This window comes from Streptomyces sp. NPDC047014, assembly GCF_040644195.1.
Lineage (GTDB): Bacteria > Actinomycetota > Actinomycetes > Streptomycetales > Streptomycetaceae > Streptomyces.
Window position 1 is genome coordinate 1 of the sequence record NZ_JBEYVX010000004.1, and the last position, 57,671, is coordinate 57,671.

At 73.7% G+C, this 57,671-nt stretch carries 26 protein-coding genes and 1 tRNA gene (1 of these 27 running past the window's edge); 4 read left to right on the forward strand and 23 right to left on the reverse strand.

Going from position 1 to position 57,671, the window contains the following annotated elements:
- The 5 genes from ABZ873_RS03665 to ABZ873_RS03685 form a co-directional block, all read right to left on the reverse strand.
- Nucleotides 1-7,918, reverse strand: a 7,918-nt coding sequence (locus ABZ873_RS03665) for a beta-ketoacyl synthase N-terminal-like domain-containing protein (protein WP_360864539.1), incomplete at its 3' end; no start/stop codon positions are given.
- A complete protein-coding gene (locus ABZ873_RS03670) occupies nucleotides 7,908-26,414 on the reverse strand; it encodes a type I polyketide synthase (protein ID WP_360864542.1) in 18,507 nt (6,168 codons plus the stop codon). The genes ABZ873_RS03665 and ABZ873_RS03670, both read right to left, overlap by 11 nt.
- 163 nt (nucleotides 26,415-26,577) lie before the next feature.
- Nucleotides 26,578-29,535, reverse strand: a complete 2,958-nt coding sequence (locus tag ABZ873_RS03675; protein WP_360864544.1) for a LuxR family transcriptional regulator — start codon at nucleotides 29,533-29,535, stop codon at nucleotides 26,578-26,580.
- Nucleotides 29,536-29,658: 123 nt separating this feature from the next.
- Nucleotides 29,659-32,550: an AAA family ATPase gene (locus tag ABZ873_RS03680; protein WP_360864547.1), complete on the reverse strand. Its 2,892-nt coding sequence runs from the start codon at nucleotides 32,548-32,550 to the stop codon at nucleotides 29,659-29,661.
- Between the two features lie 365 nt (nucleotides 32,551-32,915).
- Nucleotides 32,916-33,671: an alpha/beta fold hydrolase gene (locus ABZ873_RS03685; RefSeq protein WP_360864551.1), complete on the reverse strand. Its 756-nt coding sequence runs from the start codon at nucleotides 33,669-33,671 to the stop codon at nucleotides 32,916-32,918.
- Between the two features lie 276 nt (nucleotides 33,672-33,947).
- Here ABZ873_RS03685 and ABZ873_RS03690 point away from each other — a divergent pair, with 276 nt between their 5' ends.
- The 3 genes from ABZ873_RS03690 to ABZ873_RS03700 are packed head-to-tail and all read left to right on the forward strand — an operon-like array spanning nucleotide 33,948 to nucleotide 36,794.
- Nucleotides 33,948-34,856 carry a metallophosphoesterase gene (locus ABZ873_RS03690; protein WP_360864554.1) on the forward strand — a complete coding sequence of 303 codons (909 nt, stop codon included), beginning with the start codon at nucleotides 33,948-33,950 and terminating at the stop codon, nucleotides 34,854-34,856.
- A gap of 41 nt (nucleotides 34,857-34,897) precedes the next feature.
- Nucleotides 34,898-35,590 carry a 4'-phosphopantetheinyl transferase superfamily protein gene (locus tag ABZ873_RS03695; RefSeq protein ID WP_360864557.1) on the forward strand — a complete coding sequence of 231 codons (693 nt, stop codon included), beginning with the start codon at nucleotides 34,898-34,900 and terminating at the stop codon, nucleotides 35,588-35,590.
- A gap of 7 nt (nucleotides 35,591-35,597) precedes the next feature.
- Nucleotides 35,598-36,794, forward strand: a complete 1,197-nt coding sequence (locus tag ABZ873_RS03700; RefSeq protein WP_360864560.1) for a methylmalonyl-CoA mutase family protein — start codon at nucleotides 35,598-35,600, stop codon at nucleotides 36,792-36,794.
- 47 nt (nucleotides 36,795-36,841) lie between these two features.
- Here the strand turns inward: ABZ873_RS03700 and ABZ873_RS03705 are convergent, their stop codons facing one another.
- The 15 genes from ABZ873_RS03705 to ABZ873_RS03775 all read right to left on the reverse strand — a co-directional run bounded on the left by ABZ873_RS03705 (nucleotide 36,842) and on the right by ABZ873_RS03775 (nucleotide 53,961).
- A complete protein-coding gene (locus ABZ873_RS03705; RefSeq protein ID WP_360864563.1) occupies nucleotides 36,842-38,176 on the reverse strand; it encodes an MraY family glycosyltransferase in 1,335 nt (444 codons plus the stop codon).
- 116 nt (nucleotides 38,177-38,292) lie between these two features.
- Entirely contained in the window at nucleotides 38,293-39,522 is a 1,230-nt protein-coding gene (locus tag ABZ873_RS03710) for a serine hydroxymethyltransferase (RefSeq protein WP_360864566.1), read from the reverse strand.
- 76 nt (nucleotides 39,523-39,598) lie between these two features.
- Nucleotides 39,599-40,231 carry a protein-tyrosine-phosphatase gene (locus tag ABZ873_RS03715; protein WP_360864570.1) on the reverse strand — a complete coding sequence of 211 codons (633 nt, stop codon included), beginning with the start codon at nucleotides 40,229-40,231 and terminating at the stop codon, nucleotides 39,599-39,601.
- Nucleotides 40,228-40,875 (reverse strand): L-threonylcarbamoyladenylate synthase, encoded by a 648-nt coding sequence (locus tag ABZ873_RS03720; RefSeq protein WP_360864573.1) that lies wholly within the window; start codon nucleotides 40,873-40,875, stop codon nucleotides 40,228-40,230. Before ABZ873_RS03720 ends, ABZ873_RS03715 begins: the two co-directional genes overlap by 4 nt.
- A gap of 49 nt (nucleotides 40,876-40,924) precedes the next feature.
- Nucleotides 40,925-41,770: a peptide chain release factor N(5)-glutamine methyltransferase gene (gene prmC / locus ABZ873_RS03725; RefSeq protein WP_360864576.1), complete on the reverse strand. Its 846-nt coding sequence runs from the start codon at nucleotides 41,768-41,770 to the stop codon at nucleotides 40,925-40,927.
- A 49-nt stretch (nucleotides 41,771-41,819) separates the two neighbouring features.
- Nucleotides 41,820-42,899 (reverse strand): peptide chain release factor 1, encoded by a 1,080-nt coding sequence (gene prfA, locus ABZ873_RS03730; protein WP_360864579.1) that lies wholly within the window; start codon nucleotides 42,897-42,899, stop codon nucleotides 41,820-41,822.
- 126 nt (nucleotides 42,900-43,025) lie between these two features.
- Nucleotides 43,026-43,244, reverse strand: a complete 219-nt coding sequence (rpmE, locus tag ABZ873_RS03735) for a 50S ribosomal protein L31 (RefSeq protein WP_360864582.1) — start codon at nucleotides 43,242-43,244, stop codon at nucleotides 43,026-43,028.
- 227 nt (nucleotides 43,245-43,471) lie between these two features.
- Nucleotides 43,472-44,569 (reverse strand): LCP family protein, encoded by a 1,098-nt coding sequence (locus ABZ873_RS03740; RefSeq protein WP_360864585.1) that lies wholly within the window; start codon nucleotides 44,567-44,569, stop codon nucleotides 43,472-43,474.
- A 210-nt stretch (nucleotides 44,570-44,779) separates the two neighbouring features.
- Entirely contained in the window at nucleotides 44,780-46,855 is a 2,076-nt protein-coding gene (rho, locus tag ABZ873_RS03745; RefSeq protein WP_360864589.1) for a transcription termination factor Rho, read from the reverse strand.
- A gap of 429 nt (nucleotides 46,856-47,284) precedes the next feature.
- Nucleotides 47,285-48,211 carry a homoserine kinase gene (gene thrB, locus ABZ873_RS03750; protein WP_360864592.1) on the reverse strand — a complete coding sequence of 309 codons (927 nt, stop codon included), beginning with the start codon at nucleotides 48,209-48,211 and terminating at the stop codon, nucleotides 47,285-47,287.
- A gap of 347 nt (nucleotides 48,212-48,558) precedes the next feature.
- Nucleotides 48,559-49,629, reverse strand: coding sequence for a threonine synthase (gene thrC, locus ABZ873_RS03755; RefSeq protein ID WP_360864595.1), 1,071 nt, complete (start codon nucleotides 49,627-49,629; stop codon nucleotides 48,559-48,561).
- A 6-nt stretch (nucleotides 49,630-49,635) separates the two neighbouring features.
- A complete protein-coding gene (locus ABZ873_RS03760; RefSeq protein WP_360865021.1) occupies nucleotides 49,636-50,925 on the reverse strand; it encodes a homoserine dehydrogenase in 1,290 nt (429 codons plus the stop codon).
- Nucleotides 50,926-51,052: 127 nt separating this feature from the next.
- A complete protein-coding gene (gene lysA, locus ABZ873_RS03765; protein WP_360864597.1) occupies nucleotides 51,053-52,444 on the reverse strand; it encodes a diaminopimelate decarboxylase in 1,392 nt (463 codons plus the stop codon).
- A gap of 19 nt (nucleotides 52,445-52,463) precedes the next feature.
- The gene (gene nrtL, locus ABZ873_RS03770) at nucleotides 52,464-53,414 is read right to left on the reverse strand and encodes an ArgS-related anticodon-binding protein NrtL (RefSeq protein ID WP_360864600.1); all 951 of its coding nucleotides are present in this window, start codon (nucleotides 53,412-53,414) and stop codon (nucleotides 52,464-52,466) included.
- Between the two features lie 76 nt (nucleotides 53,415-53,490).
- Nucleotides 53,491-53,961, reverse strand: a complete 471-nt coding sequence (locus tag ABZ873_RS03775; protein ID WP_360865024.1) for a response regulator — start codon at nucleotides 53,959-53,961, stop codon at nucleotides 53,491-53,493.
- 106 nt (nucleotides 53,962-54,067) lie between these two features.
- Between ABZ873_RS03775 and ABZ873_RS03780 the strand changes: the two genes are divergently transcribed.
- Nucleotides 54,068-54,139: transfer RNA gene (locus ABZ873_RS03780), tRNA-Arg, on the forward strand.
- A 291-nt stretch (nucleotides 54,140-54,430) separates the two neighbouring features.
- Here the strand turns inward: ABZ873_RS03780 and ABZ873_RS03785 are convergent.
- The 3 genes from ABZ873_RS03785 to ABZ873_RS03795 form a co-directional block, all read right to left on the reverse strand.
- Nucleotides 54,431-56,563, reverse strand: a complete 2,133-nt coding sequence (locus ABZ873_RS03785) for a DNA methyltransferase (protein ID WP_360864603.1) — start codon at nucleotides 56,561-56,563, stop codon at nucleotides 54,431-54,433.
- Nucleotides 56,526-57,350: a hypothetical protein gene (locus ABZ873_RS03790; protein WP_360864606.1), complete on the reverse strand. Its 825-nt coding sequence runs from the start codon at nucleotides 57,348-57,350 to the stop codon at nucleotides 56,526-56,528. Before ABZ873_RS03790 ends, ABZ873_RS03785 begins: the two co-directional genes overlap by 38 nt.
- 142 nt (nucleotides 57,351-57,492) lie before the next feature.
- Nucleotides 57,493-57,671 carry the final stretch of a hypothetical protein gene (locus ABZ873_RS03795; RefSeq protein WP_360864609.1) on the reverse strand. It continues 388 nt past the right edge of the window, so only the last 179 of its 567 coding nucleotides appear in the window; its start codon lies beyond the right edge, outside the window; it ends in the stop codon at nucleotides 57,493-57,495.

Sequence of the window (57,671 nt, forward strand, 5' to 3'; positions counted from 1 at the left end):
ACTCGACGCTCTTCCGATCTCCGAGGGCGCCGGTGCCGCCGGTCACCAGGACGGTGCCGCGCGGCTGCCAGCCCGCGCCGGCGGCGGGGGCGGGGACGGCGCGGACGATCCTGCGGCCGTAGCTCCCCGAAGGGCGCAGGGCGACCTGGTCCTCGCCGTCCTCGCCGGTGAGGATCGCCACCAGACGGTCCGCCGTGCGCTCGTCGACGGTGTCCGGGAGGTCGACGACACCGCCCCAGGTGTGCGGGGACTCCAGTGCGGCGACGCGGCCGAGGGCCCAGAGTCCGGCCTGCTCGGGCCGGGCCGGTCCGGCGTCGTCGGCCGTGGCGACGGCCCCGTTGGTCAGGTACCACAGCGGGGCCCGGACGCCGAGGGTGCCGAGGGCGCGGAGCAGGGCGAGGCTGAGGGCCAGCCCGGCGGGTACGACGGGCTCCAGCGGGTGGGCCGAGGTGTCCGTGCCGGTGAGCGAAACCACCCCCGCCGGGGTGGCGTCGCCGAGCACGCCGCGGAGCGCGGAGACCAGCGCGGCCTCGTCGGACGCGGCGTCCACGGTCAGGACGAGGAGCTCACCGGCCCGCTCGCGCAGGGCGCGGACGGTACCGGTGACCACCGGGTCGTCCCCGGCTCCGGCCGGTACGACCAGGAGCCAGGTGCCGGGCAGGGCGGAGGCGGAGCCCGGCGCGTCGGGCAGCCGCTTCCAGTCGATGCGGTAGCGCCAGGACTCGGTCAGGGCCCGGTCCTTGCGGCCCTGCCGCCAGGCGGACAGCGCGGGCACGAGCTCACGCAGCGGCCGGTCGTCGGCCAGGCCGAGGGTGCCCGCGAGGGCGGGCAGGTCCTGCGCCTCGACGGCCTGCCAGAACCGCTCGTCCTGCGGGTCCTGGGCGGCGGCCCGGGGCGCGGGCCAGTAACGGCCGCGCTGGAAGGGGTAGGTGGGGAGTTCCACCGGTGTGCCGTGGTGGCCTTCGAAGGCGGGTGCCCAGTCCACGGACGCCCCGGTGGTCCACAGGGCGGCCAGGGCGGTGCGCATGCGCGTCAGGCCGCCCTCGTCGCGGCGCAGGGTGCCGGTGACCACCGGGTCGGCGCCGGCCAGTTCGGCGGTCTCGGTGAGCGCCCCGCCGAGCACCGGGTGCGGGCTGACCTCCACGAACGTGTGGTGGCCCTGCTCGGCCAGCGCGGTGACAGCCGGTTCCAGGAGCACCGGCTCGCGCAGGTTGCGGTACCAGTAGCCGGCGTCGAGTGCGGTGGTGTCCTGCCACTGGGCGGTGACGGTGGAGAAGAAGGGGACGGACGCGGCGCCGGGGCGGACCGGGGCCAGTGCGGCCATGATCTCGTCCTCGATGCGTTCCACCTGCGCCGAGTGGGAGGCGTAGTCCACGTCGATGCGCCGGACGCGTACGTCCTGGGCGCGGGCGTGCGCCATCAGTTCCTCCAGGGCCTCCGGCTCGCCGGAGACCACCAGGGCGGAGGGGCCGTTGACGGCCGCGAGGGACACGCGCCCCTCCCAGCGGGGCAGCCACCGCTCGATCTCGGCGCGCGGTACGGCGACCGAGACCATGCCGCCGTCGCCGGCCAGGGCACGCAGCGCCTTGGCGCGCAGGGCGACGACCCGGGCCGCGTCGTCCAGGGACAGGGCCCCGGCCACGCAGGCGGCGGCGATCTCACCCTGGGAGTGGCCGATCACGGCGGCCGGTACCACTCCGTAGGAGCGCCACAGTTCGGCCAGCGAGACCATCACGGCGAACAGCACGGGCTGGACCACCTCGACCCCGTCGAGCGCCGAGCCCGAGCGCACGGTCTCGGTGAGGGAGAAGCCGGTGTACGGAGCGAGCGCACGCTCGCACTCGGCCCAGCGGGCCGCGAACACCGGTGCGGTGTCCAGGAGTTCGGCGGCCATGCCGGGCCACTGGCCGCCCTGGCCGGGGAAGACGAAGACGGGCCCGCGGCCGGCGGGGCGGACCACGCCGGTGACGGTGCCGTCGGCGGGTTCTCCGGCGGCGGTGGCCCGCAGGCCGGCGGCGAGCTCCTCGTACCCGTCGCCCAGGACCACGGCGCGGTGCTCGAAGGCGGAGCGGGAGGTCAGCAGCGCGTGCCCGACGGCCCCGGCCTCCACCCGCCCGTCCGCGGACACCTCGGCCAGCCGGGCCGCGCGGGCGCGCAGAGCCTCGGGGGTCCGGGCGGACAGCAGCCAGGGGGTGGCGCCGGATCCGGCCGGGGCGGACGCGGGCTCCGTGTCCGCCTCCCGCGGTCCCTGTTCCAGGATGACGTGGGCGTTGGTACCGCTGACGCCGAAGGAGGAGACGCCCGCGCGGCGGGGGCGGCCGGTGTCCGGCCAGTCCCGGTTCTCGGTGAGCAGTTCCACCGCGCCGGCCGACCAGTCCACCTCGGGGGTGGGCTCGTCCACGTGCAGCGTGCGGGGCAGGACGCCGCGACGCAGCGCCTGCACCATCTTGATCACACCGCCGACGCCGGCGGCGGCCCCGCTGTGCCCGATGTTGGACTTCAACGAGCCCAGCCAGAGCGGCCCGCCGTCCCCGCGCTCCTGTCCGTAGGTGGCCAGGAGCGCCTGGGCCTCGATCGGGTCGCCGAGGGTGGTGCCGGTGCCGTGGGCCTCCACGGCGTCGACGTCCGCGGCGGTCAGGCCGGCCGCGGCGAGCGCCTGGCGGATCACCCGCTGCTGGGCCGGCCCGCTGGGGGCGGCCAGGCCGTTGGAGGCGCCGTCGGAGTTGATGGCGCTGCCCCGGACGGTGGCGAGGACGTGGTGCCCGTTGCGGCGGGCGTCGGAGAGGCGCTCCACGAGGAGGACACCGACGCCCTCGGCCCAGTTGGTGCCGTCGGCCCCGGCGGCGAACGCCTTGCAGCGGCCGTCCGCGGCCAGGCCGCTCTGCCGGCCGAAGTCCACGAACGCGCCCGGGGTGGAGATGACCGAGACACCGGTGGCGATCGCCAGGTCGCACTCGCCCTTGTGCAGGGCGCCGACGGCCATGTGCAGGGCCACCAGCGAGGAGGAGCAGGCGGTGTCCACGGTGACCGCCGGCCCGTGCAGGCCGAGGGTGTAGGCGATACGGCCGGAGACGACACTGGCCGCGGTGCCGGTCATGAGGTAGCCGTCCGCCTCCGGGGCCCCGGCCAGCACCTGGCCGTAGTCCGAGCCGGCGGCGCCGGCGAACACGCCGGTACGGCTGCCGCGCAGGGCGGCGGGGTCGATGCCCGCGCCCTCCAGGGCCTCCCAGGAGACCTCCAGCAGCAGGCGCTGCTGGGGGTCCATGGCCAGGGCCTCGCGCGGGGATATCTCGAAGAAGGCGGCGTCGAAGTCCGCGGCGTCGGGCAGGAATCCGCCCTTCATGGACAGGTCGGAGCGGCGCAGCCCGGACAGGTCCCAGCCGCGGTCGGCGGGGAAGTCGCCGACGCCGTCGCGGCCCGAGTGGACCAGGTCCCACAGGCCCTCGGGGTCGTTCACGCCGCCCGGGTAGCGGCAGGCCATGCCGACGATGACCACGGGGTCGTCGTCGTGGCGCGCGACCGCCGCGACCTCTTCCTCGTCCTGCCGTACGCCGGAGAGCTCGGCCCGCAGGTACGCGGCGACGGCCTCCGGGGTGGGGTGGTCGAAGACCAGCGTGGCGGACAGCCGCAGCCCGGTCTCGGCGGCGATGCCGTCCCGGAACCGTACGGCGGCCAGGGACTCGAAGCCCAGGTCGCGGAAGGGGCGCCGCGGGTCCACGGCCTCGCCGGAGGTGTGGCCGAGCACGGCCGCGGCCTGGGCACGTACCAGGTCCAGGAGGTCGTGGTCGCTGCCGGCCACGGGCGCGGAGCCCGCTCCGGCGCCGCCGGCCGCGGGCAGGGCCCGGACGGCGGGCAGGTCGGCGACCAGCGGACGGGGACCCCGGCCGGTGAGGACGGGGTGGAACAGCGCCCAGTCCACGTCGGCGACCGCGCAGACCGCCTCCTCCGCGTCCAGGGCCTGCGCCAGGGCCTCCAGCGCCAGCCGGGGAGGCATCGGCAGCAGCCCGGGAACGGCGGAGGCCGCCGGGGCGTCCGGTGTCTCCCACGGGCCCCAGCCGACACAGGTGGCGGGCCGGCCGTCGAGCGCCCGGCGCTCGGCCAGGGACTCCAGGGCGGCGTGCGCGAGGGTGTGCACGACGTCCTCGTTGCCGCCCCAGGTACCGGCGACGGTGGACAGCAGGACGAAGAAGTCGAGGTCGGCCTCCCGGAACAGCTCCTCCAGCCGGGTCACCGTGAGCAGCCGGTCCTCGACGGCGCGGGCCAGCGCGGCCGGGTCGAGCTCGTCCAGGGTGGACGGGCCGGCCCCGTCGATGCCGCTGAGGTGGACCACGGCGGTGACGCCGAGCGGTGTCAGCGGGTCCTCACCGGTGGTGGGGTCCCACGCGACGAGCGTGTACGGGTGGTCCTCCGGCCCGGCGGCGGGCGGCGGCGTGCCGGGGCGGCGCGCGAGCACGACGGTGTGCTCGCCGCCCTCGGAGAGCGCCTGGAGGAGCGGCGGGGTCACTCCCGCCAGGTCACCGGTGACCAGGACGGTTCCGCCGGGCCGGCGCTCGCGGACGCGCCGTGGCGGCTGCCCGGGCAGCAGCTTCCTGGCGAACACCCCGCCGGGGCGTACGGCCAGTTCGTCGGCGTCGCCCGGGGCCGCGAGGACGGCGGCGAGGAGCCGCAGGGAGCGGGCGTCCAGCTCGGCCGGGAGGTCGACGACTCCCCCGGCGGCGTGCGTCAGCCGGCCCAGCCCCCACAGCGGGGCCTGGGCCGCGCCGGGCACGTCCTCGGTGTCGACGCGGACGGCGGCGCGGGTGGCCGACCAGAGCGGGGCGTCCAGCCCGGCGTCCGTCAGGGCCTGCCGCAGGGTCAGGGCGGTCTCCAGCGCCGCGCCGTCGGGCCGGGCGGGCAGCGCGAGGACACCCGCGAGGGGGCCGCCGTCGGACAGGGCGGCGCGCAGCCGCTCCGCGAGGGCGGCCCGGTCCTCGCCGGTCCGGTAGGTCAGCGGGGCGGACCCGCCCAGGGCCTCGGCGACGCGGGCGCCGTCCTCCCCTTCGGGGGCGACGACCAGCCAGGGCTCCTGCGGCCGCGCGCCGGTGTCGAAGCCGGTGCGGGGGGCCCAGCCGACGCCGTACCGGAGCCGGGCGGCCTCGTCGGCCGGTGCGGTGGCCCGCGGCGCGACCGGGGTGGCGGGCAGCCAGTAGCGCTCCCGCTGGAAGGCGTACGTGGGCAGCTGGGCCGGGTGGGCGGCGCCGCGGGCGGACAGCAGGGAGCCCCAGTCCACCCCCACACCGTGCACGTGCAGTTCGGCCAGGGCGGTGAGGAAGGTGCCGGGCTCGGAGCGCTGGTGCTGGAGGGTGGGTACCAGGGCGGTCTCGCGGCCCGTGTCCTGGAGGCAGTCCCGGGCCATGGCGGTGAGCGCGCCGCCGGGGCCCAGTTCCAGACAGGCGGTGACGCCCTGGGCGCCGAGCCAGCGGATCCCGTCCTGGAAGCGCACCGTCTCGCGGATCTGGCGGACCCAGTACTCGGGCCAGCTCATCTCCTCCGGCAAGAAGGGCGCACCGGTCAGGTTGGACACCAGGGGGATCCGGGGCCGCTGGTGTTCCAGGCCCTCGGCGACCTCGCGCAGGCGCTCCAGCATCGGTTCCATGTGGACCGAGTGCGCGGCGTGGCTGATCGGCAGCCTGCGGGTCTGGTGGCCGCGCCCGGCGGCGAGGGCCCGTACCCGCTCCACGGGTTCTGCGTCCCCGGAGAGCACGACCGCGCGCGGCCCGTTGACCGCGGCGAGGGTCACCCGGTCACCGGCGCCGGTCTCCTCGACCAGTGCGGTCAGCTCCTCCTCGGACATCTCCAGGGCGACCATCGCGCCGTCGGTGCGCAGGGTCTGTACGAGCCGCCCGCGGGCGGCGACGAGGGTGCAGGCGTCCTCCAGCGAGAGCACGCCGGCGCAGTGGGCGGCGGCGAGCTCGCCCGTGGAGTGGCCGAGTACGAAGTCGGGTGCGACGCCGGCGTGTTCGACGAGCCGGAAGAGCGCGACCTCCAGGGCGAAGACCGCGGCGAGGGCGTAACCGGTCTGCTGCATCAGGGGCAGGCCGTCCTCGACCCGTCCGTCGAGGATGTCGGCGAGGGGGTAGGCCAGCTGCGGGTCGAGCAGGGCGCGTACCTCGTCGAAGGCCCGCGCGAACACCGGGAAGGTCTCGTACAGCTCCCGGCCCACGCCGACGCGCTGGGAGCCCTGGCCGGTGAAGAGGAAGGCGACCGGGCCGGCCGGCGCGGTACGGCCCCGGACGACGAGGGGGTGTGCCTCGCCCGCGCCGAGCGCCGCCAGTCCGGCGAGCAGTTCCTCGGGGCCGGTGCCGAGGACGACGGCGCGGTGGGCGAGCCGGGCGCGGGTGGTGGCCAGGGAGTGCGCGAGGTCCAGGGGCCGTACGGGGCCGTTGTCCTGGACGTGGCGCCGCAGGCGGCGGGCCTGGGCCCGCAGGCCGTCGGCGTCGGCCGCCGACACCGTCCACGGGACGGGGGCGGCGGGCGAGGTGTCGGCGGGGGTGTCCGCAGCGGGGGCGGCGGCGGTGCTGGTGTCGTGTTCGAGGACGACGTGGGCGTTGGTACCGCTGATGCCGAAGGAGGAGACGGCGGAGCGGCGCGGCCGTCCGGTCCGCGGCCACTCCTTCTCGTCGGTCAGCAGCCGGACGGCGCCCGCCTGCCAGTCGGCCTGCGCGGTCGGTTCGTCCACGTGCAGGGTGCGCGGCAGCAGCCCGTGCCGCATGGCCTGCACCATCTTGATCACACCGGCGAGACCGGCGGCGGCCTGGGTGTGGCCGATGTTGGACTTCACGGAGCCGAGCCACAGCGGCTCGTCGCCGGCGCGGTCCTGGCCGTAGGTGGCCAGCAGGGCCTGGGCCTCGATGGGGTCGCCGAGCCGGGTGCCGGTGCCGTGGGCCTCGACCGCGTCGACCTGTCCGACGCTGAGCTGGGCGTCCGCGAGGGCCTTGCGGATGACCCGGCGCTGGGCGGGGCCGTTGGGTGCGGCCAGGCCGTTGGAGGCACCGTCCTGGTTGACGGCCGTGCCGCGGATCGTCGCCAGGACGGGCAGGCCCTGCGCGCGGGCCGTGGACAGCGGCTGCAGCATCAGCATGCCGACGCCCTCGCCCCAGCCGGTGCCGTCCGCGGCGGCGGCGAACGCCTTGCAGCGGCCGTCGCCCGCCATGCCGCCCTGTTCGGCCATCTCGGCGAACAGGTTGGGCTCCGCCATGACGGCGGCGGCGCCGACCAGGGCGAAGGAGCACTCCCCGGCGCGCAGGGCGCGGACCGCGAGGTGCAGGGCGACCAGGGAGGAGGAGCAGGCGGTGTCGATGGTGATCGCGGGCCCCTGGAGGCCGAGCGAGTAGGAGATGCGGCCGGAGGCGACGCTGCTCGTCGTCCCGGTCAGGACGAGGCCCTTGACCTCGTCGAGGAGTTCGCTGTCGCGGGGGCCGTACTTCTGGTCGGCCATGCCGATGAAGACACCGCCCTCGGTGCCCCGCCGGGAGGTGGGGTCGAGACCGGCCCGCTCCAGCGCTTCCCAGGCGGTCTCCAGCAGCAGCCGCTGCTGCGGGTCCATCGCCAGGGCCTCACGCGGTGAGATGCCGAACAGGCCCGCGTCGAACTCGCCCGCGTCGGTGAGGAAGCCGCCCGCCAGGCGGAAGTCGCCGCGCAGGTGGTCGGTGCGCCAGCCGCGGTCGGTGGGGAAGGCGCCGATCGCGTCGCCACCGGCGTGCACGAATTCCCACAGGTCTTCCGGGGAGGCGATCCCGCCCGGGAAGCGGCACGCCATCGACACGATCGCGATGGGCTCGGAGGCTCCCGCCTCCAGTTCCTGCACCCGCTGCCGGGACCGCTTGAGGTCCGCGGTCACCCGCTTGAGATAGTCGACGATCTTGTCGTCAGTCGCCACTGGGATCAACTCCATGGTCTTGGGCGAGATCGCCGAATTCGCTGTCGATGAACGCGAGCACTTCTGCCGCGGTGGCCGATTCGAGCGAGGAGTCCCCGCTGTCGGCCGTGGCCGGCGCGGACCCGGCCTCGAGCTTCCGCAGGATGCGCCGCAGGCGTGCCGCCACCTCGTCGTGCGCGCCGTCACCGGTGCCGATCGCCTCGATGCCGGCTTCGAGGCGTTCGAGCTCGCCCATCACCTGGAGCACCGGGTCGTGGCGCGGCGGCGCGGCGAGTTCGAGCAGGTGCTCGGTGAGCGCGGCCGGTGTCGGGTGGTCGAAGACCAGGGTCGCGGGCACGGTCAGGGAGGTGGCCGTGCGCAGGTGGTTGCGGAGTTCGACCGCGGTGAGCGAGTCGAAGCCCAGCGCCTTGAACGCCTGGTCGGGCTCGATCTCGTCTGCGGAGCCGTGGCCGAGGACGGCGGCGGTGTGCCGGCGTACGAGGTCCAGGACGAGCCGCTGCCGCTCCCCGGAGGACAGCGGGGCGAGCTGTTCCGTCAGTGAGGCCGGGGCGGCGGCCTCGGCCGCCCCGCGCGGCACCGCGCCCGTGGCCGCGGGGCGCCTCACCCGGACGAGTTCGCGCAGTACGGCCGGGACCGGGCGGTCCGCGTGGTGCGCCCGCAGCGCGGCCAGGTCGAGCTTGACGGGCACGAGCGCCGGGAGGCCGCCGAGCACGCCGTTGTCGAAGAGGGCGAGGCCCTCGGCGCTGTCGAGCGGGGCGACGCCCGTACGGCTCATGCGCCGCAGGTCGCGCTCGTCGAGGCTGCCGGTCATGCCGCTGGCCTCGCCCCACAGGCCCCACGCGAGGCTGGTGGCGGGCAGGCCCCGCGCGTGCCGGTACGCGGCCAGCGCGTCCAGGAACGCGTTGGCGGCCGCGTAGTTGCCCTGTCCGGCCGCGCCGAGCGTGGCCGAGGCGGAGGAGAACAGGGCGAACATCCGGGGTGCCAGGGGCTCGGTGAGCCGGTGCAGGTTCCAGGCGCCGTCCACCTTCGGGTGCAGTACGGCGTCCAGCCGGCGCGGGTCCAGGGCGGAGACGACCCCGTCGTCGGTGACGCCCGCGGCGTGCACGACGCCGGCCAGCCGGTGTTCCGCGGTGATCGAGTCCAGGAGCCGTGCGAGGGCTTCCTCGTCGCCCGTGTCGCAGGCCGCGACCCGCACCCCGGCGCCCAGTGCGGCCAGTTCGGCGCGCAGCCGTTCCACGGCGGGGGTGTCCGTGCCCCGCCGGCCGGCCAGTGTCACGTGCCGCAGGCCGTGCCGCGTGACGAGGTGCCGGGCCAGCAGGGTGCCGAGGGTGCCGGTGCCGCCGGTGATCAGTACGGTCTCGCCCGCCTCGAAGGAGGGGGTGGGGAGGGTCAGTACCGCCTTGCCGGTGAGGGTGGCCTGGCTCAGCGCGCGGAAGGCGTTTCCGGCCTCCCGGATGTCCCAGGTGGTGACCGGGAGCGGGGTGAGCGCGCCGCGGTCGAAGAGCTCGGCGAGGTGGGCGAGGATCTCGGCGATGCGGTCCGGGCCCGCGTCTCCGAGGTCGAAGGCCCGGTAGCGCACGCCCGGGTGCTCGTGGGCGATCCGCGCGGGGTCGCGGAGATCGGTCTTGCCCATCTCCACGAAGCGGCCGCCGCGCGGCATCAGGCCGAGGGAGGCGTCGATGAACTCGCCCGCGAGCGCGTTCAGTACGACGTCCACACCGGCGCCGTCCGTCGCCGCCCGGAAGGTGTCGGCGAAGTCCGTCGTCCGGGAGGACGCGAGGTGCGCGGGGTCGAATCCGCCGCGGAGCAGGGTGTCCCACTTGGGTTCGCCGGCGGTGCCGAAGACCTCGGCGCCCAGGTGCCGGGCCAGTTGCACGGCCGCCATGCCCACGCCGCCGGCGGCGGCGTGGACGAGTACGGACTCACCGGCTTCCAGCCCGGCCAGGTCGACCAGGCCGTAGTACGCCGTCAGGAAGGCGACGGGGGTGGCGGCCGCGGAGGCGAAGGACCAGCCCTCCGGTATCCGGACGAGGACCCGCCGGTCGGCGACCGCGGTGGGCCCGAACGCGCCGGCGACCATGCCCATCACGCGGTCGCCGGGCGCCAGCCCGCTCACGCCGGGCCCTGTCTCCAGGACCACACCGGCGCACTCCGTGCCGAGTTCCGCCCGGCCCGGATACATGTCCAGGGCGATGAGCACGTCCCGGAAGTTCATGCCGGCCGCCCGGACGGCGATGCGCACCATGCCCTCGGCGAGCGGGCCCTCGGCCTCGTCGCAGGGCACCAGGGCCAGGTTGTCGAGCGTGCCGCGGCCGGTGCTGTCGAGCCGCCAGGGGCCGGCGGGCACCGTCAGGGAGGCGCCGGCGGCGGGCCGGGTGAGCCTGCGGGCGTACAGCCCGCCCCGGCGTACGGCCACCTCGGGCTCTTCCCGGCGTACCGCCTCGGCGACGAGGGCCGGGTCCGGCGCGGCGTCGTCGAGGTCCATCAGGACGATGCGGCCGGGGTTCTCCGTCTGGGCCGAGCGGACCAGGCCGGACACCGTCGCGTGGGCGAGCCGGACGGGGTCCGGCGTGCCGGGGACGGCGGCGGCGTGGCGGGTGACGACCACCAGCCGGCTGTCGGCCAGCCGGTCGTCGGCCGTCCACCGCTGGAGCAGGTCGAGGGCCCAGCGGGCGGCGCGGTGCGCGGCTCCGGCGGCGTCGGCCTCGTCCGTGTCCTCCTCCGGGCAGCGGGCGACCACCGGGCCGGCCTCCTGCGTGCCGTCCGCGAGCGCCGTGGCGAGCGCCGCGAGGTCGGGGTGGTGGTGCCAGGTGCCGTCGAGCGGTTCGCCGAGCAGGACGCAGCCGGCTGTCCGCGGTGCGTCGAGGGGGCCGTCCAGCGGCACCCAGGCGGTGGTGAACAGGGCGTCGCCCGTCACGGGAGCCGCCGCCGGGCGGCCCAGCCGCTCCGGGGAGACGGAGCGCATGACCAGCGCGTCGACGGACACGACCGGCCGGCCGTCCGCGTCGGCGGCGTGCAGGGTGACGGTGCCGTCGTCGGCGCGGACCAGCCGGACCCGCAGCAGGTCGGCGCCGACCGCGTGGACCCGTACGCCGCTCCAGGAGAAGGGCAGGCGGGCCGAGCCCGGCTCGTCCTCGGCCCGGGCGGCCGGGCCCAGGGCGTGCAGGGCAGCGTCCAGCAGGGCCGGGTGGACACCGAAGCCCCGGGCGGCGCCGCCGTCGCCGGGCAGGCGCACCTCGGCGAAGACCTCGTCCCCGCGCCGCCAGGTCCTGTGCAGGCCCTGGAAGAGCGGGCCGTAGTCGAATCCGGCCTCGACGAGTCCGTCGTAGAAGCCGTCCAGGCCGACGGGCTCGGCCCCGGGGACCGGCCAGACGTCGAGGCCGCCGGGCGCGGTGGCCGCGCCGGCCGGGGCGAGCAGCCCCTCGGCGTGCCGCGTCCAGCCGGAGTCCTGCTCCTGGCCGTCCGGCTGCGTGTACACGGCGACCGGGCGGCATCCCGTGGCGTCGGGCGCCTCCAGCACGAGCCGCAGCCGTACGGCGGCGCTCCCGGCCAGCGCCAGCGGCGCGGCCAGGGTCAGTTCCCGCAGCTCACCGCAGCCGACGCGCTCCCCCGCCCAGCAGGCGAGGTCGACGAAGGCCGTGCCCGGCACGAGCACGGTGCCCAGCACGGTGTGCTCGCCCAGCCACGGGTGCGTGGCCAGGGACAGACGGCCGGTGGCCAGCACCTCCCCGCCCTGGGGCGCGGGCAGCCACGCCGTCAGCAGCGGGTGTCCGGCCTCGGCGAGACCGGCCGCCGCGAGGTCGCCGGCGGGCCGGGCCGGGAGCGGCCAGAAGTGCTTGCCCTGGAAGGCGTAGGTCGGCAGGTCCACCGTGCGCGCGCCCTGTCCGGAGTACGCGGTCGTCCAGTCCACGTCGGTGCCGTTCACCGACACCGTCGCCAGCGCGTGCAGCAGCGAGGCGGCCTCGGGCCGGCCGGCCCGCAGCACGGGGACGCACACGGTGGCGTCCGCCCCGTCGAGGATCTCCTCGGCCATGGCGGTCAGCGCGCCGCCCGGCCCGAGTTCCAGGAAGGTCGCCGTACCGGCGTCGCGTGCGGTCCTGACGCCGTCGGCGAAGCGCACGGCCTCGCGGACGTGGCGGACCCAGTACTCCGGGGTGGTCAGCTCCTCGCCCGCGACCGCGCCCGTCAGGTTCGACACGACGGGGACGGCGGGCGGCCGGAACTCCACCGCGGCCAGCACCTCGGCGAACGCGGCCAGCATCGGTTCCATCCGGGCCGAGTGGAAGGCGTGGCTCACCGTCAGCCGCTTGGTACGCCGGCCCTCTCCGGCGAAGGTCCGGGCCAGTGCGGCCACCGGCTCCTCGTCGCCGGACAGCACCACCGAGCGGGGGCCGTTGACGGCGGCGACCGATACGCCGGGCGGCAGTTCCGGCAGTTCGCCCTCGGCCGCCTCCACCGCCAGCATCGCGCCGCCCGTGGGCAGCGCCTGCATCAGCCGGCCGCGCGCGGCGACGATCCGGCAGGCGTCCGGCAGGCTCCACACCCCGGCCACGTACGCCGCGGTGAGCTCGCCGATCGAGTGCCCGAGCAGGAGGTCCGGCCGGACGCCCCACGAGCGCACGAGCTCGGAGAGGGCGACTTCCAGGGCGAACAGCCCGGCCTGGGTGTGGACGGTCTCGGCCAGCGCGGCGCCGTCGCTGAACACCACCTCCTTCACCGGCCGGTCCAGCAGCAGGTCGAGCTGGGCGCAGACCTCGTCGAAGGCCGTGGCGAACACCGGGTGGGCCGCGTACAGCTCCCGGCCCATCCCCTCGCGCTGCGAGCCCTGTCCGGAGAAGAGGAAGGCCGTGCCGCCCTCGGCGGCGACGCCCTGGACCACGCCGGCGGCGGAGGCGCCGTCGGCGAGTGCCGTCAGGGCGGTGACGAAGCCCTCGCGGTCCTCGGCCGTCACGACCGCGCGGTGCTCCAGCCGCGCCCGGGTCGCCGCCAGGGAGAAGCCGATGTCCTCGGCCGGCAGGTCCGTGGCGGCCGTGTGGGCGGCCAGCCGCCGGGCCTGGGCCCGCAGTCCGCTCGCGGAGCGGGCGGAGACGGACCACGGCACCGGGCCGGTGGTCCGGGGGTCGGGCTCGGGCACGGACTCGGGCGCGGGCTCGGGCCGCGGGTGCCCGGAGGTGGCCGGGGCCTGCTCCAGGATCACGTGCGCGTTGGTGCCGCTGATGCCGAACGCCGAGACGCCCGCCCGGCGGGGGCCGTCCGTACGGAGCCAGGACCTGCCCTCGGTCAGCAGTTCCACCGCGCCGGCGGACCAGTCGACCTCCGGGGTGGGCTCGTCCACGTGGAGGGTGGCGGGCAGCACGCCGTGACGCAGCGCCAGCACCGTCTTGATGACGCCGGCCACACCGGCCGCGGCCTGCGTATGACCGATGTTCGACTTCACGGAGCCGAGGTGGAGCGGCCGGCCCTCGGTCCGGCCCTGGCCGTAGGTGGCCAGCAGGGCCTGCGCCTCGATCGGGTCGCCCAGCGAGGTGCCGGTGCCGTGCGCCTCCACCAGGTCCACCTCGGTGACGGACACCCGCGCGTCCGCCAGGGCCTGCCGGATCACCCGCTGCTGCGAGGGGCCGTTCGGTGCGCTCAGGCCGTTGGAGGCCCCGTCGGAGTTGACCGCCGAGCCGCGGACGACCGCCAGCACCTGGTGGCCCCGGCGGCGCGCCTCGGAGAGGCGGGCCAGGACCAGGACGCCGACGCCCTCGCCCCAGCCGGTGCCGTCCGCGCCCGCCGCGAACGCCTTGCAGCGGCCGTCGGGGGCGAGGCCGCCCTGCCGGGCGAAGGCGTCGAAGGCGTGGGGGGTGGCCATGACGGCCACGCCGCCCGCGAGGGCCAGCTCGCATTCGCCGTTGCGCAGGGACTGCGCGGCCAGGTGGAGGGCCACCAGCGAGGAGGAGCAGGCCGTGTCCACGGTCAGCGCGGGGCCCTCCAGGCCCAGGGTGTAGGCGATGCGCCCGGAGAGCACGCTCCCGACGGCGCCGGTGAGCGCGTAGTCCTGTCCGCCCTCCATGGAGGTGAGCAGGGTGCCGTAGTCGTGGGAGCCCGCGCCGACGAACACGCCGGTACGGCTGCCGCGCAGGGACAGCGCGTCCACGCCGGTGCGCTCCAGTGCCTCCCAGGAGGTCTCCAGGAGCAGGCGCTGCTGCGGGTCCATGGCCAGGGCCTCACGGGGCGAGATCCCGAAGAAGGCCGCGTCGAACCGGGCGGCGTCCGGGAGGAAGCCGCCGGTCTGGGAGAACGGCGCGTCGGCGGGGACCTCCCAGTTGCGGTCGGTGGGGAAGTTCCCGATCCCGTCCTTGCCGGCCGCGACCAGCTCCCACAGGCCCTCGGGGGAGTCCGCCCCGCCGGGGAACCGGCAGGCCATCCCGACGATCACCACCGGGTCGCCCTCGGCGGCGGACGGCGCGGACACCGCTTCGGCGGGACGGTCCTCGCCCAGCAGCAGGCTCCGCAGCGCGGCCGCGGCCGCGAGGGGCGTCGGGTGGTCGAAGACGAGCGTGGCGGGCAGGCGTACGCCGGTGGCCGCCGCGAGCCGGTTGCGCAGGTCGACGGCGGTCAGCGAGTCGAAGCCGAGGTCCTTGAAGGGCTTCGCGGGGGCGACGGCGTCGGCTCCCGCGTGGCCCAGGGCGAGCCCGGCGGAGGTCCGTACGAGGTCCAGCAGGACGCGGTCGCGCTCGCCCTCGGGGAGCCCCGCGAGCTTCTCCGCCAGCGGGGACCCGCCGGCGGCCGGTCCGGCCGCGACGGGGCGGGCCGCTTCCGGGATCTCGTCGAGCAGGGGCCGCCGCCGGGCCGCGGTGAAGGTCTCGGCGAAGCGTGCCCAGTCCATGTCGGTGACGGTCAGGGCGGTCTCGTCGTGGTCGAGTGCCTGCTGGAGCGCGCCGATCGCCCGGTCGGGGTCCATGGACAGCACGCCGCCGCGGGCCAGTTCCCGCGCCAGGTCGTCGCCGACCATGCCGCCGCCGGCCCAGCTGCCCCAGGCCACGGAGGTGGCGACGAGGCCGCGCCTGCGGCGGTCGGCGGCGAGCGCGTCGGCGTAGGCGTTGGCGGCCGCGTAGGCGGCCTGCCCGGCGCTGCCCCACACCGCGGCGCCGGAGGAGAACAGCACGAAGGCGTCGAGGTCGTGACCGGCCAGCAGTTCGTCCAGGTGGCGGGCGCCGTCGGCCTTGGCCGCCACGACCTCCGCCCATTGCGCGAGGGTGGTGTCCCCCAGCGGGGCGACCCGGTTGACGCCCGCGGTGTGCACCACGGCGGTGACGGGGAACGCCTCGGGGACGGAGGCCAGTGCCTCGGCCAGCCGGTCGCGTTCGGCGACGTCGCAGGCGGCGACCGTGACCTCGGCGCCCAGCTCGCGCAGCTCCGCGACCAGCTCGTCGGCGCCTTCGGCGGCCGTCCCGCTCCTGCTGGTCAGCAGGAGGTGTCCGGCGCCCTCGCGGGCCAGCCAGCGGGCGACCCGGGCCCCGAGGGCCCCGGTGCCGCCCGTCACCACCACGGTGCCGTCGGGGCGGGGCCGCCAGCGGCGCTCCGGCCTGGCGCGGTCCAGCGGGGCGCGGACGAGCCGGCGGACGTAGAGCCCGGCGGCGCGCAGCGCGTACTCCTGCTCACCGTCGCCGCCGCCCAGCGCGGTGCGCAGCAGCCCGGCGGCCCGGTCGTCGAGTACGGACGGCAGGTCGACGAGGCCGCCCCAGCCGCCCGGGTTCTCCAGCCCCGCCACCCGGCCCAGTCCCCAGAGCTGGGCCTGTTCCGGCGCGGACACCCGGTCGGAGCGTCCGGTGCCGACGGCGCCGCGGGTCAGGCACCAGAGAGGTGCGTCGGTCCCGGCGTCCCGCAGCGCGGCCAGCAGGTCCAGGGTCGCGGCGATGCCCGCGGGGACCGCGGGGTGCCCGGGGTGCGGGCGGGTGTCGAGGCCCAGCAGGGAGACCACGCCGGTCCACCCGGTGCCCTCCGGGGCGCGCAGTACCTCCGGGGACGGCGAGGGGCCCGGTACGACGGTGACGTGCGCGCCGAGCGCGGCGCGGGCCCAGCGGGCCTCCTCGCCGTCCGGGTCGGCGGCCACCAGCAGCCAGGGACCGGAGGGGGCCGGCGGGGCGGCGGGGGCCAGCGGTGTCCAGGAGACGCGGTAGCGCCAGCCGTCGGTGAGGGCGGAGTCCTGGCGCCTGCGGCGCCAGCCGGCGAGGGCCGGGAGCAGCGGCCGGAGCGACTGCCCGTCCTGGACGTCGAGTTCGGCCGCCACGGCGTCCAGGTCCCCGCGTTCGACGGCCTGCCACAGGGCGGCGTCGTCCTCCGCCGGGCCGGGGCCGGCCGGCGCGGCGGCGGAGTCGGGCCAGAACCGGCTGTGCTGGAAGGGGTAGGTCGGCAGCTCGGCGCGGGGGGCGCCGGTGGTGCCGAGCACGGCGGTCCAGTCGACGCGGGTGCCGCGTACGAAGGCTTCGGCCAGCGAGGCGGCGAAGCGGCCGGCGTCTCCCTGGTCCCGGCGCAGGGTGCCCACGGCGGCGGCGGTCGCGCCGACGGCGTCGATGGCGTCCTGCACGGCGGGAACGAGCACCGGGTGCGGGCTGACCTCGACGAACACGTCGTGGCCCTGGGCGAGCAGCTCCTCGACGACGGGCCCGAACAGCACCGGCCGGCGCAGGTTGCGGTACCAGTAGCCGGCGTCCAGCCCGGCCGTGTCGAGCGCGCCGCCCGTGGTCGTGGAGTGGAACGGGATGTCCCCCGTGCGCGGTGCGATACCGGCCGTCAGCTCGGCCAGCCGCTCCTCGATCCGCTCCACGTGGGCGGAGTGGGAGGCGTAGTCGACGGGGATGCGGCGGGCGCGGACGCCGTCGGCCTCGCAGCCGGCCAGCAGCTCCGCCAGCGCCTCCGGGTCGCCGGAGACGACGGTGGACCTGCGGCTGTTGTTCGCCGCGACGGAGATCCTGCCGTCCCAGCGGGAGATCCGCTCGGCGGTGTCGGCCGGCGGCAGGGCCACGGACACCATGCCGCCGTGCCCGGAGAGTTCACCGGCGATCAGCTTGCTGCGCAGGGTGACGAGCAGGGCCCCGTCCTCCAGCGAGAGCCCGCCGGCCACGCAGGCCGCGGCGATCTCACCCTGCGAGTGCCCGACCACGGCGGCCGGTTCGACGCCGCAGGAGCGCCACAGGCCGGCGAGCGAGACGCCCACGGCCCACGAGGCGGGCTGTACGACGTCCACCCGGTCCAGCCCGGGGGCGCCTTCGGCTCCGTGGATCACCTCGGCCAGCGACCAGTCGGTGAGCGGTGCGAGCGCCTCGGCGCAGCGCTCCATCCACCGCGCGAACACCGGTGAGGACTCCCACAGTCCGGCGGCCATGCCGGCCCACTGGGCGCCCTGGCCGGGGAAGACGAAAACGGTCCGGCCACGGGTGTCGGCGGTGCCGCGCACCACGTGCGGGTCGCCCTCGCCCCGGGCCAGCGCGCCGAGCCCCGGCAGGTGTGCGCCGGCGGGGTCGGCGAGTACGACGGCACGCTCCTCCCAGGTCGCCCGGGTGGTGACGAGGGAGAGTGCGGTGTCCGTGGCGGGCGCGGCGGGCAGCCGGTCGCGCAGGCGCCCGGCCTGCTCGCGCAGGGCCTCCTCGGACTTGGCGCTCAGCACCCACGGGGCGGCCGAGGGGCTGAGGACGGACGGCCGCGCCTCCGGCAGTCCGGCGGGCTCGGCCGGGAGCGGCGGCTGTTCCAGGATCACGTGCGCGTTGGTGCCGCTGACGCCGAAGGCGGACACGGCCGCGCGGCGCGGGCGGCCCTCCGCGGGCCACGGCAGGGTCTCGGTGAGCAGCTCGACGGCGCCCCCGGCCCAGTCCACCTCGGGGGTGGGCTCGTCGGCGTGCAGGGTGCGCGGGAGCTGCTCGTGGCGCATCGCCTGGATCAGTTTCAGCACACCGGCCATACCGGCGGCGGCCTGCGTGTGGCCGATGTTGGACTTCACCGAACCGAGGCGGAGGGGGCGGCCGGCGGGCCGGTCCTGGCCGTAGGTGGCCAGCAGCGCCTGCGCCTCGATCGGGTCGCCCAGCGCCGTACCCGTACCGTGCGCCTCCACGGCGTCCACGTCGGAGGGGGCGAGGCCCGCCTCCGCCAGCGCCTGGCGGATCACGCGCTGCTGCGCGGGCCCGTTGGGGGCGCTGAGGCCGTTGGAGGCGCCGTCCTGGTTGACGGCGCTGCCCCGTACGACGGCCAGGACCTCGTGGCCCCGGCGGCGGGCTTCCGAGAGCCGCTCCACCAGGACGGTGCCCACGCCCTCGCCCCAGCCGGTGCCGTCCGCGCCCGAACCGAACGCCTTGCAGCGCCCGTCCACGGCGAGGCCGCGCTGCCGGGAGAACTCCACGAAGATGTCCGGGGTGGACATCACCGTGACCCCGGACGCCAGCGCGAGGTCGCATGCGCCGGTGTCGAGCGCCTGGACGGCGAGGTGCAGTGCCACCAGGGAGGAGGAGCAGGCGGTGTCCACGGTCATCGCCGGGCCTTCGAGGCCCAGGGTGTAGGCGATGCGCCCGGACAGCACGCTGGACGCGGTGCCCGTCAGGACATGGCCCTCGACCTCCGCCGAGCCCAGCAGGCGGGCGTAGTCCTGGCCGTTGGTGCCGACGAACACCCCCGTACGGCTGCCCGCGAGGGAGGTCGGGTCGATCCCGGCGCGCTCCAGGACCTCCCAGGAGGACTCCAGCAGGAGCCGCTGCTGCGGGTCCATCGCCAGGGCCTCGCGCGGCGAGATCCCGAAGAACGCCGCGTCGAACCCGGCCACGTCGGTGAGGAAACCGCCCTCGCGGACGTAGCTGGTTCCCGTCCGGCCCGGGTCGGGGCTGTAGAGGCCGTCGAGGTCCCAGCCGCGGTCCGAGGGGAAGGGGCCGATGGCGTCGCGCCCGTCGAGGACGAGCTGCCACAGGTCCTCCGGGGAGCGGACGCCTCCGGGGAACCGGCAGGCGGCCGCCACGATCACGACCGGGTCCTCGTGGTCGCGCACCGCCGCCGCGCGTTCCACGGCGCCGGCGGACGTTCCCGCGGCCCCGGCGGCGAGGTGCTCCACGAGGCGGGCGGGGGTGGGGTGGTCGAAGACCAGGCCGGGCGGCAGCCGCCTGCCGGTGGCGGCGGCGAGCCGGTTGCGGAACTCGACGCCGATCAGCGAGTCGAAGCCGAGGTTCCGGAAGGTCCGGTCCTCCTGGATCCTGGCGGTGGCCGGCAGGCCGAGTACGGCGGCGGCCTCGGCGGCGACCAGCTGCGCGAGGGCAGCGCGCAGCGCCTCCCCGGCCAGGCCGGCGAGCCGGTCCGGCGAGGTGTCCGCGCCGGACCGCGCGGTGGCCCGGGGGGCCCGGCGGGCCCCGGCGACACCGTCGAACAGCGGGTTGTGCCGCCCGGCCGCGGAGCCCGCGAAGCGCTCCCAGTCGATGCCCGCGACGGTCACGGCGCTCTCGCCGTCGTCGAGGACGCGGCCCAGTTCGGCCAGCGCCGCCGCGGGGTCGAGGGGGACCAGCCCGGCACGGGCCAGCTGGCGCCGCGCGGCCTCCGTGTCGGCGGCCATACCGGCGCCCGCCCAGGAGCCCCAGGCCACCGAGGTGGCGGGCAGGCCGAGCCGGGCGCGGTGCACGGCGAGTGCGTCCAGGTAGGCGTTGGCGGCGGCGTAGTTGCCCTGTCCGGCCAGGCCCACGGTGCCCGCGAACGAGGAGAACAGCACGAACGCGGACAGGCCGAGGTCGCGGGTGAGCTCGTGCAGGTGCCGGGCCCCGTCCGCCTTGGGTCCGGCGACCGCGGCGAACCGCTCGGCGGTGAGCGAGTCGAGCACTCCGTCGTCGAGGACGCCCGCGGCGTGCACGACGGCGGTCAGGGGCCGGTCGGCCGGGATCGCGGAGATGAGCTCCGCGAGGGCCTGCCGGTCGGTGACGTCGCAGGCGGCGACCGTGACCTCGGTGCCCTCCTCCCGCAGCCGCGCGACCAGTTCCCCGGCGCCCTCGGCGTCCGGGCCGCGCCGGCTGGTCAGCAGGACGTGCCGGGCGCCCTCCTCCGCCAGCCAGCCGGCGAGGTGCGCGCCGAGCGCGCCGGTGCCGCCGGTCACCAGGACGGTGCCGTCGAGGCGGGCGCGCCCGCCACGGGCCTCAGCGCCTGGGGCGTCGCCGCCTCGTGTGCCGCCGCCGAGGGCCTCACCGCCGCGACCGGAGTCCCGTACGAGCCGCCGCGCGAAGAGGCCCGCGGTGCGGACCGCCACCTGGTCCTCCCCGGTGGCGCCGGACAGGACCGCGCCCAGCCGGGTGCGGGCCCGCTCGTCCAGGTCCGCCGGGAGGTCGGCGAGTCCGCCCCAGCGCCCGGGGTGCTCCAGGGCTGCGACCCGGCCCATCCCCCACATCTGCGCCTGCTCCGGCGCGTCCAGCGCCTCGGAGGGGCTCACGGACACGGCGCCCCGGGTCAGGCACCACAGGCGGCTGTCGCCGCCCAGGGCGGCCATCGCCCCGAGCACCGCGGCGGTGGCGGCCACGCCCGCGGCGGGCGTGCCGTCCAGGGCGAGCAGCGACACCACGCCGCCCGCGTCCTCGCCGAGCGCCGTGCGCAGCGCCTCCGAGACATCCGTGCGGTCGGCCGCGGCCGCGTCGACCGCGACCACGACGGGGTGGGCGCCGTGCTCGCGCAGCGCCCGCGCCACGGCCTCCACGGTCGCCTCGTCGAGCCCCGTGGCGGGGACGACCAGGGCCCAGGCCCCGGACACGGCCGGGCGGGCGCCCTCCGGCACGGAGGCCCAGGCCGTGCGGTAGCGCGGGGAACCGGCCGTGGCGGGCTCCCCGCCGACGGCCGGGGCGATCCAGTACCGCTCGTGCTGGAAGGCGTACGTGGGCAGGTCGGTGCGCCGGGCCCCGTACGGGGCGAACAGCGCGGGCCAGTCCACGGGCGCACCGGCCGCGTGCAGGCGGCCGGCCGCGGTCATCGCGGAGCGGACCTCGCCGGCCCCGCCCCGCAGGACGGGAACGGCCGTGACGTCCGCGTCGCGGCCGGCGTCGGCCAGGATCTCCTCGGCCATGGCGGTCAGCGGGCCGCCGGGACCGAGTTCCAGCAGCGTGTCCACGCCCCGGCCGAGCGCCGTGGTGACGGCGCCGGCGAAGCGGACGGTCTCGCGGGCATGGCGCACCCAGTAGGCCGGCGTGAGCAGTTCGTCCCCGGCGACGTCTCCGGTCAGCCCGGAGACGAGGGGGATCCCCGGCCGGTGGAACTCCACCGAGGCGAGCACCTCTTCGAACGCGGCCAGCATCGGGTCCATCAGCGCCGAGTGGAAGGCGTGGCTGACGACCAGCCGCTTGGTACGGCGCCCCCGCGCGGTGAACAGCCGGACGAGCTCGTCCACCGCGGTCTCCTCGCCCGACAGCACGAGCGACCGGGGGCCGTTGACGGCGGCGAGGGACACCCCCGCCGGCAGCGGCGGCAGTTCCTCCTCGGTGGCCTGCACCGCGGCCATCGCACCGCCCGCGGGCAGCGCCTGCATCAGCCGGCCGCGGGCCGCCACGACGCGGCACGCGTCCGGCAGCGTCCACACCCCGGCGGCGCAGGCGGCCGCCAGCTCTCCGATCGAGTGGCCCAGCAGCAGGTCCGGGGCGATGCCCCAGGAGGCGACCAGGTCGAACAGCGCCACCTCCAGCGCGAACAGCGCGGGCTGGGCCCACCCGGTCCGGTCCAGCGCCTCCGGGTCCCCGAACACGACCTCCTTCAAGGAGCGTCCCAGCAGCGGGTCCAGCTCCGCGCACACCGCGTCGAACGTCGCGGCGAACACCGGCTGGCTCTCGTACAGCTCACGCCCCATGCCGGGACGCTGGGAACCCTGTCCGGTGAAGAGGAAGGCGGTCGGTCCGCCCTCGCGGGCGACGGCGCGCACCACTCCGGCGGCGCTCCCGCCCGTGGCGAGCGCGGCCAGCTGGGACAGGAACTCCTCCCGGTCCCCGGCCGTCAGCAGCGCCCGGTGCTCCAGGCCCGCACGGGTGACGGCCAGCGACAGCCCCACGTCCGCCGTACGCGGTCCCCGCGTCCGGACGTGCTCGGCCAGCCGCAGCGCCTGGGCCCGCAGCGCCTCCTCGGAACGGGCCGAAAGCACCCAGGGCACGGTTCCGGCCGGCTCACCGGCGGGCGCCTCCGGCGCCTCCTGCGGCACCTCCGCGGGCGTCGCCTGCTCCAGGATCACGTGGGCGTTGGTGCCGCTGATGCCAAACGAGGACACACCGGCCCGGCGCGGACGGCCCGGGTCGGGCCAGGTACGCGCCTCGGTCAGCAGCTCCACCGCGCCCGCGGACCAGTCCACGTGCGGCGAGGGCGCGTCGACGTGCAGGGTGCGCGGCAGCGTCCCGTGCCGCATGGCCAGGACGGACTTGATCACCCCGGCGATACCGGCCGCGGCCTGGGTGTGGCCGATGTTGGACTTGACGGAGCCGAGCATCAGCGGGTGGACCCGGTCCTGGCCGTAGGTGGCCAGCAGTGCCTGCGCCTCGATCGGGTCGCCCAGCCTCGTGCCCGTACCGTGCGCCTCGACCATGTCCACATCGGCGGCGGCCAGCCGGGCGTCGGCCAGCGCCTGCCGGATGACACGCTGCTGCGCGAGGCCGTTGGGGGCGGTGAGACCGTTGGACGCGCCGTCGGAGTTGACGGCGGAGCCGCGTACGACCGCGAGAACCGGGCGGCCGTCGCGTACGGCGTCGGACAGGCGCTGGACGGCGAGCATGCCGACGCCCTCGCCCCAGCCGGTGCCGTCGGCGGCGGCGGAGAACGCCTTGCACCGGCCGTCGCCGGCGAGGCCGCCCTGGCGGGAGAACTCCACGAACGCGCCGGGGGTGGCCATCACGGTGACACCGCCGACCAGGGCGAGGTCGCACTCGCCGTCGCGCAGGGCCCGCACCCCGAGGTGGAGCGCCACCAGCGAGGAGGAGCAGGCGGTGTCCACGGTCAGCGCGGGGCCCTCCAGGCCCAGGACGTAGGCGATGCGCCCGGACAGCACGCTCGGCGCCGTACCGGTCATGACGTGGCCGTCGGACTCCGAGCTCTCGTGCAGCCGGGGCCCGTACTCCGAGGGGCTCGCGCCGACGAACACGGCGGTACGGCTGCCCCGCAGGGCCCGCGCGTCCACGCCCGCCCGTTCCAGCGCCTCCCACGAGGTCTCCAGCAGCAGCCGCTGCTGGGGGTCCATGGCCAGGGCCTCGCGCGGGGATATCCCGAAGAATCCGGCGTCGAAGCCGGCCGCGTCCGCGAGGAAGCCGCCCTCGCCGGTGAACCCGGCGGGCAGTTCCCAGCCGCGGTCGGCGGGCAGCGGGGAGATGGCGTCGGCCCCGGCGGAGACGAACCGCCAGAGTTCCTCGGGCGAGTCGATGCCCCCGGGGAACCGGCAGCTCATGCCGACGATCACGATCGGGTCCTCACCCGCGGCCCGGGTGACGGCCCGGGGCACGGCCCCGTCCTCGGACACGGCCGCCTGCGGCACGTCCGCCTGGAGCCGCCGCGCGAGGGCGTCGGGGGTGGGGTGGTCGAACAGCAGCGTGGTCGGGACACGGCGGCCGGTCGCCTGCGTCAGGCGCTCACCGAGCTCGGCCAGCATCAGGGAGCTGAACCCGAGTTCCTTGAAGGCGGAGTTCATGGCGAGGTCGTCCGGGGACTCGTGGCCGAGCACCAGGGCCGTGACGTCCCGCACGAGCTCGGCCACCGTGGGGCCGGACTCCGTCCCGCCGGCCCGCGGGGTGCCCTCGGGGGCCCGCTCCGCCGCCGGGGCGCCGCGGTCCGGCGCGGGGCGCACCGCGGCGCCGGTCCGCCGGGCCCCGTCGGCCAGCCAGTGGCGCCGGCGCTGGAAGGCGTACGTGGGCAGCGCCGTCGCGCGGGCGCCGGCCCCGGTGGCCAGCCCCGCCCAGTCCATCGGGACCCCGCGGACGTACAGCGCCGCGAGCGCGGCGAGCGCCGCCTCCGGCTCCCGCCGGTCAGCGCCCCGCAGCAGGGGGACGCACACCGTCCCGGCGCCACGCAGGCAGTCCCGGGTCATCGCCGACAGCACGCCGTCGGGCCCGAGTTCGAGGACGGTGGTCACGCCCTGGTCCTCCAGGAGGCGCACCCCGTCGAGGAAGCGGACGGTGCCGCGCACGTGCCGGACCCAGTAGTCCGGCGAGCACGCCTCCTCCGCGGTGAGCAGCCGGCCCGTCCCGTTGGAGACGACCGGGATCCGGGGGGCGTGGAAGGTGAGGCCGGCCGCGACGGCACGGTACTCGTCGAGCATCCCGTCCATGTGCGAGGAATGCGCGGCATGGCTGATGCGGAGCCGCTTGGTCTTGCGTCCGAGGGCGGCCCAGTGGGCGGCGACCTCCAGGACGGCGTCCTCCTCACCCGAGATCACCGAGGAGAGGGGCCCGTTGAGGGCCGCCAGGGACACCCGGCCGCCGTCGCCGAGGAACGGGAGCAGTTCCTCCTCGGTGGCCTGTACGGAGACCATCGCACCGTGCGAGGGCTGTGCCTGCATCAGCCGGCCGCGGGCCGCGACGAGCGCGCACGCGTCCTCCAGGGACAGCACTCCCGCGACGTGCGCCGCGGCGAGTTCACCGGCGGAGTGCCCGAGCAGCAGCTGCGGGGTCAGGCCGCACCGCTCCGCCCAGCGGAAGAGGGCGACCTCGACCGCGAACAGCGCGGGCTGGGTGAACTCGGTGCGGTCCAGCAGGGCCGCCTCGGGCGAGCCCTCCTCGGCGAACAGCACCTCGCGCAGGGGCAGCCGCAGATGCGGATCCATGACGGCGCACACCTCGTCGAGCGCCGCGGCGTACTCCGGCGAGGCCCGGTGCAGCGAGGCCGTCATACCGGGACGCTGGCTGCCCTGGCCCGGGAAGAGGAAGGCGAGGGAGCCGTCGGAGACGGAGCCGCGCACGGTGTCGGCCCCCGGCCTGCCGTCGGCGAGGCGGGCCAGGGCGGCCGTGGCCTCGTCCGGTCCGGCGGCCAGCAGCACCGCGCGGTGGCCGAAGGCGGTCCGCCCGGTGGCCAGGGTGTGGGCGAGGTCCCGGAGCGGCGTACCGGGATTCTCCCCGAGGTGCGCGCTCAGCCGGCGGGCCTGGTCGCGCAGGGCCTGCTCGTCCCGGCCCGAGAGGAGCAGGGGGAAGGGCGTCTCGGACGGCCGCAGGCCGGATGCCTCGGGTGCCGACGGGGAGGCGGCCGACGGGGCGGGGGCGCCGTCCCACTCGGTGAGTACGGCGTGGCAGTTGGTGCCGCCCATGCCGAAGGAGCTCACGCCCACGACGAGCCGGCCGGCCCGCTCGGGCCAGGCGGTGAGTTCGGTGGTGACCCGGATGCCCAGCTCGTCCAGCGGGATGGCCGGGTGGGGGGTCTCGTGGTGGAGGCTGGCGGGGATCTCGCGGTGGCGCGTGGCCAGTACGCCCTTGAGGAAGCCCGCGATGCCCGCGGCGCCTTCGAGGTGCCCGATGTTGGTCTTCACGGAGCCGACCAGCAGCGGCCGGCCGGCCGGGCGTCCCGCGCCGAGCACGGCGCCGACGGCCGCGGCCTCGACGGGGTCGCCGGTAGGGGTACCCGTACCGTGCAGTTCTACGTACGCGACCTCGTCCGGGGCGATCCCGGCCCGCGCGTACGCGGCGGTGAGCACCGCCTCCTGGGCGCCGCGCTCCGGGACGGTGAGGCCGTCGCCGCCGCCGTCGTTGTTGACCGCGCTCCCGGCCAGCACGCAGTAGATGTCGTCCCCGTCGGCGACCGCGTCCGCCAGGGGCTTGAGGACGACGAGGCCGCCGCCCTCGCCGCGTACGTAGCCGTTGGCGCGGGCGTCGAAGGTGTAGCAGCGGCCGTCCGGGGAGAGGGCGCCGAAGCGTTCCACGGCGAGCGTGCTGTCCTCGGCCAGGATCAGGTTGACTCCGCCGGCCAGGGCGACGGAGCACTCGCCGCGCCGCAGGCTCTCGGCGGCCAGGTGGACGGCGACGAGGGACGAGGACTGCCCGGAGTCCACGGTGAAGCTGGGGCCGCGCAGTCCCAGCGCGTAGGAGACCCGGTTGGCGATGAGGGCGCGGCTGAGCCCGGTGGTCGTCTCGGGGGTGACGGCCGCCTCGCCGATGCCGCGTACGAGGGTGGCGTAGTCGTCCGCGATGGCTCCGACGAAGACGCCGGTACGGGAGCCCTGCAGGCGGCCGGGCACGATCCCGGCGTCCTCCAGCGCCTCCCAGCCCAGTTCGAGGGTGAGCCGCTGCTGCGGGTCCATCGCCGCGGCCTCGCGCGGGGAGATGCCGAAGAAGGCGGCGTCGAAGGTGTCGACGGACTCCAGGAAGCCGCCCCGGCGCGGCGCGTAGGGGCGCTCCCGCGGGGTCGTGGTCACGGCGTCCCGGCCCTCACGCAGGAGACGCAGCAGCGCGTCCGGGCCGGGGGCTCCCGGCAGCCTGCACGAGATTCCCACCACCGCGACGGGCTGAGGGGATCCTGCCTGGATTTCCGCGGCCTCTGACCCGGACCGACCCGCCATGTGCTTCCCTCTACGTCACTAGGATTTACGCGAAGCGCGCTCGAAGCGGCACGTGCCGCAAGTCCACTGCGAATATCCGGTCGGCCCGCCCCTAGCCTCAACCACTAGCCGACCCCTTAGCGCCGACCCCGACGAGCGCGTGCGGCGGGGTGCGGCGGGGTCGTCAGGAGGTGCGGAGCAGCTGCTCGTCGCCGCTTCCCATGTCCGTCCCGGCGAACAGATCGCCCAGCTCGGCCCGGCTGCGGACCCCGAGCTTGCGGTACACCCGTGTGAGGTGCTGCTCGACGGTGCTCTTGGTGATGAACAGCTTGCGCCCGATCTCACGGTTCGAATGGCCGACGGCCGCGAGGGCGGTGACGCGGCGCTCGGCGGCCGTCAGGCTCGCGGAGCCCTCGCCCTCCCCCTCGGCCACCTCGACCTCGCCCTCCCCGTCGGGCACCTCGTCGCGGAAGAGCCGGCGGAAGAGCGCGTCCGCGCCGCAGTTGTCGGCCACGGTCCTGGCGTGGCGGGCCGCCATCCGGGCCTTGGCCGGCGCACCGAGCACGTGCAGCACCTGGCTGCGGTCGGCCAGGGAGCGGATGAGCTCGACCTGACTCCCGCATCCCTCCAGGAGGTTGATCGACTCCCTGAGCAGGGCGGGACGCTGGTCCAGTCCGCTCACGGCCGCCAGCAGCCGCAGCGACACCCCGCGCGCCCGGAAGGTGCTGCCGCCCGGGCGGCCCAGTTGCTCGCGGACGAGCGTGCGGGCCTCCACGGGGTTTCCCAGGGCGAGGTGGGCCTGGGCCGCGGAGGTCCGCCAGGGGAGGAACGTGGGTGTGTCCGCGCCCCACTTCTTGGCGAGTTCCCCGCAGGTCAGGAAGTCGTCCAGGGCGGCGGCCGGCCGGTCGACGGCGAGGTGGTAGTGGCCGCGGGCGTGGGTGTAGAGAAGTCCGTGGCGGGTCCCGAACATGCCGTCCGGGACCTCGCGGTTGAGCCAGGCACCCGCCAGTCCGCTCTTGCCGGAGGCGGTCGCGGCCATGACGAGGGCGGAGAGCGGGGAGCCGACGGCGACGCCCCAGCCCGCGTGGGAGATGGCCGAGAGCGCGTCGCGGGCGTGGTCCTCGGCGGCCGGGAGGGAGCCCAGGCGGAGCGCGACCTCCGCCCGGATCGCCGACAGGACGGCCACGACCGTCCCCCGCGTGCGCGCGCCGGTCTGCTGGAGGAGCACGTCGCACCAGAAGAGCGCCCGGTCCGGCCTGTCTCCGTAGACCAGCGTCAGCAGCGCCGCCTCCAGGGCCTCCACGCCGGTCGTACCGGAGTGGCAGCCCCGCAGGATCTCCTCGGCCATGGCCGGGGCGTACCCGTCGGGCCCTTCCGCCATGACCGTGCCGAGCAGTTCGACGGCGTACGAGGCGGGGCCGACCTGCCGGGGCTGGATCCCCCGGCGCGGCGGCCGCTGCGGGCCGCCGGACACCGTACCCCCGTCCAGCGCCGGAACGGTGTGCCGCAGCCAGTGCCGTACGACGTGGAGCTCGTCCTCGACCCGCGGGTCCTCGGCGTAGGGGCCTTCGGAGAGCAGGGCGAGGCTCTCCCGCGCCTCGTCGAACTTGCCGGTCCAGACGAGGTACTTGACGGTCCAGGCGGCGTCGGCGCCCTTGAGGTGGCCGGCCCGGAGGGTGTCGAGCAGCGCGTCCGTCCAGGGGGCCACCATGCGGGGGTCGATCTGCCAGCCGATCTTCACGCGTGCCATCAGGACGGCCGCCCGGTCGCGTTCGGCGCACGCGCTCTGGCCGGCCAGCCGCAGGCAGTCGAGGCTCATCTCCTCCTGGCCCGCGTCCATGGACCGGTAGGCCGCCTCCAGCAGGGTGCGGCCCGCCCACGGTTCGGTGACCGAGGCGGCCAGGAGGTGCTGGGCCACCACGGTCGCGGGCGCCCCGTCGTCGTACAGGAGCCGGGCCGCGCGCCGCCGCAGGTCCGCCTTGGCCACCGCGTCCACGTGCTCCAGGACGGCCTTGCCGACGGCCGCGTCGCGCAGCGCCCCGTTCTCCAGCAGACCGGCCGTGTCCAGTGCCGTCATGACCTGCTCGACCGTGTCGGCGCCCCGGCCGACCAGACAGGCCACCAGCGGGGGCGTGGCGGACTCGCCGAGGACGGCGACACCGGCCGCCACGTCGAAGAGCTCGGCCTCGTCCCGGTAGGCCCAGGCCAGGGCCGCCTTGGTGAACGCGGTACTGGCCACCGCCTTGGAGGGCTGCCGGGGGTCGAGGCGGCGCGCGGCCCGGCTGTCCGCCAGGAGGGCGTGCACGAGCAGCGGGTTGCCGCCGCTGACGGCGTGGAAGTCCGCCACGAGCCCGGGTGCCTCCACGGTGTCCACGTGGTGCTCGATGACCCCGGCGATGCCGTCCCGCGAGAGGGGCAGCAGCCGGAGCTGGCGGGCCTGGGGGTGACGGAGCAGTTCGGCGTGGAAGGCCGGCGGGAGCAGCTGCGGGCCCGTGGACTCGCAGAGCACCATCATGAGCGGCGCCGTACGGAGCCTGCGGACGAGGTAGAGCAGGCAGCGCAGGGAGGCGGCATCGGCGAGCTGGACGTCGTCCACCGCGATCACGACGAGCTGGTCGCGGGTCTCCCGGCACATGGCGGCGAAGAGGCGGTCCTCGAACTCGGCGGCTCCCCTGCTGCTGCGGGTGGCCGAGCGGATCCCGTCCTCGTCCTCCGTCCCCAGGAACAGTTCCCTGACGACGGCGAGATCGCCTCCCGAGGCGGAGACCGAGCCCGATGCGCTGAACACCTGGGCCCCGGCGTCGGCCGCGCGCCGGAGGAATACGTCCAGCAATGCGGTCTTGCCGACCCCGGGCCCTCCGCCGATGAGGACGACTCCGCCTTCGCGTCGCTGGACCCCTGCCAGTACGTCCGAAAGCAGCTTCATTTCCTCGTCGCGCTCGAAAAGCTCTGCGGCAATTCCGTCAGCCACAATCCCCACCCGTTTGCCCCACTCGATCGAGACCCGCTTGAGCATCACCAGTAATCGAATGCATTTCCAATTGATTCGACTGTACTGAGGCGGGCCCCTGCCCCCAACCCCTACCTTCGCTCCGCAACCCCCTAGACCCCTCCGAGCTGCGGTTTTACGCGATGTGAACATCCCCCTACCGGTCCGGCGCGGGACGGTAGGAGCGGCCGCCGGGGAGGAACGGAACGCGGAAGCGCCGCTGCCCGCCCCCCGTGTGGCGGGGGGCGGGCAGCGGGATTTCCGGGAGCGGGTGTGTCAGACCTCGGCGGCCGTTTCCAGTTCCAGCGGCAGATCGTCCCGCCTGGCCACCTTCAATTTCTTGTAGACCCGGGTCAGATGCTGTTCGACGGTGCTTTTCGTGATGAAGAGCCGCAGGGAGATCTCACGGTTGGTGTAACCGTTGGCGGCGAGGGCCGCGACCTTCCGCTCGGAGTCGCTGAGTTCCTGCCAGCGCGCGGGGGCGGCTTCGCCGGGGCATCCGGCGGGGGACGGCGCCCCGGGCGCCGCCACCGGGTCCGGGGTCTCGGCGCGGCAGGCCGCGGCGGGGCGGAGGGCCCGGTCCGCGCCGTCCGGGGGCCCGGCGCGGTGCAGCAGGGACATCGCTCCGCAGTCCTTGGCCAGCCGGGTGGCGCGCCGGCGGGCGGCGACCGCCCTGCGGGGCTCGCCGGCTTCCTCGTGGGCGTCGGCCAGGTCGAAGAGGACCCGGGCGGTGCCCAGGTCGTCGCGGCCCCGGCGCAGTTCCCCGAGCGCCTCGTCGAGGAGTGCCACGCGCAGGTGCTGCTCGTCGGCGAGGGCCAGGGCGTGCAGCGAGATGCCCCGGACGCGGGGGGAGCCGTCGGCGGCCATGGCCAGCTGTTCCCGCGCGAGCCGCAGCGCTTCCCCCCGGTCCCCCAGCCGCAGCAGGGCCTCGGCGGCGTCCGTACGCCACGGCAGCAGGCCGGGCCGGTCCACCCCCCAGAGGCCGGCCAGCCGTCCCGCCGCCTGGAAGTCCCTCAGCGCCGAGTGGTAGCGGTGGTTGGCCATGTGGTAGAGCCCGCGGGCCCTGCGGTAGCTCAGCCAGTGCACGCTGCCGGGCAGGGACCGCGCCATGGGCCGGCTGAGGTGGTGCGCCGCCTCGTCGAGCTTGCCCTGCGCGATGGTGACCGCCACCAGGTGCGCGACCGCCGCCCCTTCGAAGGTGGACCGGTGCCGTTGGGGCATGGCGGTCAGGCAGGCCCGCAGGGCCTTCTCGGCCGTCGCGAGCTCTCCCCGGTGCAGACCGGCCTCGGCGCGCAGGGCCACGAAGGACGCCTCCCAGCCGGGGGTGCCGCGGTCCGCGCACTTCCGCAGGAACGTGTCGCACCAGTGCACGACGCGGTCGGCCGCGCCGTTGTACAGCAGCGACTGGATGGCGTTGAGCAGGAGGTCGAGCGTGAAGTCCGTCAGCGGGGTGATCTCCAGAAGGCCCTCGGCGCCCGCGATGTACTGGTCGAGCCCCGGGGGCCGCTGGGTCTCCCAGGGCCGGGGCGGCCGCCCGGCCGCCGGGCGCCGCGGTGCGGGCGTCCGGGCCGCGGCCGTCCCGGGACAGGCCCCGCCCTCCCCCGTGCCGTCCGGACCCTGGCTCAGGGCGACGGCCGGCGGCCAGAAGGCCGGTTCCCGGATGCTGTCCCAGGGCGAGGAGCCCTTGCCGACGGCGTCCTGCGTGACGCGGTCGTCCGCCACGGCGCAGTCGATCACCTCGCGGGCCTGGTCGAGCCAGCCATGGGCGAGGAGGAGCTCCGCGAAGGACTCCACGGTCGCGGCCGGCATGGGACAGACCCGCAGACGTTCCATCACCTCGGTGAGGTGGAGTTCGGCTGCCGCCGCGCTGATGCGCCGCGCGATCAGGGCGAGCCGGATCCTGATCTCGATCCGGCGCCTCGGGTCCTCGCAGGCGCTGTGCGCGAGTTCCAGGTAGGCGACCGCCTGCTGGACGTGGTCGTCGAGCAGCACCTGCTCGGCGGCCTCCTGGAGGACCCCCACCCCCCAGACCGTGTCGACCTGCCCCGCCTGGAGGAGGTGCTCGGCCGTGACATACGGCGGGGCACCGCAGTAGTGCAGCAGGTCGGCCGCGCGCAGGTGGAGTTCGAGGCGGCGGTCGAGGCCCAGGGAGTCCAGGACGGCGTCCCGGGCGAGCCGGCTGCGGAAGGAGTACCCGCCGATGATGCCCGACTCGCCGAGCGCGTGCAGACTCTCGGTCAGTTGTTCACGGCCGAGGTCCAGGAGCTGGCCCAGCAGCTCCCGGCTGGCGAAGTCACCGAGGACGGCCAGCCCGATGGCCACCTGGCGGCTGCGCTCGCCCCCGCGTTCCAGACAGGCGAGCAGCGCGTCCCGGAAGATCTGGCCGGCCTGCGGCTCGACGGCGGAGCGGTCCCCGCCGGAGCCGGTGTGGGCACGGTGGTCCTCGACGAGAGCGCGCAGGAGCAGCGGGTTGCCGCCGCTCAGGGCGACGTACCGGTCGACGACCTTGGGATCGCGACGCCGGGGCCACGCCTCCGACAGCACCTCCTCGACACCGCCGCGGCCGAGCTGCGGCAGCCGGAGCCGCGTGAAGTGGGGCTGCCTCAGAAGTTCTCCGCCGAAGGCGACGTCCTGGCGCCCGCCGGCCACCGGCTGGGTGAACACCATGAGAAGAGGGGCGGTGCGGCAGTGCCGGGCCAGGTGGAGCAGCTGCCTCAGGGATTCGGGGTCCCCGTGCTGGACGTCGTCGACGGCGAGCAGTACGGGCGAGGAGCGCGAGAGCTCGCGTACCGAGGCGCAGAATTCCCGCTGCAGTTCATAGCGTTCGGTATCGCGGCGGAGTTGCTCGGACGCCCCGTCGCCGTGCTCACCGGAGAGTTCGGCCGTCAGCGCGCGAAAACGTCCGGCAAGTTTTTCGTAAAAAGATGTCCCGTCGGCGATGTTCCGGAGCAGGCTCAACGGAATTTCCGACTCCTGGGCCGTCGCGGCCGTTTGCAGGACCGTTGTTCCAGAGGATTCGGCGTAATCGGTCAGGGCCGCCAGGATTTCACTCTTCCCGCACCCCGCAGCGGCTTCCAGCAGAACGGTCGCGGATCTTCCGGACGAACAGACCCCCGCATGTGCCGCTATCAGCTGTTTCGTTTCCTCAGCCCGCCCGAACAGCACCATGGATAAAAGACACCCCCGGAGTCGAGTCGTCCGGACCACCCCCGTGTGGTCGAACACTCGGACCGGGTCACCGGAGGACCCGAAGGTCTCGCACCGCGCACCCGGACCGAATGACAGACAACATCAACATCCATGCACTGTCAACCGACCTTCGATTCCCATCCCCAGCCCTTCCCGGCCCTTATGTTGTGTGAATCGGCCACTGCGGGCACGGGCGGGCGGATCGCACGGGAGGGCCCGGGAAGAGGGAATGGAATCAAGCCAGAGCAAGGCGATCAGGCCAAATCAAGAACGCTTTCCTTGAAGAGGAAACCAAATACCGCGCATTTCCGGGACAGAGGCTGTACGCCCGCTTCCGCGGCGCCTCAGGCCACCGCCGCGGCGACCCGCGCGATGGCGTCGATGACCCGCGCGGACTGCTGGTTGAGGTAGAAGTGACCGCCCGGATAGCTGTGCAGCGCGAACGCCCCGGTGGTGTGCTCCTCCCAGGCCCGCGCCTCCTCCTGGGAGACCTTCGGGTCGTCCACGCCGAAGTGCGCCTGGATCGGGGCCTGGAGCTTCGGCCCCGCCTCGTAGCGATAGGTCTCGGCCGCCTTGTAGTCACTGCGAATGGCCGGAAGGACCATCCTGAGAATCTCCTCGTCGCCCAGCACCGCGGCCTGGGTACCACTGAGGGACTGGATCTCGCGGATCAGGGCGTCGTCGGAGTGCAGGTGGACCCGCTCGTCCCGGTGGCGCGAAGGGGCGCGCCGGCCGGAGGCGAAGACCGTGAGCGGCACGATGCCCTTGGCCTCCAGGCGCAGGGCGACCTCGAAGGCGAGCGTGGCTCCCATGCTGTGGCCGAAAATGATCAGCGGCCGGTCCGCCCAGGGCAGGAGCGCGCCCGTCACCGCGTCGGCCAGGTCCGCGATGTTGTCGATGCCCGGCTCGTCACGGCGGTCCTGCCGGCCGGGGTACTGCACGGCCACCACGTCGAGCGCGGGCGAGAGCGCCTTGGACACCGGGAAGAAGTACGGGGCGGAACCGCCGGCGTGCGGAAGGCAGGCCAGACGCACCTTCGCGCCGGGCGAGGGGTGGAACTGCCGCACCCACAGATTCTCGTCAACGCCGTTCGCGGTCATCGGAGTTCCCTTCGTCGCACACCGGGTCCGTGGCGCCGGCCGTCGGCCCACCGCCACCGCCGTCACACCTGAAAGGGATCCTGAGCGACTCCGCGGGCGGGTCACAACCCCTGACCACCGACGCGCCCACCCCTACCGGCCGGCGGCGCCCCCGCCCCGCCCCGTTCACTTCTAGGGGCCGACTAGGGGTTTCGCCGGCCAGTGGGGCGGATCACCCTGGGATCCGTGCGGTTGCCGACGCCGGGTCGATGCCGATACCGCGGGAAGGCAGCCGGAATGAGTGAGAACCACCGCCCCACGCCCCCCGGAGCCACTCTGCCCCCCGCCCACGACGGCAGGCTGATGGCCATCAGTGATCTGCACGTGCGCCACGAGCGCAACCGCGAGATCGTCCGCGACCTGCGGGCCGGCTCCCCGGCGGACTGGCTGGTCGTGGCGGGGGACGTCGGGGAGACCGTCTCCGACATCGAGAGCACCCTCTCCCTGCTGCGCGAGCGCTTCGCCCAGGTGATCTGGGTCCCGGGCAACCACGAGCTGTGGACCGACCCGGCGGACCCGGTCCAGCTGCGCGGCGAGGCCAAGTACCGCCACCTCGTCGACCTCTGCCGCCGGCTGGACGTGATCACCCCGGAGGACCCCTACCCGGTGTGGAACGGGCAGGGCGGACCCGCCGTCGTCGCCCCGCTCTTCGTCCTCTACGACTACAGCTTCCGGCCCCCCGGCGCCTTCTCGAAGGAGCACGCGCTGCGGCTGGCGGACGAGGCCGGCGTGGTCTGCACCGACGAGTTCCTCCTGCACCCCGATCCGTACCCGACACGCGACGCGTGGTGCCGCACCCGGCTGGCCCTGACCCGGGACCGTCTGGACGCGCTGCCGCCCGGCCTGCCCACCGTCCTGGTCAACCACTTCCCGCTGGTCCGCGACCCCACGAGGGTCCTGCGGTACCCCGAGTTCGCCCTCTGGTGCGGGACGACCGGGACCGCCGACTGGCACCGCACGTACCGCGCGGCCGCCGTGGTCTACGGACACCTGCACATCCCCCGCACCATCCACTGCGACGGCGTGCCCCACCACGAGGTGTCCCTCGGCTACCCGCGGGAGTGGGAACGGCGTACGACACCGCCGGGACGGCCGGTCCAGATCCTCGGGAACGCCACCGCGGTGGCGGCCGCCCGCTCCTGGTAGCCGTCCCCGGCTCCCGGGCCGAACGGCGAGAAGAAGGAAACATGATCGAAGAAGTGCTGCCGTCCCACGTCCGGGCCTTCGAGGCGTTCGACCACGTGCCGTTCGCCACCCTGCACCCCGAGGAGGCCGCCCTCGTGGCCCGGGCGGTGGAGAGCCGCCGCCGCGAGTTCGCCACCGCCCGCTACTGCGCCCACCGGGCCCTGGACGCGCTCGGCGCCCCGGACGCCCCCCTGCTCGCCACCCCCCGCGGGCTCCCCCTGTGGCCCGGCTCCGTACGCGGCGCGATCACCCACACCACCGGCTACCACGCGGCGGCGGTCGCCGACGGCTCGCACGTCGCCGCCCTCGGCATCGACGCGGAGCCCGACGTCCCGCTCCCCGCCGGGGTCCTGGAGAGCATCGCCCTGCCGGAGGAGACCGCCCACCTCGCACAGCTCGCCGCGCGGCACCCCGGGACCCACTGGGACAAGCTGCTCTTCAGCACCAAGGAGAGCGTCTACAAAGCCTGGTTCCCGCAGACCGGTCTCGCGCTGGAGTTCGAGGACGCCCTGATCCGGATCGACCCCGTCAGCCGCACGTTCTCCGCCCGCGTGCTCCCCGCGGCCCTGGTCGCCGCCCACCCCGGCCTCAGCGTGTTCTCCGGCCGCTGGACCGCCCGCGGGGGCATCCTGCTCACCGCGATCACCGTGGACGCCCCCGCCCCGGCGCGCCGCCGGCCGCCGTCGCACCTGTGAGGAGCCCATGACGTCCGGCACCTTCCCCGCCGCGGAACGGACCACCCGCTTCCACACCTCCGCGGCCGCCAACATCCGGCTCAGACGGCTGGCCGGCAGCGGCGCGCGCGTCCTGCCCCTGCTCGTCGACCGGCCCACCCGGGCGGGGCTGGACTCCGACGCCCCGTCGGCCTACGGCCAGGTGGGCCGGACCGGTGTGGCCCTCGACTCCATCGACGACATGCGGGTGCTGCTGAGCGGCATCCCCCTCGACAAGGTCTCCCTCTCCCTGCCCGTGGACGCCGCGGCCGCACCCCTGGTCCTGCTCTACGGACTCGTCGCGGAGGAGAGGGGCGTCCCCGCGGAACGGCTGCGCGGCTCGGTCCGCAACGACGTGCTCAAGGAGTTCATCACCCCCGACGGCACCTGCCTCTTCCCGCCGGCCCCCTCCATGCGGCTGACCCGGGACCTCCTGCGGTACTGCCGGACGGCCCTGCCGCACTGGGACGTGGTGTCCGTCTGCGGCCATGACCTCGCCGAAGCGGGCGCGGGCCCGGCCCAGGAGGTGGCCTTCGCCCTCGCCAACGGCCTCGCCTACGTCCGTACGGCGGTCTCCGCGGGCGTCTTCGTGCCGCGGGTCACCTTCTGCCTCTCCGGTCACGGCAGCCAGGCCGGGGTCCAGGCGAAGTTCCGGGCCGCGCGCCGCCTCTGGGCCCGCGCCATGGACGAGCAGTTCGGGCCCGGCGTGGCCGCCCCCGCGGTGCTCCGCCGGCATGTCCGGGCGCCGTGGAGCGTGGCGGCGGCCGGCGCCGCCCGCCCGTGGCTGCGGACCGACGCCTGCCAGGAGATCGAGGCGGCCGCGCTCGGGCTGATGAACAGCATCGAACGGCTGGGCGGGGCCGTGCGGGCCGTCGAGTCCCGCTTCCAGAGCACCGCGCTGCCGCCGCGCGGGCGCCCGTCCGGCCTTCCCTCCGCCGGGGCCCCCGGGCCCGAGGCCCACGCCGCGCACCTCCGCCAGGGCGAACGGCTCGCCAAGCTGCGCGCCTGGCGGGTCCAGCCCTCGGTCGACGAGGCCCTGGCCCGGCTGCGGCGCGCCGCGCGGGGCGACGAGGACGTCATGGTCCCGATGCGCTCGGCGCTGGCCGCCAGTACCACCGTGGGCGAGATCTGCGCGGCCCTCCGCGAGGTCTGGGGGACGTACCCGCCGCTGCCCGGACGCCGCTGAGAGGCCGCTGGGAGCCCTGTGGGGCTCCCCGCCGGGCCCCCGCCCCGTCAGCGCGTGGATTCGGCCTTGCGCCGGTCCGGGAAGCGCGAACGGGGGCCCACCGCGGTCGCGCCGTTGACGCCCGAGACGCCCGCCGCGACCGGCCGGGCGGGCTCCGGCTCCGTGCCCGAGGCGTCCAGCGCCGCCGCCTCCGCGGCGGCCTCCGCGGCCCGGGCGCCGTGCCGGTAGCGCGGCGGGACCAGGTTCTCGGCCCAGCGCGGGGCGCGCGGGGTGAAGCGCGGCAGGAGCAGCAGGAACAGGCCCAGCGCGCTCAGCACCGCGATCAGCAGCACGATCCACATCGCGGTGGAGTGCACGGAGTAGGCCACGGTGCCGAAGGCGATCAGGCCCGACCAGAAGTACATGATCAGGACCGCGCGGCTGTGCGAGTGGCCCAGCTCCAGCAGCCGGTGGTGCAGGTGCCCGCGGTCGGCGGCGAAGGGCGACTGGCCCTTCCACGTACGGCGCACGATGGCCAGGATCAGGTCCGCCATCGGGATCGCGATCACCGTCAGCGGCAGGATCAGCGGGATGTAGGCGGGGAGCATCGCGTGGGTGGCGTTGCGCTCACCACCGGCGAACAGGGCCAGCGCGTCCGGGTCCACCTGGCCGGTCAGGGAGATGGCCGCGGCGGCCAGGACCAGGCCGATGAGCATCGAGCCGGAGTCGCCCATGAAGATCCGTGCCGGGTGCATGTTGTGCGGCAGGAAGCCCAGGCACATGCCCATCAGGATCGCGGCGAAGAGGGTCGCGGGGGCCGCGGACTCGATCCCGTAGCCGAACCAGATGCGGTACGCGTACAGGAAGAGCGCGGCGGCGGCGATGCAGACCATGCCCGCGGCGAGGCCGTCGAGCCCGTCCACGAAGTTCACCGCGTTGATGGTGATCACCACGAGCGCCACGGTGAGCAGGTTGCCCTGCCACTGGGTGAGCGGGACCGTACCGATGAAGGGGACCGGGATCCACAGGATCGTCAGACCCTGCATGACCATCACACCGGCGGAGATCATCTGCGCGCCGAGCTTGATCAGGGCGTCGAGCTCGAACTTGTCGTCGAGGACGCCGATCAGCCAGATCAGCGCGGCCCCGGAGAGCAGGGCTCTCGGTTCGTTCGACTTCTCGAAGACCGCGTTCAGGTTCTGCAGGTGGTCCGCGACCAGCAGGCCGGCGCACAGCCCGCCGAACATCGCGATCCCGCCGAGGCGCGGGGTCGGCTCGCGGTGCACGTCGCGGGCGCGGATCTCCGGCATGGCCCCGGCCGCGATCGCGAACTTCCGCACGGGCCCGGTCAGCAGATAGGTCACCGCGACCGTGACGCAAAGCGTCAGCAGATATTCACGCACGGGCTGCCCCAGATGTATCGCCGGCCATCTCAGCCCCACACATTAGCTGCGATGTCCCCTCCCCCGAGGACGCGAGGGGGCGGTATCGCGGTTGCAGTACGCCTCTCTTGTCCCACTTAGTCCCCGTAAGGGAGAAAACCTTCCGTGAGCTCTCCCACCCCCGTACGGGTACCCGCCGCGTCCCCGCGCAGCGCCGCGGCGAACAGTTCCGCGATCCGGCGCATCTGCGGCTCCCCCATCCCCTGGGTGGTCACCGCCGCGGTGCCCAGGCGGATGCCGCGCTGGTCCCCGTACGGCAGGACGCAGGTGTCCAGCACGATCCCGGCGGCCGCCAGCCGGCCGCGGGCGGTGGGGCCGTCCAGGCCGAGCGGTGCCGGGTCCGCGGTGATCATGTGGGTGTCGGTGCCGCCCGTGGTGATCGCGAACCCGTACGCCTCCAGCTCCGCGGCGAGCGCGCGGGCATTGGCGACCACCCGGTGGGCGTAGCTGGTGAAGGCGGGGCTCGCCGCTTCCCCGAAGGCCACGGCCTTGGCGGCGATGGTGTGCATCTGGGCCCCGCCCTGCGTGAGCGGGAACACGGCCCGGTCCACGCGCTCGGCGAACTCCGCCCCGCACAGCACCAGCCCGCCGCGCGGCCCCCGCAGCACCTTGTGCGAGGTGGCGCAGACGATGTCGGCGTACGGCACCGGACTGGGCGCGGCCCCGCCCGCCACCAGGCCGATCGGGTGCGCGGCGTCCGCGATCAGGTACGCCCCGACCTCGTCGGCGATCTCCCGGAAGGCCGAGTACTCGGGGTGGCGCGGGTAGGAGATGGAGCCGCACACGATCGCCCGGGGGCGGTGCGCGCGGGCCAGCTCCTGGACCTGCCGGTAGTCGATGAGCCCGGTGCGGGGGTCGGTGCCGTAGCCGACGAAGTCGAACCACTGGCCGGAAAGGTTCGCCGGGGAGCCGTGCGTGAGGTGCCCTCCGTACGGCAGTCCCATCGCCAGCACCGTGTCGCCGGGGCGCAGCAGGGCGGCGTAGGCGGCGAGCACGGCGGAGGAGCCGGAGTGCGGCTGGACATTGGCGTGCTCGGCGCCGAAGAGGGCCTTGGCCCGCTCCACGGCCGTGCGCTCGGCCACGTCGGCGTACTCGCACCCGCCGTGGTGGCGGGCCCCCGGGTACCCCTCGGCGTACTTGTTGGCCAGCGGGGAGCCGAGCGCGGTGAGCACGGCGGCGGAGGCGAAGTTCTCGGCCGCGCTCAGCTGGAGGGCGGCGGCCTGACGCCGGGCCTCCCCGTCGAGTACGTCGGCCATCTGCGGGTCCTGCCGGCGCAGCAGGTCCGTGGGCTGGGTGATGACGCTCATGGCGCGACTCCAGGAGGTACCGGGTTACCAGCCACTGTAGGCCCGCACCCCCGGCCCCGCCCGGCCGGAGCCGGGGTCAGCGGCGGGTGGTGACCCCCGTCAGGGCCGTGACCACCGGGTCCAGCGCCTGGTTGATTTCGTCTCCGATCGAGCGGAAGAAGGTGATGGGCGCGCCGTACGGGTCGTAGACCTCGTCCGCGTCCGGCGACGGGGCCAGCAGCCAGCCGCGCAGGGCGGCGGCGGCCCGTACCAGCGCCCGCGCGCGCTCCGCCATGCCGTCGTCCAGCGGCGGCAGCGTGGCCGGATCTATGGCCCGCACCAGCCGGGTGAACTCCTTGAGGGTGAAGGTGCGCAGCCCCGCCGAATGGCCCATCGAGATGACCTGCGCCCGGTGGTCACGGGTGGCGGTCAGCACCAGATCGGCCCGGATGACGTGCTCGTCCAGCAGCTCGCGCCCGGTGAAGCCGGAGGCGTCCGCGCCGAAGTCCGCGAGCACGGCGGCGGCGTTCGCCTCCATCGGGGCGCCCTCGTGGCCCCAGGTCCCGGCGCTCTCCACGATGAGGTCCCCGGTGACGGGCCCGCCCAGCCGGTGCGTGAGGGCGTGCCGCGTCAGCCGCTCGGTGATGGGCGAGCGGCACACGTTCCCGGTGCTGACGTGGAGTATGCGGAAAGTGCTTCCCCCAGCTATGCCACGCCCCTCAGGGCTCACGGGGCGACCTCGAGGTCGGGTACGACCTCCCGCAGCTGCTCGGCGGTCAGGGCCCCCGCGCGCAGCAGGACGGGAACCTTCCCCGTGACGTCGACGATCGACGACGGCTGGATTCCGGGCGTCGGACCGCCGTCCAGGTACACGGACACGGAGTCGCCGAGCATCTCGCGCGCCGCGTCGCAGTCCTCGGGCGCCGGGTGCCCCGTCAGGTTGGCGGAGGACACCGCCATCGGGCCGACCTCGGTCAGCAGCTCGATCGCGACGGGGTGCAGCGGCATGCGCACGGCCACGGTGCCGCCGGTGTCGCCCAGGTCCCACGCCAGCGAGGGCTGGTGCTTGGCGACGATGGTCAGCGCGCCCGGCCAGAAGGCGTCCACCAGCTCCCACGCCTGCTCGGAGAAGTCCGTGACGAGGCCGTGCAGGGTGTTCGGGGAGCCGATCAGCACCGGGGTGGGCATGCCGCGGCCGCGGCCCTTGGCGGCGAGCAGGTCCTGGACGGCCTCCGGGCTGAAGGCGTCCGCGCCGATCCCGTACAGGGTGTCGGTGGGCAGCACGACGAGCTCGCCGCGGCGCACGGCGGAGGCGGCTTCACGCAGGCCCGTCTTGCGGTCCGTCGCGTCGTTGCAGTCGTATCGCCGGGCCATCAGCGGGCCTCCTCGTGCAGCAGGGGGGTGGCGGGATTCGTCGCGCCGGTCACGGCAGCGCCTTGCGCGCCGTCGCGAACCGGGGACGGTTGTTGAGGTCCGGGTGATCGGCCGCGTCGGCCCAGCCCCGCTCCTCCGCGAAGATCCACGGGACCTGGCCGCCCTGGGTGTCGGCGTGCTCGACGACGACGATGCCGCCGGGCCGGAGCAGACGGTGGGCGGTGCGTTCCAGACCGCGGATGGTGTCGAGGCCGTCCTCGCCGGAGAAGAGCGCCATCTCCGGGTCGTGGTCGCGGGCCTCGGGGGCGACGTACTCCCACTCGGTGAGCGGGATGTACGGCGGATTGGAGATGACCAGGTCGACCTGGCCGTCGAGCTCGGGCAGCGCCGCGAGGGCGTCGCCCTGGTGGACGGTGACCCGCGAGCCCTCGGCGTTCTTACGCGTCCACCGCAGGGCGTCCTCGGACAGCTCCACCGCGTGCACGCGCGAGCGCGGCACCTCCTGCGCCATGGCCAGCGCGATCGCGCCGGAGCCGGTGCACAGGTCCACGATCAGCGGCTCGACCACGTCCATGGCCCGGACGGCCTGTATGGCCCAGTCCACGACCGACTCGGTCTCGGGCCGGGGCACGAAGACCCCGGGCCCGACCTGGAGCTCCAGGTACCGGAAGAAGGCGCGGCCGGTGATGTGCTGGAGCGGTTCGCGGGCCTCGCGGCGGGCGACGGCCTCCCAGTAGCGGGCGTCGAAGTCCGCGTCCTTGACGTGGTGCAGTTCCCCCCGCTTGACGCCGTGCACGAAGGCGGCGAGCTCCTCCGCGTCGAAGCGCGGTGAGGGCACGCCGGCGGCGGCCAGCCGCTGGGTGGCCTGGGCCACCTCGGCAAGCAGCAAGTTCACGCTGGTCCTCCGGGCTGCTGTCGTACGGGGGGTGGTGCGGGCTGTCGGGTCAGTGCGCGGCGGCCAGCTTGGCCGCGGAGTCCGTGTCGACGCACGCCTGGATGACCGCGTCGAGGTCACCGTCGAGCACCTGGTCCAGGTTGTACGCCTTGAAGCCGGTGCGGTGGTCCGAGATCCGGTTCTCCGGGAAGTTGTACGTACGGATCTTCTCGGACCGGTCCACGGAGCGGACCTGGCTGCGGCGCACGTCGGACGCCTCCTGCTCGGCGGCCTCCTGGGCCGCGGCCAGCAGGCGGGACCGCAGGATGCGCATGGCCTGCTCCTTGTTCTGGAGCTGGCTCTTCTCGTTCTGGCAGGAGGCGACCACACCGGTCGGGATGTGCGTGATGCGCACCGCCGAGTCGGTGGTGTTGACGGACTGGCCGCCGGGGCCGGAGGAGCGGTACACGTCGATGCGGAGGTCGTTCGCGTTGATCTCGACCTCGACCTCCTCGGCCTCCGGGGTGACGAGCACGCCCGCGGCGGAGGTGTGGATGCGGCCCTGGGACTCGGTGGCCGGAACGCGCTGGACGCGGTGCACGCCGCCCTCGTACTTGAGGCGGGCCCATACGCCCTGGCCGGGCTCGGTGGCGCCGTTGCCGCCCTTGGTCCGGACGGAGACCTGCACGTCCTTGTAGCCGCCGAGCTCGGACTCGGTGGCGTCGATGATCTCGGTCTTCCAGCCCACGCGCTCGGCGTAGCGCAGGTACATGCGCAGCAGGTCGCCGGCGAACAGCGCCGACTCGTCGCCGCCCGCGCCCGCCTTGACCTCCAGCAGCACGTCCTTGTCGTCGCTGGGGTCGCGCGGGACGAGCAGCAGGCGCAGCTTCTCGGTCAGCTCCTCGCGCTGCTGGCCCAGCTCCTTGACCTCGGCGGCGAAGTCGGGATCGTCGGCCGCGAACTCCTTGGCCGTCTCGATGTCCTCGCCCGTCTGCTTCCAGGCACGGAAGGTCGCGATGATCGGGGTCAGCTCCGCGTAGCGCTTGTTCAGCTTGCGCGCGTTGGCCTGATCGGAGTGGACCGAAGGGTCGGCGAGCTGCTTCTCAAGGTCGGCGTGCTCGCCGACCAGTTCCTCGACCGCCTCGAACATCGGGGTACTCCTGTGGTGAAAGTGCGGGGGGACTGCACGGGGGACGGGCGTGAACGACGACAAAGGCGCCGGTCCGGCCGCCCCCGAGTGGACAGGGGGCGACCGGGGACCGGCGCCTGGGTCGCGCTACTTCTTGGCCGCACCCTTGCCGAAGCGCGCCTCGAAGCGGGCCACGCGGCCACCGGTGTCGAGGATCTTCTGCTTGCCCGTGTAGAACGGGTGGCACTCGGAGCAGACCTCGGCACGGATGGTGCCGTCGGTCAGGGTGCTACGGGTCGTGAACGACGCGCCGCAGGTGCAGCTGACCGCGGTCTCGACGTACTCGGGGTGAACATCGCGCTTCAAGGTGTCTCCTAGATTCGGGAGGGCGCCGGGTCGCAGGAGCCGAATTGCGTCTGCGTGAACCGGGGCCGACAGACCAGTCTGCCAGGACCGGGCTGCCTGTCAAAATTCTGAGGACGCCTCCCTCAACGGGGAGGGGCGCGTGTCTATTCCGGAGGCCGTCCGAGGGCTGCCCGGAGGCGGTCCGGAAGCCGTCCGGAGCCCCCTCCGGGCCTCTTCGCGTACCGGTCCTACTGGACGATCGACCCGGCCGTGCCCTTGTCCCCGGCGGAGTCCGCGGTGGCCTCGGCCGGTATCGGCGCGTCCGCCAGCAGGGCCTGCCAGACCATGGCGGACTCCTTCTGCAGCGGGGCGACGCGGTTGGCGTCGAGGGGGTCGGCCGCCACCGGCAAGGTGATCATCTGGAGGTCCTGGGCGTCGATGCCCTGGAGGCCCTGGGCGAAGCCGGCGAGGGATTTCACGTCGCCGAGGCCCTTGTCGGTGGTGAGCGCCTTGGTGCCGGTGTCGGCGAGGTCGAGCAGCTTCTTGGGGTTGTCGAACAGGCCGACGCCCTTGACCTGCTTGATCAGCGCCTTCATGAACGCCTGCTGGAGCTGTATTCGGCCCAGGTCGCTGCCGTCCCCGACGCTCTTGCGGGTCCGGACCAGGCCGAGGGCCTGCTCCCCGTTGAGCTTGTTGGGACCGGCCGCCAGATCGAGGTGGCTGGATCCGTCCTTGATCGGCTTGGTGGTGGTGACCTCGACCCCGCCGAGGGTGTCGATGATCTTCTTGAAGCCCGTGAAGTCGACCTCGATGTAGTGGTCCATGCGGATCCCCGACATCTTCTCGACGGTCTTGACCGCGCAGGCGGCCCCGCCGACGGTGTACGCCTCGTTGAACTGGCGGCGCTTGCCGCCCGGGTCGGTCTTCCCCTTGCCCGCCGGGCACTCGGGGCGGGCCGTCATCGTGTCGCGGGGTATGGAGACCACGCTGGCCTTCTGGTGGCCCTCGTAGAGGTGGACGATCATCGCGGTGTCGGAGCGGGCCGAACCGCCGTCGTCGGCGCCGTACTCGCTGTTGGCGCCGCCCCGGGAGTCGGAGCCCAGGACGAGGATGTCCATCGAGCCGTTGTCGACGTTCGCCGGGCGGTCGGTGCCGAGGGCCTGGTCGATGTCGACGGTCTTGAGGTTGCCGTTGAGCTCGAAGTAGAACCAGCCCAGCCCGGCACCGCCCAGGAAGACCACGGCCGCGGCGGTCCAGGCCGCTGTCGCGACGGCTCTGCGGCGCGCCGCCGGTTTGCGCCTGCGGCCGGTGGCCCCTCGGCCTCGGCCCTTGGTGTCCTCGGTCATGCTCTCCTCAGTCCTGAGTCCGGTCCCCTGGTCCGTTCAGGCCCGCCGACGTCCCGCGGGTCCCCTGAATCAGACGGGCTCATGCCCCACGGGGTTCCATACGGTGCGTCCTGGGAGCAGATGTGGCGAAGCTCGCAGGACGCCCGGAACGCGCGGCAGCCCCCGCCGCGGGTGCGACGGGGGCTGCTGCGCGGGACCGCGTAGCGGACGTCAGTCGTCGTTCTTGCCCGACGGGGTCGTCTTCGCGATCTGCATCAGGAACTCGGCGTTCGACTTCGTCTGCTTCATCTTGTCGAGGAGCAGTTCGATCGCCTGCTGCGAGTCGAGCGCGTGCAGCACCCGGCGCAGCTTCCAGACGATGGCGAGCTCTTCCGCGTTGAGGAGGATCTCCTCCTTGCGGGTGCCCGACGGGTCGACGTCGACGGCGGGGAAGATCCGCTTGTCGGCGAGCTTCCGGTCGAGCTTGAGCTCCATGTTGCCGGTGCCCTTGAACTCCTCGAAGATCACCTCGTCCATGCGCGAGCCGGTGTCGACCAGCGCGGTGGCCAGGATGGTCAGCGAGCCGCCGTCCTCGATGTTGCGCGCGGCACCGAAGAAGCGCTTCGGCGGGTACAGCGCGGTCGAGTCGACACCACCGGACAGGATGCGGCCGGAGGCGGGCGCCGCGAGGTTGTACGCGCGGCCCAGACGGGTGATGGAGTCCAGCAGGACGACCACGTCGTGACCCAGCTCGACGAGGCGCTTGGCGCGCTCGATGGCCAGCTCGGCAACGGTGGTGTGGTCCTCGGCCGGGCGGTCGAAGGTCGAGGAGATGACCTCGCCCTTGACCGACCGCTGCATGTCGGTGACCTCTTCCGGACGCTCGTCGACCAGGACGACCATCAGGTGGCACTCGGGGTTGTTGGTGGTGATCGCGTTGGCGATCGCCTGCATGATCATGGTCTTGCCGGTCTTCGGCGGGGCCACGATCAGGCCGCGCTGGCCCTTTCCGATCGGCGACACGAGGTCGATGATGCGGGTGGTCAGCACGCCCGGGTCGGTCTCCAGGCGCAGCCGGTCCTGCGGGTACAGGGGCGTCAGCTTCTGGAACTCCGGCCGTCCGCGGCCGGATTCGGGCGCCATGCCGTTCACGGAGTCCAGGCGCACGAGGGCGTTGAACTTCTCGCGGCGCTCGCCGTCCTTGGGCTGGCGCACGGCACCGGTGGTGTGGTCGCCCTTGCGCAGGCCGGCCTTGCGGACCTGGGCGAGGGAGACGTACACGTCGTTGGGGCCGGGCAGGTAGCCCGAGGTCCGGATGAACGCGTAGTTGTCGAGGATGTCGAGGATGCCCGCGACGGGGATCAGCACATCGTCGTCGGCGACCTGCGGCTCGTTCGGCGCGAACTCGTCGCGGCCACGACGGCCCCGGCGGTCGCGGTAGCGGCCGCGACGGCCGCGGCGGCCGCCCTCGTCGTCGAAGTCGTCCTGCGGACCGTTGTCCTGGCGGCCCTGCTGGCCCTGGCCCTGGCCGCGGCCGCCCTGCTGCTGGCGGTCGGCACGGTCGGCGCGGTCCTGCCGGCCGCCACCCTGCGCACCCTGGCCGCCCTGGCCGCCCTGACCCTGGCCGCCCTGGCCCTGGTCGTCGGCCTTGGCGCCGCGGTCACGGCGGTCGCGCTGGCGGTCGCCGCGCTCGCCACGCTCGCGGCGGTCACGCCGGCCGCGGCCCTCGCCGTCGCTCTGGGCCTGGCCCGCGGAGACGGCGGTGGCGGCCTCGGCCTTGGCCTCGGACGGCGCGGTGGCCGTCTCGGTCTTCTGCTCGACCTGTACGGAGACGGGGGCCGAGCCCTCCGGGCTGCCGGAGGGAGCCGTGGCACGGCGGCGACGACGCTCGCCGACGGGCGCGTCCTCGCTGGCCGGCTGCCCGGGGATCTCGATCTGCGCGGGCGCGGCGGCCTTCTCGGCGGGCGCCGCGGCGGCGGTCTCCGCCGGGGCGGCGTCGGCGGCGGCCGTACGGGCCTTGCTGGTGGCGCGGCGCTTCGGCTTGGCCTCGGCGGTGTCCGCGGTGGCGGCGGCCTTGGGGGCACCGCTGCCCGCCTGCGCCTCCTTGATGACCTCGATCAGCTGGCTCTTGCGCATCCGCGCGGTGCCCCTGATGCCGAGGCCCGACGCGACCTGCTGCAGCTCGGCCAGGACCATGCCGTCGAGGCCGGTGCCGGTGCGGCGGCGCTTGGGTGCGGCGCCCGCGGCGGGGGCGCTGGTGTCGACAGAGGTGTCGGCAGCGCCCATCAGATCGGTGGTGTCGCTCACGAAGGGTCCTTCCCTGGAGCGGACGTCGGCCTGTCTGGCTCGGCGACCGGTCGTGCTGTCCGACGACGGCCCTAGGTGTGGACCGTGCCGGGGCGGTGGTCCGCCGGGAGAAATACGGCGGAGAGAAACGTGCTGGGGTTCCGGCGAGAGCCCCCGAGCTGAAAGCGTGGGAAATTCACGCCGATTCCGGAGCGTGCTCGAAACTGCTGGAAGTGATCAGAGCAGTCGGGGAGGCTCCCGGAAGAAATGTGGTCCCGGATGGGGACACTGAGCATCGAGCCACGGCGGCTTCCGATGCGCACTTGAGACTAACACTACCGGATCCAATAGATATTCCCCCTCTCAATCACCGGCAATCGCGCGGTTCCGCGCGGGCGGCCTGCCCCGGCCGCCCGCCCCTGACCGGCTGGTCCTGCCGTCGCGGCAGGACTAGCCGCCCTGGGTTCCCAGCGGAAGTACGCTCGCGCCCGCGGCGTCGAGGGCCAGCCGGTTGGCCGCCCATCCCTCGCCCGCGAGCCGCGCGACCTTGTCGGCCGCACCGTTGTCGACCAGCGCGAGGACCGTGGGGCCCGCGCCGGAGATGACCGCGGGAACTCCGTCCGCCCGCAGTCGGTTGACGAGTGCCACGCTCTCGGGCATCGCCGGGGACCGGTACTCCTGGTGGAGGCGGTCCTCGGTGGCCGGCAGCAGCAGCTCGGGACGCCTGGTCAGGGCTTCCACGAGCAGGCCCGCGCGGCCCGCGTTGACGGCCGCGTCCACGTGCGGGACGGTGCGCGGCAGCAGGCCGCGCGCGGTCTCGGTGAGGACGGGCCGGGAGGGGACGAAGACCACCGGAACGATGGACGCGGAGGGCTCCATCCGGATGGCCCGGGCGCTGCCGCCCTCCATCCACGCCAGGGTGAAGCCGCCCAGCAGGCAGGCGGCGACGTTGTCGGGGTGACCCTCGATCTCGGTGGCCAGTTCCAGCAGCGCCGCGTCGTCGAGCTTCGTCTCGCCGCCTATGGTCACGGCGCGGGCGGCGACGATGCCGGCGCAGATGGCGGCGGAGGAGGAGCCGAGCCCGCGGCCGTGCGGGATGCGGTTGGCGCAGACGACCTCCAGGCCGCGCGGCTGGCCGCCCAGCAGGTCGAAGGCGGTGCGCATGGAACGTACGAGCAGGTGGCTCTCGTCCCGCGGGAGGGTGTCGGCGCCCTCGCCCGCGATGTCGATGTTCAGGCCGGAATCGGCCACCCGGACGACGACGTCGTCGTAGAGCCCCAGGGCCAGGCCCAGGGCGTCGAAGCCCGGGCCGAGGTTGGCACTGCTGGCGGGGACGCGCACCCGTACGGCGGCGGCGCGGAACGCTGGACCGGCCATCGTCCGATGACACTCCTTGTGACTGTGCGAGGACTTCGCTCTTCGCTGGCTCGCTGTGAATGTACTGGAGAACCCACGACACCCGAAGGCCCTCGGGGCAGCACCGCAGTCATATGCGCGGTGGCGGATGTAAGTACAGCGTATCGAAGGAAGGTTCTCTCGCGACATAGGGCGCACAGGAGGCGCACGATGCGTGTCGTCGAGCCGACCGGCTCCGGCCGCACTTTTGTTGCCGTACGGGGTGAGTTGCCGGATTCCGGAGGGCCCGCGGACGCCTCGTGGCGCACTCGGCAAAGCGCGCGAAGGCGTGGCGGAACCCTCCGGAACCCGGCTCACACGGCGGTGCCTCAGACGAGTCCGAGGCGTACGGCGGCGGCTTCGGCGTCCACCGGGATGGTGACCGGCTGCGGAGCGCCGGCGACCGCCCAGTCGGGGTCCTTGAGGCCGTTGCCGGTGACGGTGCATACGATCCGCTGCCCCGGGTCGACCAGGCCCAGCTCGGCCGCCTTGAGCAGGCCGGCCACGGACGCGGCGGAGGCGGGCTCCACGAAGACGCCCTCCTGGGAGGCCAACAGCCGGTAGGCGGCCAGGATCTGGCGGTCCGTCACCTCGTCGATGAAGCCGCCCGACTCGTCCCGCGCGGCCAGCGCCTGCTCCCAGGAGGCCGGGTTGCCGATCCGGATCGCGGTGGCGACGGTGTGCGGCTCCTTGACGACCTCGCCGCGCACGATGGGCGCGGAACCGGACGCCTGGAAACCCCACACACGGGGCGTACGGGAGGCCAGGCCGTCGGCCTTGTACTCCTTGAAGCCCTTCCAGTACGCGGTGATGTTGCCCGCGTTGCCCACCGGCAGCACATGCACGTCCGGGGCGTCGCCGAGCGCGTCGACGATCTCGAACGCGGCCGTCTTCTGGCCCTCGATACGCACCGGGTTGACGGAATTGACCAGCGCCACCGGGTAGTTGTCGGACAGCGCGCGGGCCAGGTCCAGGCAGTCGTCGAAGTTGCCGTTCACCTGGAGGATCTTGGCGCCGTGCACGAGGGCCTGGCCCATCTTGCCCAGCGCGATCTTGCCCTGCGGCACGAGCACCGCGGAGACCATCCCGGCGCGTACCGCGTAGGCGGCGGCGGAGGCCGAGGTGTTGCCGGTGGAGGCGCAGATGACCGCCTTGGCGCCCTCTTCCTTGGCCCGGGTGATCGCCATGGTCATACCGCGGTCCTTGAAGGAACCGGTGGGGTTGGCCCCCTCGACCTTGAGGTGCACCTCGCAGCCGGTGCGCTCGGACAGCACCTGCGCGGGAACGAGGGGAGTGCCGCCCTCGCGGAGCGTCACCACGGGAGTCGTGTCCGTCACCGGCAGGCGGTCCCGGTACTCCTCGATGATGCCGCGCCACTGGTGGGTGCGATTGCTGCTCATGGGTCCTTACTCCCCTTCAACACGCATGATGCTGGCGACACCGCGCACGGTGTCCAGCTTCCGCAGTGCCTCGACGGTCCCGGAGAGGGCGGCGTCGGGCGCGCGGTGGGTGACGACGACGAGAGACGCCTCGCCGTCCTTGCCCTGCTGCCGCACGGTGTCGATGGAGACACCGTGCTCCGCGAAGGTGGTCGCCACCTGGGCGAGCACGCCCGGCTTGTCCGCCACATCGAGGCTGATGTGGTAGCGGGTGACGACATCCCCCATGGGGCTGACCGGCAGCTGGGTGTACGCCGACTCGCCGGGCCCCGTTGCCTCGGCGAGCTTGTTGCGGGCGACGGCGACGAGGTCGCCGAGGACCGCGGACGCGGTGGGGGCACCGCCCGCGCCGGGCCCGTAGAACATGAGCCGCCCCGCGGCCTCCGCCTCGACGAAGACGGCGTTGTACGCCTCGCGGACGGAGGCGAGCGGGTGGCTGAGCGGGATCATCGCCGGGTGCACGCGGGCGGTGACGGACTCGCCGTCCGCGGCGCGCTCCAGGATGGCGAGGAGCTTGATGGTGCAGCCCATGCGCTTGGCCGAGGCGAAGTCGGCGGCGCTGACCTCCGTCATGCCCTCGCGGTAGACGTCGTCGAGGCGCACGCGGGTGTGGAAGGCGATGCCGGCCAGGATCGCGGCCTTGGCGGCGGCGTCGTAGCCCTCGACGTCGGCGGTCGGGTCCGCCTCGGCGTACCCGAGGGCGGTGGCCTCGTCCAGGGCCTCCTGGTAGCCGGCGCCGGTGGAGTCCATCTTGTCGAGGATGAAGTTCGTCGTGCCGTTGACGATGCCCATCACCCGGTTGATCTTGTCCCCGGCCAGCGACTCGCGCATCGGGCGGACCAGCGGGATGGCGCCGGCGACGGCCGCCTCGTAGTACAGGTCGCGCCCGTGCCGCTCGGCGGCGGCGTGCAGCGCGGCGCCGTCCTGGGCGAGCAGCGCCTTGTTGGCCGAGACCACGGAGATGCCGTGCTCGAAGGCGGTGGTGATCAGGCCGCGGGCCGGCTCGATGCCGCCGATGACCTCGATGGCGATGTCGATGTCACCGCGTTTGAGCAGGGCGGTGGCGTCGGTGGTGATCAGCGCCGGGTCGACGCCCTCGCGCACCTTGGAGGGACGGCGCACGGCCACGCCGGCGAGCTCGACCGGCGCGCCGATCCTCTGCGTGAGGTCGTCGGCGTGCGTCGTCATGATGCGAGCCACCTCTGAGCCGACCACTCCACAGCCCAGCAGCGCCACCTTCAGCGGACGCGTACGCATCATTCGACCTACGCCTTTCGATCTTTCTGCGACACCCCGCGCGCGGATTGCGCGCGGGGTCTGAACCAGTCTCACTCAATGGACAGCAGTTTCCATCCTCGGTCCATTGGCTGAGATACCTATTTCATCATCCGAGGTCGAGACGCAGGAGATCTTCCTCCGTCTCGCGGCGAACGATCACCCGGGCCTGCCCGTCACGCACCGCCACGACCGGCGGGCGCAGCGCGTGGTTGTAGTTGCTGGCCATGGAGCGGCAGTACGCGCCGGTCGCGGGCACGGCGATCAGGTCGCCGGGCGCGAGGTCGGCGGGCAGGAAGGCGTCCTTCACCACGATGTCCCCGCTCTCGCAGTGCTTGCCGACGACGCGCACGAGCAGGGGCTCGGCCGTCGAGGACCGGGAGACCAGGCTCACGGAGTACTCGGCGTCGTACAGGGCGGTGCGGATGTTGTCGGACATCCCGCCGTCGACGCTGACGTACGTACGCAGCCCCTCCAGCGGCTTGATCGTGCCCACCTCGTACAGCGTGAAGGCCGTCGGGCCGACGATCGCGCGGCCGGGCTCGACGGAGATCCGGGGGGCGCGCAGGCCGGCGCTCTCGCACTCGCGGGCGACGATCTCGGTGAGGGACTTGGCGATCTCGTGCGGCTCGCGCGGGTCGTCGCTCGCGGTGTAGGCGATGCCGAGGCCGCCGCCGAGGTCGATCTCGGGCAGCTCGACCCCGTGCTCGTCGCGGACGGCCGCCAGCAGCCGCACCACGCGCTTGGCGGAGACCTCGAAGCCCGCCATGTCGAAGATCTGCGAACCGATGTGCGAGTGGATGCCCAGCAGCTCCAGCGAGTCGTGCCCGAGGGCGCGCCGCACGGCCTCGGCGGCGGAGCCGTCCGCGACGGCGATGCCGAACTTCTGGTCCTCGTGCGCGGTGGCGATGAACTCGTGGGTGTGCGCCTCGACGCCGACCGTGACGCGGATCTGCACGGGCTGGCGTACGCCCAGCTCACGGGCGATGTGCGCGACGCGGGCGATCTCCTGGAAGGAGTCGAGGACGATCCGGCCGACCCCGGCGCCGACGGCCCGGCGGATCTCCTCGCCGGACTTGTTGTTGCCGTGGAAGGCGATCCGGCCGGCGGGCATCCCGGCGGCGAGGGCGGTGGTCAGCTCGCCGCCGGAGCAGACGTCGACATTGAGCCCCTCCTCCTTGAGCCACTTCACGACGGCCTTGGAGAGGAACGCCTTGCCGGCGTAGAAGACGTCGGCGTCCTTGCCGAAGGCGGTGGCCCAGGCGCGGCAGCGCTGGCGGAAGTCCTCCTCGTCGAGGAAGTAGGCGGGGGTCCCGAACTCCTCGGCCAGCGCGGTGACTTCGACGCCGCCGACGGAGACGACCCCGTCCTCGCCGCGCCGTACGGTACGGGCCCAGACCTTCTCGTCGAGCACGTTGAGGTCGGCGGGCGGCGGGGAGTAGTGCCCCTCGGGCAGGACATCGGCGTGGCGGGGTCCGGCGGGGTGCGCGGAACGGCTCATCGGTATCTCTCTTCGGGGTTCATAGGCGTTCGGGTGCGTCCATGCCGAGCAGGGCCAGGCCACCGGCCAGCACCGTCCCGGCGGCTTCGGCGAGGGCGAGCCGGGCGCGGTGGGCGGCCGAGGGTTTCTCGTCCCCCTGGGGCAGCACGCGGTACTGGAAGTCGAGCAGCGCGTCGGCGATCCCGACGAGGTCCCGGACCAGCCGCTCCGGCGCCCGGTGGTGCGCGGCGGCTTCGAGTGCGAGGGGGTGGTCGGCGAGCGCCCGCAGCAGGGCGTCCGCGCCGTCCACCGGGCCCGGCTCGGGCCGGAACCCGAGCTGGGCGGCATTGCGTACGAGGGCCCGCGCGCGGGCGTGGGCGTACCGCACCCGGAAGAACTCACTGGCCTCGCCCTGGTGCAGCAGGACGTCGGAGAACACGGGCGTCTCCCGGGCGGGCACGGCGAGCATGGCCCAGCGGGCGGCGTCGGACCCGAAGCGGGCGAGGACATCGCCGTCGCGGGCGGCGACGGGGGCGGCCGGAAGGCCCCTGTCGCCGCGCCCCTGGAGGCGGAGAAGCCGGAGCACGGCAGCATGGACGACGTCCTGGCGACGGGTACCGGGACCGCCGGCCCCTGGCACGCACAGGGCACGAACCACCCGATCCCGAAGCATCACGCCGGCGACGAGGCCGGGCGCGGACGGATCGGGGAGCACAAAATTGAGGAACCCGGCTCCGGTGACGTCGACGCGCTCGATCCCGGGCTCGGCGCCGAGCCGCCGGGCCAGTACGCCGGCCACCTCGCGCGGCGGCCGTCCGGCCGCGCGGGCGAGGGAGAGGGCGACGGGGGAGGCGTACTCCCCCACCCCACCGGGCCGCGTCCGCTCGACGACGACCCGCTCCGGAACCGCCGTCCCGGCACCCAGCTCCCCGTCGGCGACGGCGCGGCGCACGGCACGTACGACGCACGGGGAGAGGTCGGCGGGGGTCACGGGACCAGCCTAGGGGAGACGCCGGGTCATCCCGCGAGGGGTTTCGCCATATGAACAGGGGGCCCGGCGAAGGGCCTCACCGACCGGTCCCGGCGGGCGCCCCTCTCCTCCCGTCGCGCCGGTCCTTGCGCTCGGCGAGCGTCCGTACGACCCGTACCAGCTCGGCGGGCTCGAAGGGCTTCGCGAGGAAGGCGTCGACCCCGGCGGCGTTCCCGGCCTCGACCTCCTGCTGCGTACAGGCACTGATGATCGCGACGGGCACGTCCCGGGTCCGCGGATCGGCCCGCAGCTGCGCCACCGCCCCGAGACCGTCGAGCCGCGGCATGACCACGTCGAGCGTGATCACATCGGGGCAGACACGGCGCACGACGTCCAGACACTCGGCACCATCATTGGCGGTCACCACCTCGAAGCCCTCCAGCTCGAGGTTGACCTTGATCAGCTGCCGGATGACCTTGTTGTCGTCGACAACGAGAACCCGGCCAGAGACGCCTGGCACAACTCGAGAGTAGGTCGAGCGGGGCCCCCGCGTCCGGGTTTTTGCCACTTCCACCCCGTGCGGGCGACGGACACCCCTCTCCACCACAAACGGGTTCCTGATCACCCCACGGAAGCTGGTAGTGTTCAACCCGTCGCCGCACGACGGCGGACACGCCCCCGTAGCTCAGGGGATAGAGCAACGGCCTCCGGAGCCGTGTGCGCAGGTTCGAATCCTGCCGGGGGCACTTCGCAGGAAGTGCCCAAAGACCCCGCCACCAGCGCAAACGCTGGAGACGGGGTCTTCGCGTATGCGCGGCCAACTGCCCGCGCGTGCCCGCGCATTCCAAGGGGTGCGGATCATGCGCGAGGCCGGGTCAGGCCGCGACGCTCCTGCGAGACCGGCAAAAGTACGGGGCGGCCGACCGCACCAGGTCCGAAAGAGCTCTCGACGCGCCGAGGCGGGCACCGCGCTGGTCGTCCGGCTCCTGCCGCGACGGGAGTCAGGGCGAGCACGGGGCCGCCACAGACTGATCAGGTCATGCATTGCCGTCGCGGAAACGAGCCACGCTTGCGTTCGTCAGGGCCTCGGCGAGTTGCGACAGGGCTGGAAGAGCCAGCCCTGCACTCAGCGTGTAGGTCGCCAGTACGTGCCCGCGGATAACCGATCTGACATCGCCGACGCCGACCTGCACGCCCGCCTGCCGCAGATCATTGAGCAGCTTCTCTCCACGCGCCGCCGCGACTGCAGGCGAGTCCACGGCATGACGGATCTCGGACCGTCTCCGGCACACGACGATTGAGTCGAGGTTGGAGGGTTCCTTACCAGCTTTCGTGATGCTCGTCGTCATCTCACCCTTGATCGGCTGAATGGCCGTGACCCCGAAGCCGGCATCGTTCAGCGACTCGACAAGGCCGACCCACGCCGTCAACCGGGCCTGGTGAAAGGTGAACGCCAGCAAGCCCCCCGGCTTCAGGACCCGCTCGCACTCCCTCCAGACACGCGAAATCGCATCACTGAACTGGCGTGGGTCAGCACTCTGCACCTCACCGGCGTTCCTCGTCGTCTCGTCGGAAGACGGATACCCCGAGTAGGGCTTCATCCCCCTGAGCCAGGCATGGAAGAAGTCAGCAAGTTCGGAGTAGTGGACATTGTCCATATAGGGGGGATCGGTCACGATAAGGTCGACAGAGCCGGACGGCAGATCAGTGCAAGACGAGTCGCCATTACGGATATAGAACTGCTTGACGTCCAGGCCCCGCTCCGGCCAACCATCCAGGAGTTGCCCACTAAATGAGGACGACAATCCTGTGACTCTCTGGACACTACCTTTGGTCAAAACCTGATCAAAGGGTTCGGTCTTGTATTCGTGCGCTCGGACGATCCGGCTTCGAAAGAGGGTGGAGAATGATCCGGACGACGCAGTTGTTCCCCAAGGGTGGGCTTCGAGAGGGGCACGCTCAGGTTTGAGAACATGGTGACTAAACATATGCCTGACCGCCCCCGTCCCTTCCCCCTTGAACGAACAGAACATGTTATTGAACTCAAGAGTTCCGGAGAAGAGCGCGGCAAGTGCCTCCCGCTCGGCATCACCGGAGTCGACATCACGAATCGCGGCACCCAGAAGGCCAAGCGAATAGAGTTGCCGACTGTTGAAAAATTGACTCCACTCCGTGAACCCCCACCGCATCGCCTGGCGAGTGTTTTCCCCGGGATCAAGCCCCCCCACCGGCAGGACGAGGTCGCGCTTACGCGTCTCCAGCAGATCGATGCACTCCGCATAGAGGGACTGGTCAAACGAATCAACGGACTCGTATCGCTTTGCCCCGTCAAAACCGAGGACGAGCTTTGCGTACATCTCCTGCTGAGGAACTTCACCACGCAAAGCGTCCAGCACTTTGGAAATATGGCCGTTGGGGCATGTGACCTGACTTCGATTCACCGCACCGGTGCGTCCGAATTCATGACCGTTGCGGCACTCGGCCGACTCGAAGTCGTAGCGGTTGACTTGCACATCCAAGCACACCGGGCACACAATTTGCGCCTCGGGAACCCTCTTGGGGTAGGCGTGCTGAGAGAACACATGATTCGAGAAGAGACGGGTCCTCGCCTCACATTCCGGGCAGCGAACTACCGCGACCCAGAAGTAGTAGAGAACCGTCTCACCGCTTTCGGCGCGGTGCACGCGGTCGATCTCCTCGCGGCACTTCGCTTCGACACGACCGAACGCTTGGCGCAACTCGGCAATATCCCACCGCTGCACAGCTTGACGCTGAACAAGCGTGGCCACCGGGTTGATATCGGACCCGATGGCACGCGCCCCCATTTTGGCCGCCTCGACAACGGTGGTGCCTGAGCCCGCGAACGGATCGAACACAACCAGACCGCCGAGGTCTACAGGCGCACTGTAAGACTCAAGGGCATCACCATCGGCCTCGGTGACTGCTGCCGCGATGATTCCACGAAATACACTGCCCAGGCGCTTCGCCCACCACTTGTGAGTACTCGTGGCCGGCCGATGAATTTCCTTCCGCCACGACTCGTTCTCTGCAATCTTGCTGAGTGCAACAGCAGGGAAAGACCCTTCCAGAGCGGACGAACTGGGTACGCCCCGACGGACTTGCGCGTCGACGTCAAAGAGAGTCTGGTGACGGGGGCTCGGGTAGTTCATCGATCTCATCCAGTAGAGGCTGTCGGGGCAGTCGCCTCACGCCTTTCATGGCAACTGAACCAGCTGGATCACTGGCCGCCCTGTACGCTGTGAAGGTCCTGACGGATCCGGCTGTCGGATTTCCCGTCAGCACCGTACGCAGAGAGTTGTCGCGGAAGTCGAAGGTGTACTCGGCCGCAATTCTATCAGCCTCCGTACGCACCAAAGATCCGACCTCCCTCAGACCATCCACACCGGTAAACGCATCTTCACTCGGCGCAATCAATGTGCAATGGGAGGCAAGTCCGTCCACCAGCGCATAGGGCGTGGGAGCGACGTACATTTTTCGGTCGCGCACCAAGATATCACCATAGGAGCCGAAGTCGCGAAAACTGTCGTTCTTATGCACGTAGTGGTGATGGGCGTTGAGGAAATCGCCATGACAGATCACTAGATCGAGTACCGGAAACTGATCGCCCTCGAACTCCTTCGGATATCGACCGAAGATGTAGTAGACGGACCTATCGCCATGCCGTCCGGTCGCAAGCTGACTGTTGCAGTCAAAATCTGCCTGCCGCCCAGGGGCCTCCAGCCCTTTCACCTCGTACCCTTCGAGGTAGTCGATCATGATGTAATCCGGGTATTTGTTTCTCTTCGTCTCTTCCCACAAAAGCCCCGTCTCGGTGATCCGCTCACCTACCCAGTCCTGGAAGTGGAACTCCTTATCCCTCCTGCTCCTGCGATGAATCAGCTCCCCTCGTTGCATGGCTTCATAGCAGGAAAGGAACACCGAGACAACCGTCACCATCCACCCCTTACAGTTGCGCAACCCACCCTCGACCTGTCGGGCAACCCTAATGCCACTGTGACCCCGTGCGGGGGGATCGTGCCGCGCAGCGCACTCAGGGCCGCGCGGAGTGACGAGTTCCGGCATTGGCAAAGGACGAGGGTCAGAAGCGGGGCCCTCGGAGGATGTACGTCGGGAGGGCTGTTGCGGCCATGAGCAGCGTGATGAGCCACGCGTGTGGTGTCGGGCCCGGGAGTAGGAGGAGGGACCAGGGTTCCACCCGGGCCTGGGGTTTGGTGCCGATCAGCCACATCGCCATCGGGACCGCCACCGGGGGGACCC

What these genes read in the sequence shown, in the direction of transcription:
- ABZ873_RS03675 (WP_360864544.1), bottom strand. Translation starts at nt 29,535, where the DNA reads ATGTTCACATCGCGTAAAACCGCAGCTCGGAGGGGTCTAGGGGGTTGC.
- ABZ873_RS03720 (WP_360864573.1), bottom strand. Translation starts at nt 40,875, where the DNA reads ATGGCCCGGCGATACGACTGCAACGACGCGACGGACCGCAAGACGGGC.
- thrB (WP_360864592.1), bottom strand. Translation starts at nt 48,211, where the DNA reads ATGGCCGGTCCAGCGTTCCGCGCCGCCGCCGTACGGGTGCGCGTCCCC.
- ABZ873_RS03685 (WP_360864551.1), bottom strand. Translation starts at nt 33,671, where the DNA reads ATGACCGCGAACGGCGTTGACGAGAATCTGTGGGTGCGGCAGTTCCAC.
- thrC (WP_360864595.1), bottom strand. Translation starts at nt 49,629, where the DNA reads ATGAGCAGCAATCGCACCCACCAGTGGCGCGGCATCATCGAGGAGTAC.
- ABZ873_RS03680 (WP_360864547.1), bottom strand. Translation starts at nt 32,550, where the DNA reads ATGGTGCTGTTCGGGCGGGCTGAGGAAACGAAACAGCTGATAGCGGCA.
- lysA (WP_360864597.1), bottom strand. Translation starts at nt 52,444, where the DNA reads ATGAGCCGTTCCGCGCACCCCGCCGGACCCCGCCACGCCGATGTCCTG.
- ABZ873_RS03670 (WP_360864542.1), bottom strand. Translation starts at nt 26,414, where the DNA reads ATGGCGGGTCGGTCCGGGTCAGAGGCCGCGGAAATCCAGGCAGGATCC.
- ABZ873_RS03690 (WP_360864554.1), top strand. Translation starts at nt 33,948, where the DNA reads ATGAGTGAGAACCACCGCCCCACGCCCCCCGGAGCCACTCTGCCCCCC.
- ABZ873_RS03790 (WP_360864606.1), bottom strand. Translation starts at nt 57,350, where the DNA reads ATGGTGACGGTTGTCTCGGTGTTCCTTTCCTGCTATGAAGCCATGCAA.
- ABZ873_RS03710 (WP_360864566.1), bottom strand. Translation starts at nt 39,522, where the DNA reads ATGAGCGTCATCACCCAGCCCACGGACCTGCTGCGCCGGCAGGACCCG.
- ABZ873_RS03785 (WP_360864603.1), bottom strand. Translation starts at nt 56,563, where the DNA reads ATGAACTACCCGAGCCCCCGTCACCAGACTCTCTTTGACGTCGACGCG.
- ABZ873_RS03740 (WP_360864585.1), bottom strand. Translation starts at nt 44,569, where the DNA reads ATGACCGAGGACACCAAGGGCCGAGGCCGAGGGGCCACCGGCCGCAGG.
- ABZ873_RS03695 (WP_360864557.1), top strand. Translation starts at nt 34,898, where the DNA reads ATGATCGAAGAAGTGCTGCCGTCCCACGTCCGGGCCTTCGAGGCGTTC.
- ABZ873_RS03700 (WP_360864560.1), top strand. Translation starts at nt 35,598, where the DNA reads ATGACGTCCGGCACCTTCCCCGCCGCGGAACGGACCACCCGCTTCCAC.
- prfA (WP_360864579.1), bottom strand. Translation starts at nt 42,899, where the DNA reads ATGTTCGAGGCGGTCGAGGAACTGGTCGGCGAGCACGCCGACCTTGAG.
- ABZ873_RS03760 (WP_360865021.1), bottom strand. Translation starts at nt 50,925, where the DNA reads ATGCGTACGCGTCCGCTGAAGGTGGCGCTGCTGGGCTGTGGAGTGGTC.